Origin of the sequence: Streptomyces sp. NPDC008163 (assembly GCF_042956885.1) — a bacterium.
In the GTDB taxonomy this organism is placed as follows: Bacteria; Actinomycetota; Actinomycetes; order Streptomycetales; family Streptomycetaceae; genus Streptomyces; species Streptomyces drozdowiczii_A.
In genome coordinates this window covers 169968-227638 of record NZ_JBIBHG010000007.1, presented here as the reverse complement: position 1 = coordinate 227638, position 57671 = coordinate 169968, and the positions used below count along the sequence as shown (strand labels likewise).

Annotated in this window: 48 protein-coding genes and 2 tRNA genes (2 of these 50 cut by a window edge); 43 read left to right on the top strand and 7 right to left on the bottom strand. The window is 72.3% G+C overall.

Annotation, left to right across the window (positions count from 1 at the left end):
- The 13 genes from mrdA to obgE form a co-directional block, all read left to right on the top strand.
- Nucleotides 1-811, top strand: partial view of a penicillin-binding protein 2 gene (gene mrdA, locus ACFZAT_RS17980; protein WP_391265192.1) — the final stretch only. The gene continues 1355 nt to the left of window position 1, outside the view; the window shows 811 of its 2166 coding nt (coding positions 1356-2166); its start codon lies off the left edge, out of view; it ends in the stop codon at nt 809-811.
- Nucleotides 811-2001: a rod shape-determining protein RodA gene (gene rodA, locus ACFZAT_RS17975; RefSeq protein ID WP_391265191.1), complete on the top strand. Its 1191-nt coding sequence runs from the start codon at nt 811-813 to the stop codon at nt 1999-2001. The genes mrdA and rodA overlap by 1 nt, the downstream gene beginning before the upstream one ends.
- 32 nt (nt 2002-2033) lie before the next feature.
- On the top strand, nt 2034-3548 hold the full coding sequence (locus ACFZAT_RS17970; protein ID WP_391265190.1) for a CHAD domain-containing protein: 1515 nt from the start codon (nt 2034-2036) through the stop codon (nt 3546-3548).
- 50 nt (nt 3549-3598) lie between these two features.
- Nucleotides 3599-5524 (top strand): TIGR03960 family B12-binding radical SAM protein, encoded by a 1926-nt coding sequence (locus tag ACFZAT_RS17965; RefSeq protein ID WP_391265189.1) that lies wholly within the window; start codon nt 3599-3601, stop codon nt 5522-5524.
- An 89-nt stretch (nt 5525-5613) separates the two neighbouring features.
- Nucleotides 5614-6831, top strand: a complete 1218-nt coding sequence (locus ACFZAT_RS17960) for a hypothetical protein (protein WP_391265188.1) — start codon at nt 5614-5616, stop codon at nt 6829-6831.
- A 121-nt stretch (nt 6832-6952) separates the two neighbouring features.
- Complete coding sequence (locus ACFZAT_RS17955; RefSeq protein ID WP_391265187.1) at nt 6953-7735, top strand: TIGR03936 family radical SAM-associated protein; 783 nt, start codon at nt 6953-6955, stop codon at nt 7733-7735.
- A gap of 230 nt (nt 7736-7965) precedes the next feature.
- Entirely contained in the window at nt 7966-12171 is a 4206-nt protein-coding gene (locus tag ACFZAT_RS17950; protein WP_391265186.1) for an Rne/Rng family ribonuclease, read from the top strand.
- A 99-nt stretch (nt 12172-12270) separates the two neighbouring features.
- On the top strand, nt 12271-13161 hold the full coding sequence (gene galU, locus ACFZAT_RS17945; protein WP_391265185.1) for a UTP--glucose-1-phosphate uridylyltransferase GalU: 891 nt from the start codon (nt 12271-12273) through the stop codon (nt 13159-13161).
- 65 nt (nt 13162-13226) lie between these two features.
- Entirely contained in the window at nt 13227-13979 is a 753-nt protein-coding gene (locus ACFZAT_RS17940) for a sugar phosphate nucleotidyltransferase (RefSeq protein ID WP_391265184.1), read from the top strand.
- Nucleotides 13967-15028, top strand: coding sequence for an iron-containing alcohol dehydrogenase (locus ACFZAT_RS17935; RefSeq protein WP_391265183.1), 1062 nt, complete (start codon nt 13967-13969; stop codon nt 15026-15028). Before ACFZAT_RS17940 ends, ACFZAT_RS17935 begins: the two co-directional genes overlap by 13 nt.
- Before the next feature lie 196 nt (nt 15029-15224).
- Nucleotides 15225-15545 (top strand): 50S ribosomal protein L21, encoded by a 321-nt coding sequence (gene rplU, locus ACFZAT_RS17930; protein WP_014045903.1) that lies wholly within the window; start codon nt 15225-15227, stop codon nt 15543-15545.
- A gap of 14 nt (nt 15546-15559) precedes the next feature.
- A complete protein-coding gene (gene rpmA / locus ACFZAT_RS17925) occupies nt 15560-15817 on the top strand; it encodes a 50S ribosomal protein L27 (RefSeq protein WP_018103204.1) in 258 nt (85 codons plus the stop codon).
- Nucleotides 15818-15955: 138 nt separating this feature from the next.
- On the top strand, nt 15956-17395 hold the full coding sequence (gene obgE, locus ACFZAT_RS17920; RefSeq protein WP_391265182.1) for a GTPase ObgE: 1440 nt from the start codon (nt 15956-15958) through the stop codon (nt 17393-17395).
- 216 nt (nt 17396-17611) lie between these two features.
- Here obgE and ACFZAT_RS17915 read toward each other — a convergent pair whose 3' ends face one another.
- Nucleotides 17612-19834, bottom strand: a complete 2223-nt coding sequence (locus ACFZAT_RS17915; protein WP_391265181.1) for a CDP-glycerol glycerophosphotransferase family protein — start codon at nt 19832-19834, stop codon at nt 17612-17614.
- A 190-nt stretch (nt 19835-20024) separates the two neighbouring features.
- On the opposite strand from ACFZAT_RS17915, the gene galE reads away from it, so the two are divergent.
- The 4 genes from galE to rfbD all read left to right on the top strand — a co-directional run bounded on the left by galE (nt 20025) and on the right by rfbD (nt 24234).
- Entirely contained in the window at nt 20025-20996 is a 972-nt protein-coding gene (gene galE, locus ACFZAT_RS17910) for a UDP-glucose 4-epimerase GalE (protein ID WP_391265180.1), read from the top strand.
- A gap of 219 nt (nt 20997-21215) precedes the next feature.
- Nucleotides 21216-22286, top strand: coding sequence for a glucose-1-phosphate thymidylyltransferase (locus tag ACFZAT_RS17905; RefSeq protein WP_391265179.1), 1071 nt, complete (start codon nt 21216-21218; stop codon nt 22284-22286).
- A complete protein-coding gene (gene rfbB, locus ACFZAT_RS17900) occupies nt 22283-23272 on the top strand; it encodes a dTDP-glucose 4,6-dehydratase (RefSeq protein WP_391265178.1) in 990 nt (329 codons plus the stop codon). The genes ACFZAT_RS17905 and rfbB overlap by 4 nt, the downstream gene beginning before the upstream one ends.
- Nucleotides 23269-24234 carry a dTDP-4-dehydrorhamnose reductase gene (gene rfbD / locus ACFZAT_RS17895; RefSeq protein WP_391265177.1) on the top strand — a complete coding sequence of 322 codons (966 nt, stop codon included), beginning with the start codon at nt 23269-23271 and terminating at the stop codon, nt 24232-24234. Before rfbB ends, rfbD begins: the two co-directional genes overlap by 4 nt.
- Here the strand turns inward: rfbD and rfbC are convergent.
- Nucleotides 24153-24806: a dTDP-4-dehydrorhamnose 3,5-epimerase gene (gene rfbC / locus ACFZAT_RS17890; RefSeq protein ID WP_391265176.1), complete on the bottom strand. Its 654-nt coding sequence runs from the start codon at nt 24804-24806 to the stop codon at nt 24153-24155. The two genes, rfbD and rfbC, sit on opposite strands and share 82 nt — an antisense overlap.
- Before the next feature lie 214 nt (nt 24807-25020).
- On the opposite strand from rfbC, the gene proB reads away from it, so the two are divergent.
- The 5 genes from proB to ACFZAT_RS17865 all read left to right on the top strand — a co-directional run bounded on the left by proB (nt 25021) and on the right by ACFZAT_RS17865 (nt 30073).
- Nucleotides 25021-26127 carry a glutamate 5-kinase gene (gene proB / locus ACFZAT_RS17885; protein WP_391265175.1) on the top strand — a complete coding sequence of 369 codons (1107 nt, stop codon included), beginning with the start codon at nt 25021-25023 and terminating at the stop codon, nt 26125-26127.
- 140 nt (nt 26128-26267) lie between these two features.
- Nucleotides 26268-26768, top strand: coding sequence for a hypothetical protein (locus ACFZAT_RS17880; protein ID WP_391265174.1), 501 nt, complete (start codon nt 26268-26270; stop codon nt 26766-26768).
- Nucleotides 26769-26849: 81 nt separating this feature from the next.
- Nucleotides 26850-28133 carry a glutamate-5-semialdehyde dehydrogenase gene (locus ACFZAT_RS17875; RefSeq protein WP_391265173.1) on the top strand — a complete coding sequence of 428 codons (1284 nt, stop codon included), beginning with the start codon at nt 26850-26852 and terminating at the stop codon, nt 28131-28133.
- A gap of 65 nt (nt 28134-28198) precedes the next feature.
- A complete protein-coding gene (locus ACFZAT_RS17870; protein WP_391265172.1) occupies nt 28199-28792 on the top strand; it encodes a hypothetical protein in 594 nt (197 codons plus the stop codon).
- Between the two features lie 177 nt (nt 28793-28969).
- Entirely contained in the window at nt 28970-30073 is a 1104-nt protein-coding gene (locus tag ACFZAT_RS17865; protein ID WP_391265171.1) for a hypothetical protein, read from the top strand.
- Here the strand turns inward: ACFZAT_RS17865 and ACFZAT_RS17860 are convergent.
- Nucleotides 30024-31121: a M48 family metalloprotease gene (locus ACFZAT_RS17860; RefSeq protein ID WP_391265170.1), complete on the bottom strand. Its 1098-nt coding sequence runs from the start codon at nt 31119-31121 to the stop codon at nt 30024-30026. The two genes, ACFZAT_RS17865 and ACFZAT_RS17860, sit on opposite strands and share 50 nt — an antisense overlap.
- Before the next feature lie 113 nt (nt 31122-31234).
- Here ACFZAT_RS17860 and ACFZAT_RS17855 point away from each other — a divergent pair, with 113 nt between their 5' ends.
- The 7 genes from ACFZAT_RS17855 to ACFZAT_RS17825 all read left to right on the top strand — a co-directional run bounded on the left by ACFZAT_RS17855 (nt 31235) and on the right by ACFZAT_RS17825 (nt 35486).
- Nucleotides 31235-31387, top strand: a complete 153-nt coding sequence (locus ACFZAT_RS17855; protein ID WP_185992685.1) for a hypothetical protein — start codon at nt 31235-31237, stop codon at nt 31385-31387.
- An 83-nt stretch (nt 31388-31470) separates the two neighbouring features.
- A complete protein-coding gene (locus ACFZAT_RS17850) occupies nt 31471-31632 on the top strand; it encodes a hypothetical protein (protein ID WP_018518201.1) in 162 nt (53 codons plus the stop codon).
- 38 nt (nt 31633-31670) lie between these two features.
- Entirely contained in the window at nt 31671-32288 is a 618-nt protein-coding gene (gene nadD, locus ACFZAT_RS17845; protein WP_026171531.1) for a nicotinate-nucleotide adenylyltransferase, read from the top strand.
- A 19-nt stretch (nt 32289-32307) separates the two neighbouring features.
- Complete coding sequence (locus ACFZAT_RS17840; protein WP_391265169.1) at nt 32308-34077, top strand: LytR C-terminal domain-containing protein; 1770 nt, start codon at nt 32308-32310, stop codon at nt 34075-34077.
- A gap of 135 nt (nt 34078-34212) precedes the next feature.
- Nucleotides 34213-34644, top strand: coding sequence for a ribosome silencing factor (gene rsfS / locus ACFZAT_RS17835; protein WP_018103223.1), 432 nt, complete (start codon nt 34213-34215; stop codon nt 34642-34644).
- Nucleotides 34641-35294 carry a histidine phosphatase family protein gene (locus ACFZAT_RS17830; protein WP_391265305.1) on the top strand — a complete coding sequence of 218 codons (654 nt, stop codon included), beginning with the start codon at nt 34641-34643 and terminating at the stop codon, nt 35292-35294. The genes rsfS and ACFZAT_RS17830 overlap by 4 nt, the downstream gene beginning before the upstream one ends.
- A 119-nt stretch (nt 35295-35413) precedes the next feature.
- A tRNA-Ala gene (locus ACFZAT_RS17825) sits at nt 35414-35486 on the top strand.
- A 49-nt stretch (nt 35487-35535) separates the two neighbouring features.
- Here ACFZAT_RS17825 and ACFZAT_RS17820 read toward each other — a convergent pair.
- Complete coding sequence (locus ACFZAT_RS17820) at nt 35536-36327, bottom strand: helix-turn-helix domain-containing protein (protein ID WP_391265304.1); 792 nt, start codon at nt 36325-36327, stop codon at nt 35536-35538.
- A gap of 303 nt (nt 36328-36630) precedes the next feature.
- Between ACFZAT_RS17820 and ACFZAT_RS17815 the strand changes: the two genes are divergently transcribed.
- The 8 genes from ACFZAT_RS17815 (at nt 36631) to ACFZAT_RS17780 (ending at nt 47683) form a co-directional block, all read left to right on the top strand.
- Complete coding sequence (locus ACFZAT_RS17815; protein WP_391265303.1) at nt 36631-38022, top strand: MFS transporter; 1392 nt, start codon at nt 36631-36633, stop codon at nt 38020-38022.
- 133 nt (nt 38023-38155) lie between these two features.
- Complete coding sequence (locus ACFZAT_RS17810; protein ID WP_018103228.1) at nt 38156-38389, top strand: hypothetical protein; 234 nt, start codon at nt 38156-38158, stop codon at nt 38387-38389.
- A 114-nt stretch (nt 38390-38503) separates the two neighbouring features.
- A tRNA-Ala gene (locus ACFZAT_RS17805) sits at nt 38504-38576 on the top strand.
- A gap of 292 nt (nt 38577-38868) precedes the next feature.
- The gene (gene leuS / locus ACFZAT_RS17800) at nt 38869-41736 is read left to right on the top strand and encodes a leucine--tRNA ligase (protein WP_391265168.1); all 2868 of its coding nucleotides are present in this window, start codon (nt 38869-38871) and stop codon (nt 41734-41736) included.
- 137 nt (nt 41737-41873) lie between these two features.
- Nucleotides 41874-42581, top strand: coding sequence for a hypothetical protein (locus tag ACFZAT_RS17795; RefSeq protein ID WP_391265167.1), 708 nt, complete (start codon nt 41874-41876; stop codon nt 42579-42581).
- 133 nt (nt 42582-42714) lie between these two features.
- The gene (locus ACFZAT_RS17790) at nt 42715-43560 is read left to right on the top strand and encodes a DegV family protein (protein WP_391265166.1); all 846 of its coding nucleotides are present in this window, start codon (nt 42715-42717) and stop codon (nt 43558-43560) included.
- 596 nt (nt 43561-44156) lie between these two features.
- The gene (locus ACFZAT_RS17785) at nt 44157-44888 is read left to right on the top strand and encodes a helix-hairpin-helix domain-containing protein (protein WP_391265165.1); all 732 of its coding nucleotides are present in this window, start codon (nt 44157-44159) and stop codon (nt 44886-44888) included.
- A gap of 29 nt (nt 44889-44917) precedes the next feature.
- Entirely contained in the window at nt 44918-47683 is a 2766-nt protein-coding gene (locus ACFZAT_RS17780; RefSeq protein ID WP_391265164.1) for a ComEC/Rec2 family competence protein, read from the top strand.
- Between the two features lie 140 nt (nt 47684-47823).
- Here the strand turns inward: ACFZAT_RS17780 and ACFZAT_RS17775 are convergent, their stop codons facing one another.
- Nucleotides 47824-48279, bottom strand: coding sequence for a pyridoxamine 5'-phosphate oxidase family protein (locus ACFZAT_RS17775; RefSeq protein WP_391265163.1), 456 nt, complete (start codon nt 48277-48279; stop codon nt 47824-47826).
- A 278-nt stretch (nt 48280-48557) separates the two neighbouring features.
- Between ACFZAT_RS17775 and ACFZAT_RS17770 the strand changes: the two genes are divergently transcribed.
- Both ACFZAT_RS17770 and ACFZAT_RS17765 read left to right on the top strand, forming a co-directional pair.
- Complete coding sequence (locus ACFZAT_RS17770) at nt 48558-49364, top strand: arylamine N-acetyltransferase (protein WP_391265162.1); 807 nt, start codon at nt 48558-48560, stop codon at nt 49362-49364.
- A gap of 146 nt (nt 49365-49510) precedes the next feature.
- On the top strand, nt 49511-50395 hold the full coding sequence (locus ACFZAT_RS17765) for a YceI family protein (RefSeq protein WP_391265161.1): 885 nt from the start codon (nt 49511-49513) through the stop codon (nt 50393-50395).
- Nucleotides 50396-50433: 38 nt separating this feature from the next.
- On the opposite strand, the gene ACFZAT_RS17760 is transcribed toward ACFZAT_RS17765, so the two are convergent.
- Entirely contained in the window at nt 50434-50679 is a 246-nt protein-coding gene (locus ACFZAT_RS17760) for a hypothetical protein (RefSeq protein ID WP_391265160.1), read from the bottom strand.
- 83 nt (nt 50680-50762) lie between these two features.
- Here ACFZAT_RS17760 and holA point away from each other — a divergent pair, with 83 nt between their 5' ends.
- The gene (gene holA, locus ACFZAT_RS17755; RefSeq protein ID WP_330452222.1) at nt 50763-51758 is read left to right on the top strand and encodes a DNA polymerase III subunit delta; all 996 of its coding nucleotides are present in this window, start codon (nt 50763-50765) and stop codon (nt 51756-51758) included.
- Between the two features lie 356 nt (nt 51759-52114).
- On the opposite strand, the gene rpsT is transcribed toward holA, so the two are convergent.
- Complete coding sequence (gene rpsT / locus ACFZAT_RS17750) at nt 52115-52381, bottom strand: 30S ribosomal protein S20 (RefSeq protein ID WP_018103239.1); 267 nt, start codon at nt 52379-52381, stop codon at nt 52115-52117.
- Nucleotides 52382-52595: 214 nt separating this feature from the next.
- Between rpsT and lepA the strand changes: the two genes are divergently transcribed.
- The 3 genes from lepA to ACFZAT_RS17735 form a co-directional block, all read left to right on the top strand.
- Nucleotides 52596-54470, top strand: coding sequence for a translation elongation factor 4 (lepA, locus tag ACFZAT_RS17745; RefSeq protein ID WP_391265159.1), 1875 nt, complete (start codon nt 52596-52598; stop codon nt 54468-54470).
- Between the two features lie 215 nt (nt 54471-54685).
- Nucleotides 54686-56575, top strand: a complete 1890-nt coding sequence (locus ACFZAT_RS17740; RefSeq protein ID WP_391265158.1) for an AMP-binding protein — start codon at nt 54686-54688, stop codon at nt 56573-56575.
- Nucleotides 56576-56796: 221 nt separating this feature from the next.
- Nucleotides 56797-57671, top strand: partial view of a SpoIIE family protein phosphatase gene (locus ACFZAT_RS17735; RefSeq protein ID WP_391265302.1) — the 5' portion only. The gene runs 1018 nt beyond the window's last position; the window shows 875 of its 1893 coding nt (coding positions 1-875); it begins with the start codon at nt 56797-56799; its stop codon lies off the right edge, out of view.

Sequence of the window (57671 nt, the reverse complement as noted above, 5' to 3'; positions counted from 1 at the left end):
GGAGACCGGCATCGACCTCCCCAACGAGGTCAGCGGCCGCGTCCCGGACCGCGAGTGGAAGAAGAACTTCGCCGAGGCCAACCACGACGCCTGGTGCAAGCAGGGCAAGAAGGACGGCACGTACGTCGAGAAGATCGCCTACGAGAACTGCCTCGAAGGCGACAAGATGCGCGCCGGTGACTCCGTCAACTACTCCATCGGCCAGGGCGACACCCTCGTCACGCCGATCCAGATGGCCACCATCTACGCGGCCATCTCCAACGGCGGCACGCTCTACGACCCCACCGTCGGCAAGGCGATCGTCAGCGGCGACGGCAAAACCGTCCAGGAGATCGAGCCCAAGTCGCACGGCAAGCTGCCGTTCACCAAGAAGACGCGCAACGAGATAGACGAAGCCCTCGCGGGTGTCGCGACCCGCGGTTCGGCCGCCTGGCGATTCGGCGGCTGGCCGCAGGACAAGATCCCGATGCACGCCAAGACGGGTACCGCCGAGGTCTACGGCAAGCAGACGACCTCCTGGTTCGCCACGTACACCAAGGACTACTCGATCGTCATGACGATCTCCCAGGGCGGTACGGGTTCCGGTGCGTCCGGGCCCGCTGTCCGCCGCATCTACAACGCGCTGTACGGGCTCGACCCCTCCGGCAAGCAGGACCTCAAGAAGGCTCTCCTGCCGACGCCGCAGAAGGGCCTGCCGAAGATCCAGACGGACGGCACCATCGACGCCCCGAAGATCAAGCCGTACGACCCCGACTCGCAGAAGCCGCCCGCCGAGCAGACGCTCGCCGCGGTGCTGGGGAGGCGCGACTGATGGCCGGATTCTCCGTCCCGCGCTACGGCCCCGAGCGCTCCGGCTGGGGCCGGCTCATGGCCCGCGACTCCGTCGTGCGCCGGCTCGACTGGCCGCTCCTCGGCTCGGCGGTCGCGCTCTCCTTCATCGGCTCGCTGCTGGTCTGGTCGGCGACCCGGGGACGCGACTCACTGACCCACGGGGACCCGTACTACTTCCTGTTCCGGCACGCGCTGAACACCGGCATCGGCATGGCGCTGATGATCGGCACGATCTGGCTCGGCCACCGCACCCTGCGCGGCGCCGTGCCGATCCTCTACGGGCTGTCCGTGGTCCTCGTCCTGGCGGTCCTCACCCCGCTGGGCGCCACCGTCAACGGCGCCCACGCCTGGATCCTGCTGCCCGGCGGCTTCTCCATCCAGCCGTCCGAGTTCACCAAGATCACCATCATCCTGGGCATGGCGATGATCCTCGCCGCCCGCGTGGACGCGGGCGACCAGGTCCACCCCGACCACCGGACCGTCGCCAAGGCCCTCGGCCTCGCGGCGCTCCCCATGGTCATCGTCATGGGGATGCCGGACCTCGGCTCCGTGATGGTCATGGTCGTCATCGTGCTCGGGGTGCTGCTGGCCTCCGGCGCCTCCAACCGCTGGGTCTTCGGTCTCCTCGGCGCGGGCGTGGCCGGGGCGGTCGCCATCTGGCAGCTCGGGCTGCTGGACGACTACCAGATCGCCCGCTTCGCCGCCTTCGCCAACCCGGCGCTCGACCCGGCCGGTGTCGGCTACAACACCAACCAGGCCCGCATCGCGATCGGCTCCGGCGGACTGCACGGCACCGGCCTCTTCCAGGGCACCCAGACCACCGGGCAGTTCGTCCCCGAGCAGCAGACCGACTTCGTCTTCACGGTCGCCGGCGAGGAGCTGGGCTTCCTCGGCGCCGGGCTCATCCTCGTGCTGCTCGGCGTCGTCCTGTGGCGCGCCTGCCGCATCGCCCGCGAGACGACCGAGCTGTACGGCACGGTGGTCGCCGCCGGGATCATCGCCTGGTTCGCCTTCCAGTCCTTCGAGAACATCGGCATGACGCTCGGCATCATGCCGGTCGCCGGACTCCCGCTGCCGTTCGTCTCCTACGGCGGCTCCTCGATGTTCGCCGTCTGGGTCGCGATCGGTCTGCTCCAGTCGATCCGGGTGCAACGGCCGATAACGGCCTGAGCGGTTTCGCGGGGGCGCGTTAGGTTCGTTACATGGCGGACTCCAAGCGCGAGATCGAGCGGAAGTACGAAGCCACCGACGCCACCCGGCTGCCCGACCTGGGCCGGGTGGCCGGGGTCGGGTCCGTCGCGCACGAGGGCGTCATGGAGCTCGACGCCGTCTACTACGACACCGAGGACCTGCGCCTCGCCGCCGGAAGCATCACCCTTCGCCGCCGCACCGGGGGCTCCGACGCCGGCTGGCACCTGAAGCTCCCCGTCGCCGAGGGCGTCCGTGACGAGATCCGGGCCCCGCTCTCCGACCGCGTACCGGCCCGCCTCACCGCCCTGATCCGCTCCCGGGTCCTCGACACCCCCGTCGTCCCCGTCGTCCGGCTGGTCTCCGTCCGCGACGTCCACGTACTCCTGGACGACGACGGCTCCCCGCTCGCGGAGCTGAGTGTCGACGAGGTCCTCGCGGAGCGGCTCCACGGCGGCGACCGCACCGCCACCTGGACCGAGATCGAGGCCGAGCTCGCCGACGACGGCGACCCCGCCTTCCTCGACACCGTCGGCCGCGCGCTGGAGGAGGCCGGCATCCGGCCCTCCGCCGCCCCCTCCAAACTGGCCCGCGCGCTGACGGAAACGGGACCGGAAGCCACCCGCCCCCGGGAGGACGAACCGCGCACCGCCGGTGACCACGTCCTGCGCTACGTACGCCGCCAGGCCGAGGCGATCGTGGCGCTCGACCCGGCCGTGCGGCGGGGTCAGCCGGACTCCGTGCACCGGATGCGCGTCGCCACCCGCCGGCTGCGCAGCGCCCTGCGCACGTACCGCCGGGTCCTGGACCGCGAGGCCACCCGCCCCCTGGGCACCGAGCTGAAGTGGCTCGCGGGGGAGCTGGGGGTCGACCGGGACCAGGAGGTGCTGGACGCCCGGCTGCGCGCCCGGCTCGGCGAGCTGCCCCGGCCCCTGGTCATCGGACCGGCCGGGGCGCGGCTGCGGCTCTGGTCGGCGGCGGGGCGCAGCGGTTCGCGCCGGCGCACGGCCGCCGTCCTGGACTCCGCGCGCTATCTGGACCTGCTGCGCGCCCTGGATGCGCTGCTCGCCGCCCCGCCGCTGCTGCCCGGGGCCGCCGGGGAGCCGGGCGACGAGCTGGTCCGCGCGGTGCGCAAGGACCACAAGCGCCTCGCCGGCCGGGTGGCGCGGGCCCTGGAACTGCCGCCGGGGGCGGACCGGGACGCCGCGCTGCACAACGCCCGCAAGGCCGCGAAGAGGGCCCGGTACGCGGCGGAGGCCGCCCGCCCCGCACTCGGCGGGCCCGCGAAGAAGGCGGCCAAGCGCCTCAAGGCCGTACAGAGCCTCCTCGGCGACCACCAGGACGGCGTCGTCGCGCGCGAGACCCTGCGTGCCCTCGCCGTACAGGCACACGCGGCGGGGGAGCCCTCGTTCACCTGGGGACTGGTGTACGGGCGGGAGGAGGCGGCCGCCGCCGCGACCGAGCGCGAGCTGCCCGGGGCGTGGCACCGGGCCCACCGGGCCCGTATCCGGCGGGCGCGGGGACACTGAGCAGCGAGGTACGCTGGATGGTCACCCCTGCCGGCTCTCGAAAGTTCGCGATGTCTGTCGATTCGGTCTTCCCACAGCTCGAAGCTCTGCTCCCGCATGTGCAGAAGCCCATCCAGTACGTCGGCGGTGAGCTGAACTCCACCGTCAAGCCGTGGGACGAGTGCGACGTCCGCTGGGCGCTGATGTACCCGGACGCGTACGAGGTCGGGCTGCCCAACCAGGGCGTCATGATCCTGTACGAGGTACTCAACGAGCGCCAGGGCGTCCTCGCCGAGCGCACCTACAGCGTCTGGCCGGACCTCGAAGCGCTGATGCGCGAGCACGAGGTGCCGCAGTTCACCGTGGACAGCCACCGCCCGGTCAAGGCGTTCGACGTCTTCGGGCTCAGCTTCTCCACCGAGCTGGGCTACACCAACATGCTCACCGCCCTGGACCTGGCCGGCATCCCGCTGGCCGCCAAGGACCGGGACATCGACGACCCGATCGTGCTTGCGGGCGGCCACGCCGCGTTCAACCCGGAGCCGATCGCGGAGTTCATCGACTGCGCGGTCATCGGCGACGGCGAGCAGGCGGTCCTGGAGATCACCGAGATCGTCCGCGCCTGGAAGGCCGAGGGCCGCCCCGGGGGCCGCGAGGAGGTGCTGTTCCGCCTGGCGAGGACCGGTGGCGTGTACGTCCCCGGCTTCTACGACGTGGAGTACCTCCCGGACGGCCGCATCGGCCGCGTCGTACCGAACAAGTCGGGCGTGCCGTGGCGGGTGTCCAAGCACACCGTCATGGACCTGGACGAGTGGCCCTACCCGAAGCAGCCCCTGGTCCCGCTCGCCGAGACCGTCCACGAGCGGATGTCCGTGGAGATCTTCCGCGGCTGCACCCGCGGCTGCCGTTTCTGCCAGGCCGGCATGATCACGCGCCCCGTGCGGGAGCGAAGCATCACCGGCATCGGCGAGATGGTGGAGAAGGGCCTCAAGGCGACCGGCTTCGAGGAGGTCGGCCTGCTCTCCCTCTCCTCCGCCGACCACACGGAGATCGGTGAGATCGCCAAGGGCCTCGCGGACCGCTACACCGAGGACAAGATCGGCCTCTCGCTGCCGTCCACCCGCGTCGACGCGTTCAACGTGGACCTGGCCAACGAGCTGACCCGCAACGGCCGCCGTTCCGGTCTCACCTTCGCCCCCGAGGGCGGCTCCGAGCGCATGCGCAAGGTCATCAACAAGATGGTCTCGGAGGAGGACCTGATCCGCACGGTCGCCACCGCGTACGGCAACGGCTGGCGCCAGGTGAAGCTGTACTTCATGTGCGGTCTGCCCACCGAGACCGACGAGGACGTCCTCCAGATCGGCGACATGGCGGTCAACGTGATCGCCAAGGGCCGCGAGGTCTCCGGCCAGAACGACATCCGCTGCACGGTCTCCATCGGCGGCTTCGTGCCCAAGCCGCACACCCCGTTCCAGTGGGCGCCGCAGCTCAGCGCCGAGGAGACCGACGCCCGGCTCGGCAAGCTCCGGGACAAGATCCGCGGCGACAAGAAGTACGGCCGCTCGATCGGTTTCCGCTACCACGACGGCAAGCCGGGCATCGTCGAGGGCCTGCTCTCGCGCGGTGACCGCCGGGTCGGCTCCGTCATCCGCGCGGTCTACGAGGCCGGCGGCCGGTTCGACGGCTGGCGCGAGTACTTCAGCTACGACCTGTGGATGAAGAGCGCCGAGGCGACCCTGCCGGAGTTCGGCGTGGACGTCGACTGGTACACCACCCGCGAGCGGACCTACGAGGAGGTCCTGCCCTGGGACCACCTGGACTCCGGCCTCGACAAGGACTGGCTCTGGGAGGACTGGCAGGACTCGCTGGACGAGACCGAGGTCGAGGACTGCCGCTGGACCCCGTGCTTCGACTGCGGGGTGTGCCCGCAGATGGACACCAGCATCCAGATCGGCCCGACCGGCAAGAAGCTCCTGCCGCTGACGGTCGTGAAGTGAGCCGCGAAGCGATCGCGGGCGTGTGACAGCTCGGTGACGAAGGCCCGGTCCGGGGAAACTCCCGGCCGGGCCTTCGCGTCATGGGGGACATGGAACAGGGAAAGCACCGGGCGCCCGCGGAGTACGGCGCCCACCAGGCGCCCGCGCACTACGAGGGCGGCGACGGCTGCCTCACCACACTCATCCGGATCCCGGTCCGGATCGTGGTCCTCCTCGTCGTCCTGCCGGTACGGATGGTGTGGGACGCCCTCGTCGTCACCGCGAGGGCCGCCGAACGGGTGCTGTTCCGCCCGCTCGGACGCGCCCTGGCCCGGCTCTTCGACGTCCTGGTCGTGATCCCGGCGGGGTGGCTGTGGGGGCACGTCTGCGTCCCGCTCGGGCACGCCCTGTTCTGGCTGGCCCGCGCCGTGTTCGTCTGGCCGTGGGTCGCGCTCTGGCGTTACGTCGTGGTGCCCGTGGCCCGGTACGGGATCGTGCTGCCGCTCCGATGGGCGTACGCGCATCTGCTCACCCCGCTCGGACACGGGCTGCGGTGGCTGTACCGGGAAGTGCTGGTCCCGGCGGCGCGATGGCTCGGGACCGCCCTGAAGTGGCTGCTCACCATGGTGCTCGTCCTGCCGGTGGTGCTGCTGTGGCGGTACGTCCTGGTGCCCGTCGGGCTCGCCGTTGCCCGGCTCGTCCGGTATCTGATCGTGGTCCCGCTCGCCTGGACGTACCGGAACGTGCTCACCCCGGTGGGCCACGGCATCGCCTGGGTGCTGGATCTGGTGATCCGGGGGACCGAGGCGTCCCTCCGGGGCATCGGCATCGCGCTGCGGTGGCTCGTCGTCGTGCTTCTCGTCACGCCCGTCGTCCGGGTCTACCGGCACGTCCTGACTCCGCTCGGGCGCGAGATCGCCGCCGCGCTCGGGATCGCCTGGCGGGTCGCCGGACACCTCTCCCGGGCGGTCGGCCGGGCGCTCGCCTGGCTCGCCCGGAACCTGATCGCCGCGCCGGTGCGCTGGGCGTACCGCACGGTGTGCGTCCCGGTCGGACACTTCGTGCGCGACGCCTTCCTGGCACCCGCCGGGCGGGCCCTGCGCGCGGTGGGCCGCACGGCCCGCCAGACGCTGCGCACGGCCCGGGAAACGGTCCGCCGGGCCAGGCGCGACGCCTGGCGCGCCCTGGTCGGTGCGCCCGCCGAACCCGAGCCCGGGGAACCAGGAAGCCCCCTTGCGCGTACTCTGGGTAGTGCAACGACCGTGCCCAGCGCGGTGCCAGGACCAGAGTTCTCCCCGCTCCCGGAGAAATCCGCACAGCAGGGGTGAGCCGGACCGGGCCCCCGGGCCACCCGTATTTCGAGGGCGGCGCGCCACCGCGCCCGCCCCGCACCGAGGAGAAGAACCACTGGGCAAGCGACAGCCCGAAGGCCCGCCGCCCGCACCGGCGGTGCAGCGCATCCGACTGCGCTACACCAAGCGCGGCCGCCTCCGGTTCACCAGCCACCGCGACTTCCAGCGTGCCTTCGAGCGGGCGCTGCGCCGCTCCCAGGTGCCCATGGCCTACTCGGCGGGCTTCACCCCCCACCCCAAGGTGTCGTACGCCAACGCCGCCCCCACCGGTACGGGCAGCGAGGCCGAGTTCCTGGAGATCGCGCTCACCGAGCCCCGTGACCCGGGCGTCCTGCGTGAGCTGCTCAACGACTCCATGCCGGACGGTCTGGACATCACGGACGCCGTCGAGGCCCGCACCTCGGGTCTCGCCGACCGGCTGACCGCCTCCGTCTGGGAGATCCGCCTCGACGGGGTGACCCGGGAGGACGCGGAGAAGGCCGTGTCCGCCTTCAACGCGGCGGAGACCGTCGAGGTCGAGCGCCGTACGAAGAACGGCATGCGGGCCTTCGACGCCCGTTCCGCCGTGGTGGACCTGCGGACCCTCGATCTTCCGGCCGATAGGCCCGGTGACAGGGCCTGTGCGATACTGCGGCTGGTTGTTCGGCACGTGACACCTGCCGTACGGCCTGACGACGTCCTGTCCGGTCTCCGCGTTGTGGCCGACCTGGCGCCGCCGGTCCCCGCAGCGGTGACCAGGCTGGCGCAGGGGCTCTTCGACGAGGAGTCCGGCACGGTGACCGACCCGCTCGCGCCCGACCGCGAGGCAGCCCCGGCCGCATCAACCACGGCCACCGGGACCGCCGTCGCGACGGCGCCGGAAGGTGCAGGTTCCGCGTAAGGCGGTCGTCGTAGCGCAGCCCTCGTGCTCGGGAGCCACCTGGGCCGGGCCGCGCGCTGACCCATAAGACTTTCGCCAGGCCGTCCGCACACCGCGTACGGAACCGGCGAGCCAAGATTCAGCTCCCGTGCGGCGCCCGCGCCCCGGACGGCGGTGCCGCGGCCACCCGCGGACCGAGCCGGACCGGAATCAGGTGCGGCGCCCGGGAGCGCGACGGGAGAAACGCCCGCATGCCCCAGCCGAACGAACCCGGCACCGCCGGGAACGCCGAAGACAACAACACCCCCGGGGACAAGCTGCCCCCGCGCCGCAGGCGCCGCGCCGCCTCCCGCCCCGCCGGCCCGCCGTCGGCCGGGGCGCAGGCCGCCACCGACGCGTCGGCCATACCGTCCGTTGACGCCGCAGAGTCCCCGAGCACGGAGCCGGCCGCCGAGGCCGCCCCCGCCCGCCCCCGCCGCCGCGCGGTCCGCAAGGCCACCTCCCCGGCCGGTGCGCCGCAGGCCGCCGAGCAGGCCGGGACCGCGGAGCCCGTGACCCCCGAGCCGGCCGCGGCCGAGCCCGTGGCGGAGCCCGCCGCCGAACCGGCCGCCGAGCCCGTCGCCGAGGCCCCCCGCCGCCGCCGTGCCGTCCGCAAGGCCACCTCGCCGAGCGGCGCGCCCAAGGCCGCCGAGCCGGCCGAGACCGTTGAGGAGGCCCCCGTCGTGGAGAGCCCCGAGCCCGCCGCCGAGAGCGCCGCCCCGGCGCGCCCGCGCCGCCGCGCCGTCCGCAAGGCCACCTCGCCGAGCGGCGCGCCCAAGGCCGCCGAGCCGGCCGAGATCGTCGAGGAGGCCCCCGTGGCGGAGCCCGTCGAGGAGCCGGCCGCCGAGCCCGCCGTCGAGGCCCCCCGCCGCCGCCGCGCCGTCCGCAAGGCCACCTCGCCCGCCGGTGCGCCGAAGGCCGCCGAGATCGTGACGGAGGCCGAGGAGGCCCCCGAGGCCGCCGCGCCGGTCGCCGAGGCCGCTCCCGAGCCCGCCGAGGCCCCTCGCGGCCGTACCCGCCGCAGGGCCTCCGCTCCGGCCGGTGCCCCGCAGACCGCTCCGGTGGCGCCCGCCGCCGAGGCCGGGACCGAAGAGGCCGAGGAGACCGACGAGGTCACCGAAACGGCCCAGGCCGCCGAGCCGGTCGCCGAGCCCGCCGAGGCCCCCCGCGGCCGCCGCCGCGCCACCCGTCGGGCCTCGTCCCCGGCCGGTGCGCCGAAGGCCGCCGCCGAGCAGCCCGCCGAGGCCGCCCAGACCGGTGAGAGCCTGCCCGAGGCTGCCGTGGAGGAGCTGGCCGCCGAGCCCGTCGAGGTCGAGGAGGCCGCCCCGCGCGGCCGTCAGCGCCGCCGGGCCACCGCCGCCGCCGGCCGACCCGAGTTCACCGCCGAGCCGGAGGAGCCCGCGCGCCGCGGCCGTCGGGCCACCCGCCCGGCCGTCGCCGTCTTCCAGGCGCCGGTCTTCGCCGAGCCGATGTTCCAGACCCCGGAGACCGCGGCCGCCGCCGCGGCCGCCGCCTCGCACGAGGAGCCCGAGGACGAGGCCGCCCCGGTCCGGGACGAGACGCCCGCGCCCGCCGAGACCGCGTCGCAGGGCGGTTCGCGCCGCCGTCGCCGCCGTCGCGGTGAGGCCGCCGACGCCGAGACCACCGAGGCCGTGCCGGCCGCCCCGGCGCAGGAGCGGGCCGAGGACGAGCAGGAGCCGGAGGCCGCCGCCGAGGCCGAGCAGGACGGCGAGGACACCGACGAGTACGGCGACCGCCCGTCGCGCCGCCGTCGCCGGGGCGGCCGTCGCCGCCGCCGGGGCGAGGCCGCCGAGGACGAGGGCGCCGAGCAGCAGACGGACGACGAGCACGGCGACCGGGCCGAGGACGAGCCCGAGGCCGCCCAGGAGTCCGGGGACGAGGCCGACGAGGAGGACGACGAGCGCGAGTCCGCCGCCTCCGGCACGAGCAGCAGCCGCCGTCGCCGTCGCCGCCGTCGTCGCAGCGGTGACGCGGTGGGCGATGCCGAGAACGGCTCGGACGACCCGGAGCGCACCGTCGTCAAGGTCCGCGAGCCCCGCAAGAAGGAGGAGCGGGAGCCCGGCACCGGCTTCGACGAGGTCCAGTCCATCAAGGGCTCGACCCGCATGGAGGCCAAGAAGCAGCGCCGCCGCGAGGGCCGCGAGCAGGGCCGCCGCCGGGTGCCGATCATCACCGAGGCGGAGTTCCTGGCGCGCCGCGAGGCCGTCGAGCGCGTCATGGTCGTCCGCCAGAGCGGTGAGCGCACCCAGATCGGCGTCCTCGAGGACAACGTGCTCGTCGAGCACTACGTCAACAAGGAGCAGGCCACCAGCTACGTCGGCAACGTCTACCTGGGCAAGGTCCAGAACGTGCTGCCGTCCATGGAGGCCGCGTTCGTGGACATCGGCAAGGGCCGCAACGCCGTCCTGTACGCCGGTGAGGTCAACTTCGAGGCGCTCGGCATGGCCCACGGGCCCCGCCGTATCGAGACCGCGCTCAAGTCCGGCCAGTCCGTCCTGGTGCAGGTCACCAAGGACCCGATCGGCCACAAGGGCGCCCGCCTGACCAGCCAGGTCTCGCTGCCCGGCCGCTACCTCGTCTACGTGCCCGAGGGCTCGATGACCGGGATCAGCCGCAAGCTGCCCGACACCGAGCGCGCCCGGCTCAAGACCATCCTCAAGAAGATCGTCCCCGAGGACGCGGGCGTCATCGTGCGCACCGCCGCCGAGGGCGCGAGCGAGGACGAGCTGCGCCGTGACGTCGAGCGCCTCCAGCAGCAGTGGGAGGACATCCAGAAGAAGGCGAAGGGCACCGGCAACTCCAACGCCCCGACCCTCCTGTACGGCGAGCCGGACATGACCGTCCGGGTCGTCCGGGACATCTTCAACGAGGACTTCTCCAAGGTCATCGTCAGCGGCGACGACGCGTGGGAGACCATCCACGGCTACGTCTCGCACGTGGCGCCCGACCTGACGGACCGGCTGTCGCGGTGGACCTCCGAGGTCGACATCTTCGCGACGTACCGGATCGACGAGCAGCTGATGAAGGCGCTGGACCGCAAGGTCTACCTGCCGAGCGGCGGCTCGCTGGTGATCGACAAGACCGAGGCCATGGTCGTGGTCGACGTCAACACCGGGAAGTTCACCGGCCAGGGCGGCAACCTGGAGGAGACGGTCACCAAGAACAACCTGGAGGCGGCCGAGGAGATCGTGCGCCAGCTGCGGCTGCGCGACCTCGGCGGCATCGTGGTGGTCGACTTCATCGACATGGTGCTGGAGTCCAACCGGGACCTGGTGCTGCGGCGCCTGCTGGAGTGCCTGGGCCGCGACCGTACGAAGCACCAGGTCGCCGAGGTCACCTCGCTGGGCCTGGTCCAGATGACCCGCAAGCGGGTCGGCCAGGGGCTGCTCGAGTCCTTCTCCGAGACCTGCGTCCACTGCAACGGCCGCGGTGTCATCGTCCACATGGAGCAGCCCGCGTCGGCGGGCGGCGGTGGCGGCGGCAAGCGCTCGAAGAAGCGGCGCGGCGGCGGTCAGGACCACGACCACGACCACGGTCACGAGCACGCCCAGGACCACACCGAGGCCGAGACCGAGGCCGAGGTCGCGGCGGAGGTCGCCGCGCCGGTGGCCCTGCCCGAGCCCGAGTTCGTCCCGGACGAGGAGCTGTACAGCAGCGCCGCCGAGGCCGAGGCCGCCGCCACCCGCGGCCGCGGCCGCCGTCGGGCGACCCGCAAGGCATCGGCCCCGGCCGGCGCCCCGAAGACCTCCGCCGCCCCGGTGGAGGAGATCGTGGCGGAGCCGGTCGCGGAGCCCGTCGCGGCCCCGGAGCCGGTGGCCGAGGAGGCTCCCGCCGAGGCCCCGCAGGGCCGGACGCGCCGTCGGGCGACCCGGAAGGCGACCGCCCCGGCGGGCTCGCCGGCCCAGGCCGAGGCGGTCGTGACCGAGGCGGCCCCGGCCGAGCCCGCGCCGGCCGCCGAGCCGGCCGCGGCCCCGGACCCGGTGGCCGCCGAGGACCCGGTGGTCGAGGCGTCGCACGCCGAGGCCCCGGCCGAGGAGGCCGCCGCGCCGCCGCGTGTCCGGCGCCGCGCCACCCGCAAGGTCAGCGCGCCCGCCGGTTCCCCGGCCGGTGCCGAGGACGCCGCGGTCGTCGTGGTGGAGACCCCCGAGGCCCCCGAGACCCCCGAGGCCACGGAGGCTCCCGAGGCGGCGGAGTCCGAGGCCGAGGCGGCTCCGGCCAAGAAGGCGGCCCGCAAGACCGCCAAGAAGGCCACAGCCAAGAAGGCGGCCGTCAAGAAGACCGCGGCGAAGAAGACGGCCGCGAAGAAGACGACGGCCAAGAAGGCGGCGGCGAAGAAGACGGTGGCGGCGGAGCAGCAGACCGCCCCGGCCGTCACGGCCACGGCCGACGAGGACTGATCCGCCTCGCGTGACACGGTCCGGCCGGTCCCCCTCCCGGGACCGGCCGGGCCGCGTCCCGGCGCCGGGCCCTCCCGCCCCCGACACGAAAGCCCCCACATGCGCAAGATCCAGAAGGCCGTCATACCGGCCGCCGGGCTCGGTACCCGGTTCCTGCCGGCGACGAAGGCGACTCCCAAGGAGATGCTGCCGGTCGTGGACAAGCCGGCGATCCAGTACGTCGTGGAGGAGGCCGCCGCCGCGGGGCTGAGCGACGTCCTGATGATCACCGGACGCAACAAGCGCGCGCTGGAGGACCACTTCGACCGGAACTACGAGCTGGAGTCGGCGCTGACCCGCAAGGGCGACGCCGAGCGGCTGGTCCGGGTCCAGGAGTCGAGCGAGCTCGCGACCATGCACTACGTCCGTCAGGGCGACCCGCGCGGCCTCGGCCACGCCGTCCTGTGCGCGGAGCCCCATGTGGGCGACGAGCCCTTCGCGGTGCTCCTCGGCGACGACCTGATCGACCCGCGCGACCCGCTGCTGACCCGGATGACCGGCATCCAGGAGCGGGAGGGCGGCAGCGTCGTCGCGCTGATGGAGGTGGCGCCCGAACAGAGCCACCTCTACGGCTGCGCGGCCGTGGAGCCCACCGCCGAGGAGGGCATCGTCCGGGTCACCGGCCTGGTCGAGAAGCCCGAGCCGGGCGACGCCCCCAGCAACCTCGCGGTCATCGGCCGCTATGTCCTGGACCCCGCCGTCTTCGACGTGCTGCGCGAGACCGAGCCGGGCCGGGGCGGCGAGATCCAGCTGACCGACGCGCTCCAGCAGCTCGCCGCCGACGAGAAGCTCGGCGGCCCGGTGCACGGCGTGGTCTTCCGGGGCCGACGCTACGACACCGGCGACCGCGGCGACTATCTGCGGGCCATCGTCCGCCTCGCCTGCGAGCGCGAGGACCTGGGCCCCGACTTCCGTACCTGGCTGCGCGACTACGTGGCGTCGGAACTCTGACCCGCCCGCCGGGCACCCGCACCCCTGATCCCAGACACCCGCACCACCGCACCGAGGAGAACCCCATGATCGGCATGATTCTGGCCGCCGGCGCCGGCCGCCGTCTGCGCCCCTACACCGACACGCTGCCCAAGGCCCTCGTGCCCGTCGGCCCCGAGGGCGACGAGGAGAGTCTCACCGTCGTCGACCTGACGCTCGGCAACTTCGCCGAGGTCGGCCTGACCGAGGTCGCGATCATCGTGGGCTACCGCAAGGAGGCCCTGTACGAGCGCAAGGCGGCGCTGGAGGCCAAGTACGGCGTCAGCATCACGCTGATCGACAACGACAAGGCCGAGGAGTGGAACAACGCCTACTCCCTGTGGTGCGGCCGGGACGCCCTCAAGAACGGCGTCATCCTCGCCAACGGCGACACCGTGCACCCGGTCTCCGTCGAGAAGACCCTGCTGGCCGCCCGCGGCGACGGCAAGAAGATCATCCTCGCCCTCGACACCGTGAAGTCCCTCGCCGACGAGGAGATGAAGGTCGTCGTGGAGGACGGCAAGGGCGTGCGGCGGATCACCAAGCTGATGGACCCGGCCGAGGCCACCGGTGAGTACATCGGCGTCACCCTCATCGAGGGCGACGCGGCCGAGGAGCTGGCCGACGCGCTGAAGACCACCTTCGAGCGCGACCCGGACCTCTACTACGAGGACGGCTACCAGGAGCTCGTCAACCGCGGCTTCAAGGTCGACGTGGAGCCGATCGGCGACGTCAAGTGGGTCGAGATCGACAACCACGACGACCTCGCCAAGGGCAGGAAGATCGCGTGCCAGTACTGACCCGGCTGATACCCGCGCCGGTCGTCGTCGACATCCGGGCCGGAGCCCTCGCTGATCTGGCGGGCGTCCTCGCCGACCAGCGGATCTCCGGCTCCGGCAAGCTGGCGGTCGCGATCAGTGGGGGTTCCGGCCGGGCCCTGCGGGACCGGCTCTCGGACAGCCTGCCAGGCGCCTCCTGGTTCGAGGTGGGCGGCGGCACCCTGAACGACGCCGTGAAGCTCGCCGAGGCCATGAAGTCCGGGCGCTACGACGCTGTGGTCGGCCTCGGCGGCGGCAAGATCATCGACTGCGCCAAGTTCGCCGCGGCGCGCGTCGGGCTGCCCCTGGTCGCCGTGGCGACGAACCTGTCCCACGACGGGCTGTGCTCCCCGGTCGCGACGCTGGACAACGACGCGGGCCGGGGCTCGTACGGCGTGCCGAACCCGATCGCCGTGGTCATCGACCTCGACGTCATCCGGGAGGCCCCCGCCCGCTTCGTGCGGTCCGGGATCGGGGACGCGCTGTCCAACATCTCGGCCGTGGCCGACTGGGAGCTGGCCCACCGGGTCAACGGCGAGGACATCGACGGCCTGGCCGCCGCGATGGCCCGGCAGGCCGGCGAGGCCGTGCTGCGCCACCCGGGCGGCCTGGGCGACGACGCGTTCCTCCAGGTGCTGGCCGAGGGCCTGGTGCTCACCGGGATCTCGATGTCGGTGGCCGGTGACAGCCGCCCGGCCTCCGGCGCCTGCCACGAGATCAACCACGCCTTCGACCTGCTCTTCCCGCAGCGGGCCGCCAGCCACGGCGAGCAGTGCGGGCTCGGCGCGGCGTTCGCCATGCATCTGCGCGGCGCCGTCCAGGAGTCCGTACGCATGACCCAGGTGCTGCGGCGCCACGGGCTGCCGGTCACCGCCGAGGACATGGGCTTCGACGTGGACGAGTTCGTCCGGGTGGTGGCGTTCGCGCCGAAGACCCGGCCGGGCCGGTACACGATCCTGGAGCACCTGAACCTGTCCGAGGACGGCATCAGGGACGCGTACGCCGAGTACGTCAGAAGCGCCGCGGTCTGAGGGGCCGGTCCCGGTTTGACCGGCTGTGCCGGGCCCCGTAACCTTGACCGTCGGCGTTTGTTCGCCACACCTCTGAGCACCGACCTCCCGCTCGTACGGGAGAGGCCGCTCGTCCACTCCGGATCGTCATGGGTTCCCGGACCCGTGTGAGCGGCTGGCATCAGAGGTTTCCGCTTCGAGTGAGAGTGAGATCCGCGTGTACGCCATCGTGCGCAGCGGTGGTCGCCAGCACAAGGTTGCTGTCGGCGACATCGTTGAGGTTGACAAGATTTCCACTGCCAAGGTTGGCGACACGGTAGAGCTCTCTACCCTGCTCGTTGTCGACGGCGACGCCGTGACCAGCGACCCGTGGGTGCTCGACGGCATCAAGGTCCAGGCCGAGGTCGTGGACCACCACAAGGGCGCGAAGATCGACATCCTTCGCTACAAGAACAAGACCGGCTACCGCCGTCGCCAGGGTCACCGCCAGCAGTACACGGCGATCAAGGTCACCGGTATTCCCGCGGCTGCGAAGTAAGGGACTGAGAACACATGGCACACAAGAAGGGCGCATCGTCCACCCGGAACGGGCGCGATTCCAATGCTCAGCGGCTCGGCGTGAAGCGCTTCGGCGGCCAGGCCGTCAACGCCGGTGAGATCCTCGTCCGCCAGCGCGGCACCCACTTCCACCCGGGCACGGGCGTCGGCCGTGGCGGCGACGACACGCTGTTCGCCCTCGCCGCCGGTGCGGTCGAGTTCGGCACGCACCGTGGCCGCAAGGTCGTGAACATCGTTCCGATCGCCGGCTGAATTCCCGGCGCTCGTAGAGCGGTATGACGTGGAGGCGGACCTCACTTCCCGAGAAGGGAAGTGGGTCCGCCTTTCGCGTGTTGCCCTTACGGGGGCGAGCGAAGTTTTTCCGCAGGTATGCAACTGGAGGTTCCACCCATGACCACCTTCGTGGACCGCGTCGAACTGCATGTCGCCGCGGGTAACGGAGGCCACGGCTGTGCCTCCGTTCACCGTGAGAAGTTCAAGCCGCTCGGCGGCCCGGACGGCGGCAACGGCGGTCGCGGCGGCGATGTGACCCTGGTCGTCGACCAGTCCGTCACCACGCTCCTCGACTACCACCACCACCCCCACCGCAAGGCCACCAACGGCCAGCCCGGCGGCGGCGACCACCGCACCGGCAAGGAGGGCCAGGACCTGGTCCTGCCCGTCCCGGACGGCACCGTCGTCCTCGACCGCCAGGGCAATGTGCTCGCCGACCTGGTCGGCCAGGGCACCGCCTTCGTCGCGGGCCAGGGCGGTCGCGGCGGCCTCGGTAACGCCGCGCTGGCCTCCGCCCGCCGCAAGGCCCCCGGCTTCGCGCTGCTCGGCGAGCCCGGCGAGGCCCGCGACATCGTCCTGGAGCTCAAGACCGTCGCCGACGTGGCCCTCGTGGGCTACCCGAGCGCCGGCAAGTCCTCGCTGATCTCGGTTCTCTCGGCCGCGAAGCCGAAGATCGCGGACTACCCCTTCACCACCCTCGTCCCGAACCTGGGCGTGGTCACCGCGGGCGAGACGGTCTACACCATCGCCGACGTCCCGGGCCTGATCCCGGGCGCCAGCCAGGGCAAGGGCCTCGGCCTGGAGTTCCTGCGCCACGTCGAGCGCTGCTCGGTGCTCGTCCACGTACTGGACACGGCGACGCTGGAGTCCGACCGCGACCCGGTCTCCGACCTCGACATCATCGAGGAGGAGCTGAAGCTGTACGGCGGTCTTGAGGACCGGCCGCGCATCGTCGTCCTCAACAAGATCGACATCCCGGACGGCCAGGACCTGGCGGACATGATCCGCCCCGACCTGGAGGCGCGCGGCTACCGCGTCTTCGAGGCGTCCGCCGTCGCCAGGACCGGGCTCAAGGAGCTGTCGTTCGCCCTCGCCGGCATCATCGCCGAGGCGCGCGCCGCCAAGCCGGTCGAGGAGGCCACCCGCATCGTCATCCGGCCCAAGGCCGTGGACGACGCCGGGTTCACCGTCACCCTGGAGGAGGACGGCATCTACCGGGTGCGCGGCGAGAAGCCGGAGCGCTGGGTGCGCCAGACCGACTTCAACAACGACGAGGCCGTCGGCTACCTCGCGGACCGGCTCGCCCGGCTCGGCGTCGAGGACCAGCTGCGCAAGGCCGGGGCCCGGGCGGGCGACGGCGTGGCGATCGGCGCCGAGGACAACGCGGTCGTCTTCGACTGGGAGCCGACCGTGACCGCCGGTGCGGAGATGCTCGGCCGCCGTGGCGAGGACCACCGCCTGGAGGAGCCGCGTCCGGCCGCCCAGCGCCGCCGCGACCGCGAGGCGGAACGCGACGAGGTCGCCGAGGAGTACCGGGACTTCGACCCGTTCTCGTAGAGCGCGGCAACGGCCGTGGGGGGGGCCCGGCCGCCGCCCCCGGGCCGGGGGGCGGGCCCCCCCCCGCCGCGGGGCCGGCCCCCCCCCGCCCCCCCCGCGGGCGCGGCCGCTACCCTCTGCCCCACCCGTAGGCGGCGCCGCCCCCCCCCCCCCCCCCCCCCGCCCCCCCCCCCCCGCCGCCCCCCCCCCCCCCCCCCCGGCCGTTTCCCGGGAACCTCAGACCTGGGCCAGCGCCTCGGCGGGGGAGGGGGCCGGGGTGCGCTCGGCGAGCGGGAGCACCGGCAGCGGGGTCTCCTCGCCCAGGAACACCTTGCGTACCACGCGCTCGGCGGCCCGCCCGTCGTCGTAGTCGCAGTACCGCTCCCGGAAGGCCGCGCGCAGCGCCGCCGCCTTCTCGTCGCGCCACTCCTTCGAGCCCAGGATCTCGGTCAGCCGCTCCTGGGTCGTGGCGACGGCGCCCGGGGGATCGGCCATCAGGTCGAAGTAGGTGCCGCGCACCACCCGGTAGGTCTCCCAGTCGTCCGCGTGGATGACGATCGGCCGGTCCAGGTTGGCGTAGTCGAACATCGCCGAGGAATAGTCGGTGATCAGGGCGTCGGCGGCGAGGTAGAGCTGTTCGACGTTGCCATGGGCGGAGACGTCGATGATCCGGCCGCCGGCCTGGAGCTCGGCGAGCCGGCCGGTGGGCTTGTAGAAGTAGTGCCCGCGCACCAGCAGGGTGACGTCCGGGCCCAGGTCCTCGGCCAGCTTCGACAGGTCGAGCCGCGGTGCGAACGACTTCTCGTACTCGCGGTGGGTCGGCATGTACAGGAAGGCGGTCGCGCCGTCCGCGAGGCCGAGCTCCCGCCGGGCCGCCACGACGTCCGCCGCGGTGGCGTTGACCAGCACGTCGTTGCGCGGGTAGCCGGTCTCCAGGCTGGTGTACCGGCAGGGGTAGACCCGCTCCCAGACGGTGGTGGAGAAGCGGTTGGCGGAGAGGCTGAAGTCCCAGCGGTCGCACCGGCGGAGCAGCTTCTCCATGTCCATGGAGGTGGACGCCGGGTACTGCGCCTGGTCGAGCCCCATCGTCTTCAGCGGGGTGCCGTGGTGGGTCTGGAGGTGGATCTGCCCCTCGCGCTTGACGATGGTGTCGCCGAAGTTGACGTTGTTCGTCAGGTACTTGGCGCGGGCCATGACCGCCCAGTACTCGCGTGAGCCGACGATCACCTTCTCGACGCCCTTGGGCACCCGGTCACGGTGCTCGGAGCGCACCGCCCAGACCCGGCGCACCTGCGGTGCGAGCCGGCCCAGCTCCGCCTCGATGGCGGCGGGGTTGCAGGAGTAGCCCCGGCCCCAGTACGCGGAGAACACGGCCAGGTTCTCGTCCACCGGCAGCCGCAGCTGGGACCGGTAGAACATGCCGAGGGCCGCCCGCTTGGCCCGGCCGATCCGGGCCTGGCCGCCCAGCCGTGCGCGATGGCGGACGTTGTTGGCGCGGGTCAGGCCGAAGAACGCGGAGTACGAGTCGACGCCGAGCAGCGCGTACTTGTAACCCCGCCCGCCCGGCGGCCGCTCGAAGCCCTCCGGGAGCCGTGCGCGGTAGTCCTTCGCGGCCCGGTGGAAGAACTCGACGCGCGCGTTGCGCGGCAGCCGGCCCGGCTTCTCCAGCACCGTCAGGAAGTGGTCGACCATCTTCCGGAACAGCGCCGGGCGCCAGGAGTCAAGGTCCGGCCTCGCGTCCAGGAAGGCGAACACCCGGTCGTACTGGTCGAAGACGTCGAAGTGCTTCCGGCTGACCGTGCGCAGGATGTTGCCGCCCTCGCGCCGCTGCCGGTACATCACGCAGGAGCGGTCGAGCACCGCGATGCGCTCCGCCGCGATGAGCGAGCTGTACGTCCACGGCGCGTCCTCGTAGTAGCCGGGCGGGAACTGGAAGCCGTGGCGGGTGACGAAATCGCGCCGGTACGCCTTGTTCCACACGATCTGGAGCAGGTCCAGGAGCTGCGGGCGCTCGGCGAGCGAGAAGACGGCCGGGCCGTCCTCGGTCATCAGGTCGGAGCGCTTGTTGCGCAGCAGCCGCCCGTCCCAGTAGGTCCGGGTGTAGTCGTAGATCAGGATGTCCGGGTCGCCGGTCGCGTCGAGCCGGGCCGCGATGGCCGAGAGCGAGCCCGGTGCCAGGGTGTCGTCGCTGTCCAGGAAGAGGACGTAGTCACCGGTCGCCTGTTCGAGCCCGGCGTTGCGCGCACGGCCCAGGCCGACGTTCTCCGTGAGGTGCAGCACACGCAGCCGGTCGTCACGGGCCGCGTATGTGTCGAGGATCGCACCGGAACCGTCCGGGGAGCAGTCGTCGACGCCGATGACCTCGAAGTCGGCGAAGTCCTGCCCGAGCACGGAGTCCAGACACTCCCCGATGTACCCCTGCACGTTGTACGCAGGCACGATGAGTGTCAGTCGAGGCATCGTCCACCAGTTCCAGAGGGCTGTCCGCAGGGGCTTAACGAGGGGTGCGGTCGGACCGTGCGACAGTGGTCGGCGTCCGGCACCCGGACAGCGTAATTGATCGTCCCGGCCGCACCCGGGGGGTGCCTCGGGCCTTCCGCGTAGGGTGGAACGCCGACGGGGCACAGCAGCTGACAGGAGACGCACGAACATGACCTGGATGGTTACGGGTGGGGCGGGGTTCATCGGCGCGCACGTGGTGCGCGCGATGCTCGCCGGTGGTCAGCGGGTGGTCGTGTTCGACGACCTGTCGACCGGCAGCGCCGACAAGGTGCCCGCAGGCGTTCCCCTGGTGACCGGCACGGTCCTCGACCGCGAGGCCCTGGACGCGGCGATCCGCGAGCACGGGGTGACCGGTGTGGTGCACATCGCGGCCAAGAAGCAGGTCGGCGAGTCCGTCGAGCGGCCCCTCCACTACTACAAGGAGAACGTCACCGGCCTGGAGGTCCTGCTGGAGAGCATGGTCGCCGCGGGCGTCGGCCGGCTGGTGTTCTCCTCCTCCGCCGCTGTTTACGGCATGCCCGACGTCGACCTGGTCACCGAGACGACGCCGTGCGCGCCGATGAGCCCGTACGGCGAGACCAAGCTGATCGGCGAGTGGATGATCCACGCCGCCGCCAAGGCCCACGGGCTGCGCGCCGCCTCGATGCGCTACTTCAACGTGGCGGGCGCCGCGTCGCCGGAGCTGGCCGACGCGGGCGTCTTCAACCTGGTGCCGATGGTCTTCGAGCGGCTGGAGGCCGGCGAGGCCCCGCGCATCTTCGGCGACGACTACGACACGCCCGACGGCACCTGCGTCCGCGACTACATCCACGTCGAGGACATCGCCTCCGCCCACCTCGCCGCCGCCCGTCGGCTGGAGGAGGCCGAGGCCGGTACGGACCTCACGCTGAACATCGGCCGCGGCGAGGGCAGCTCGGTGCGCGAGATGGTCGACCGCATCCTCAAGGTCACGGGCAACGAGGGCGCCCCCGTCGAGGTCTCCCCCCGCCGCCCCGGCGACCCGGCCCGGGTCATCGCCTCCGCCGACCGCATCCGCGAGGAGCTGGGCTGGTCGGCGCGGTACGGCGTGGACGAGATGATCGAGTCCGCCTGGCAGGGCTGGCGCCTGCGCCACCCGTAGGCACGGCCGTACGCGAAGGGCCCGGCACCGCTCCACGAGGGCGGCGCCGGGCCCTTCGCGTACGGCAAGGCGGTCCAGGTTACGGGGGAAAGCCACTTTTCCCCCTGATGTAGCGTTAATAGCCGTTTTGTCGCAGAAGATGCGAGGGAAGCTCAGTAAGGTCCCCTAGGTAGCGGCCCCGGCGGCCGCCGTCACATCTCATCGTGGGGGCAGGAAACTGTGAAGGCTCTCGTACTTTCCGGTGGGGCCGGCACCCGGCTTCGTCCCATCACCCATACCTCGGCGAAACAGCTGGTGCCGGTGGCGAACAAGCCGGTGCTGTTCTACGGCCTGGAGGCCATCGCGGAGGCCGGCATCACCGAGGTCGGCATCATCGTGGGCGACACCGAGGAGGAGATCCGCGCGGCGGTCGGCGACGGTTCGCGCTTCGGCATCGATGTCACCTACATCCCGCAGGCCGAGCCGCTCGGCCTCGCCCACGCGGTCCTGGTCGCCCAGCGCTTCCTGGGGAACGACGACTTCGTGATGTACCTGGGGGACAACTTCATCGTCGGCGGGATCGCGGACCTGGTCGAGGAGTTCCGCGCGGACCGGCCCGACGCGCAGATCCTGCTGACCCGGGTGCCCGACCCGACCTCGTTCGGCGTCGCGGAGCTGGACCGGGACGGCAGGGTGGTGGCCCTGGAGGAGAAGCCGGAGCACCCCAAGAGCGATCTCGCGCTCGTCGGCGTCTACCTCTTCACCCCGGCCGTCCACGAGGCCGTGCGCTCGATCCGCCCGTCCTGGCGCGGCGAGCTGGAGATCACCCACGCCATCCAGTGGCTCATCGACCGGGAACGCGATGTGCGCTCCACCATCATCCGGGGCTACTGGAAGGACACCGGCAACGTCACCGACATGCTGGAGGTCAACCGGACCGTGCTGGAGGGCATCGAGCCGTGCACCGACGGCGCGTACGTCGACGGCGAGAGCGAGATCATCGGCCGGGTGCTGATCGAACCGGGCGCCCGGGTCACCCGCAGCCGGATCGTCGGGCCCGCCGTCATCGGAACCGGGTCGGTGATCAGCGACGCCTACGTCGGGCCCTTCACCTCGGTCGCCCAGAACTGCCGCATCGAGGACAGCGAGATCGAGTACTCCATCGTCCTCGGGGGCGCCTCCATCGACGGGGTGAGGCGCGTGGAGGCATCGCTGATCGGCCACGACGTCGAGGTGACGCCCGCACCCCGCAGCCCCTCCGCCCACCGACTCGTCCTCGGCGACCACAGCAAGGTGCAGATCTCCTCATGACCGGTACGCGCATCCTCGTCACCGGAGGCGCCGGCTTCATCGGCTCCCACTACGTCCGTACGCTGCTCGGCCCGGACGGCCCCGGCGACATCTCCGTCACCGTGCTCGACGCCCTCACCTACGCGGGCAACCCGGCCAACCTGGACGAGGTCCGGGGCCACCCGGGCTTCGCCTTCGTGCACGGCGACATCTGCGACCCGGAGCTGGTGGGGCGGCTGATGGCCGGGCACGACCAGGTGGTGCACTTCGCCGCCGAGTCCCACGTGGACCGCTCCATCGACGGCGGCGCCGCCTTCGTCCGTACGAACGTCGTGGGCACCCACACCCTGGTGCACGCCGCGCACGAGGCGGGCGTCCGCACCTTCGTCCACGTCTCCACCGACGAGGTCTACGGCTCCATCGAGGAAGGCTCCTGGACCGAGGACGAACCCCTCGCGCCCAACTCCCCGTACTCCGCCTCCAAGGCGTCCGGCGACCTCATCGCCCTGGCGTACCACCGCACCCACGGCCTCGACGTCCGCGTCACCCGCTGCTCCAACAACTACGGGCACCACCACTTCCCCGAGAAGGTCATCCCGCTCTTCGTGACCAACCTCCTGGAGGGCCTGCCCGTTCCGCTGTACGGCGACGGCGGCCATGTCCGCGACTGGCTGCACATCGACGACCACGTCCGGGGCATCGAACTCGTCCGCACCAAGGGCCGCCCCGGCGAGGTCTACAACATCGGCGGAGGCACCGAACTCTCCAACAAGGAACTCACCCGGCTGCTCCTGGAGGCGTGCGACGCCGACTGGGACACCGACGTGGTGCACGTCGAGGACCGCAAGGGCCACGACCGGCGCTACTCCGTCGACTGCACCAAGATCCGCGAGGAGCTGGGTTACGCGCCCCGCAAGGACTTCGCGGCCGGACTCGCCGAGACCGTCCGCTGGTACCGCGAGAACCGCTCCTGGTGGGAACCGCTCAAGGAGAGGGCCGCCCTGTGAGGCCGCGCTGGCTGGTCACCGGGGCCGGCGGCATGCTCGGCCGTGACCTGACGACCGCGCTGGCCCGCGAGGGCGCCACCGTCGTCGCGGCGGACCGGGCGGCCCTCGACATCGCCGACCCGGCGCAGGTCCGGGCCGTCCTCGACGCCCAGCGGCCCGCCGTCGTCGTGAACTGCGCCGCCTGGACCGCCGTGGACGACGCGGAGAGCCGGGAGGCCGAGGCGCTGCGCGTCAACGGCACCGGACCCGCCGTCCTCGCCGACGCCTGCCGCGCCCGCGGCAGCGTCCTGCTGCACGTCTCCACCGACTACGTGTTCGCGGGCGACGCGGACCGGCCGTACCCGGAGGACGCCCCGACCGCCCCGCGCAGCGCGTACGGCCGCACCAAGCTCGCCGGGGAACGCGCGGTCCTGGAGACCCTGCCGGACACCGGCCACGTCGTGCGGACGGCCTGGCTCTACGGCGCGGGCGGCGCCAACTTCGTCCGTACGATGATCAAACTGGAAGCCGTCAAGGACACCCTCGACGTGGTGGACGACCAGCACGGACAGCCCACCTGGACCGTGGACCTCGCCTCCCGCCTGGTCCTGCTCGGCCGCGCCGCGCTCGACGGCAGCGCCCCGGCGGGCGTCTACCACGGCACCAGCGGCTCCGCGACGACCTGGTACGGCCTGGCCCGCGAGGTGTTCCGGCTGCTGGGCGCGGATCCGGACCGCGTCCGCCCGGTCAGCAGCGCCGCCTTCGCCAGGCCCGCGCCCCGGCCCGCGTACAGCGTCCTCGCGCACGACCGCTTCCGGGCCGCCGGCATCGACCCGGTCCGCCACTGGCGCGCGGCGCTGCACGCGGCCTTCCCCGCGCTCCTCGCCGCCGAACGCCCCGGTCAGCGCCCGGCCGGGCTGATCGACGGCTCACCGGCCCGTACCCCCGGGACCGCAGGAGCGTCCGCGCGCAGCCGCGCGTAGTACGCCTCGCACTCCGCGTACGAGGGCAGCAGCCCGTGCTCCCCGGCCTCGGCGAGCTTGGGGGCCGAGGCGTCCTTGGGAGAGAGCAGCGGCGTGATGTCCGCGGGCCACTCGATGCCCAGGTCCGGGTCGAGCGGGTCGACGCCGTGCTCCCGCTCCGGCGCGTAACCCTCGGAGCAGAGGTACAGCACGCAGGCGTCGTCGGTCAGCGCCATGAAGCCGTGCCCGAGCCCCTCCGCGAGGTAGACCGCCCGGTGGTCGGTGTCGTCCAGCCGGACCGCCTCCCACCGCTTGTATGTGGGCGAGCCGGTGCGTACGTCGACGATCACGTCCAGGACCGCGCCCCGCACGCACTTCACGTACTTCGCCTGGCCCGGCGGCACGTCGGCGAAGTGGATCCCGCGCAGCGTGCCCCGTCGCGAGCTGGAGAAATTGGCCTGCGCGAGCCCCAGCGTGTGCCCGGCCGCCGCACCCAGATCCGCCGCCCGGAACCACTCGTGGAAGCTGCCGCGGCCGTCCGGAAAGACCGTGGGCTCGTGCACCCAGGCCCCGGGAACGGAGAGCCGGCGCATGCGATCACATCCTGTTCGCGCTCCGCGGGGCCGCCTCCCGGCCCCGGTGTCTCTGCCCAACGAGCCCAGGGCCCGAACGGACACGGAACGGGACATAAGCCGACGAAAAGGTTTCCACGTTGCGGAACGCGAAGGCGCCGGATTCCGCTCTCGCGTAGATTGCGGGGTCCAGCGAGCGAATGCGGGGGACCGGGTGTCAGGGGCAAGGCAGGGCGTGACGGAAGCCCGCAGGATCGTGGTCAAGGTCGGTTCCTCCTCCCTCACCACCGCCGCCGGCGGCCTCGACGCCGACCGCGTCGACGCCCTGGTCGACGTGCTGGCCAAGGTCCGCGACGGCGGCGAGCGCGAGGTCGTCCTCGTCTCCTCCGGCGCCATCGCCGCCGGGCTCGCCCCGCTCGGACTGCACCGCAGGCCCAAGGACCTGGCCCGCCAGCAGGCCGCCGCCAGCGTCGGCCAGGGCCTCTTGGTCGCCCGCTACACCGCCTCCTTCGCCCGCTACGGCATCCGCGTCGGCCAGGTCCTGCTCACCAGCAACGACACCAGCCGCCGCGCCCACTACCGCAACGCCTACCGCACCCTCGACCAGCTCCTGGACATGGGCGCGCTGCCGGTCGTCAACGAGAACGACACCGTCGCCACGGACGAGATCCGGTTCGGCGACAACGACCGGCTCGCCGCCCTCGTCGCCCACCTGGTCCGCGCCGACCTGCTGGTCCTCCTCTCCGACGTGGACGGCCTCTACGACGGTGACCCGAGCATCCCCGGTACCACCCGCATCGCCGAGGTCACCGGCCCCGCCGACCTGGCGGGGGTCAGCATCGGCAGCGCGGGCAAGGCGGGGGTCGGCACCGGCGGCATGGTCACCAAGGTCGAGGCCGCCCGGATCGCCACCGCCGCGGGGGTGCCCGTCGTCCTCACCTCCGCCAGCCACGCCGCGGACGCCCTGGCCGGCCGCGACACCGGCACCTACTTCCACCGCACCGGCCGCCGCTCCGCCGACCGCCTCCTCTGGCTCGCCCACGCCTCGACCCCGCGTGGCTCGCTGACCCTGGACGACGGGGCGGTGCGGGCGGTCGTGGAGCGCCACAGCTCGCTGCTGCCGGCCGGGATCGCGGCGGTCGAGGGCGAGTTCACCGCGGGCGACCCGGTGGAGCTGCGCGATCTGCGGGGACGGCCCGTGGCGCGCGGGCTCGTCAACTTCGACGCCAAGGAGATGCCGCAGCTCCTCGGCCGCTCCACCCGCGACCTCGCCCGGGAACTCGGCCCCGCCTACGAACGCGAGGTCGTACACAGGGACGATCTCGTCCTTCTGCACGGCTGACGCCCCCCGAAACGGCTGAAAGTCCAGCCATCGGACCGGGACCTTCACGAAAACCGCCCCAGACCGGGCCGCGGGCTGGTCCACTTTGTAGCAGGGAAACTGCGGGGTACAGCAAAGCAACACATCACAGGAGGCCGCCGGTGAGACGAGCGCGCCCGGGGGCGCCGCCCCGAGGAACGGGTGGCCGCACCCTGACCAGTGTGGGAGCGGGGGCCGGCTTCGAGGGGAGCGGACCCGCGGACCGGAGGGACGAGCGTCCCGGCCGGCCGGAGCCGAGACCGGCCGGCCAGGAGCGCACCCCTTCCAAGCTGTGGCACGTCACCCTCTGCGTCTCCGGGAACGAATTCCCGCTGAAGGAGGTCAGACGCGGGCTCGAACAGCTCGCGCACGACCACCCGTTCCTGCTGACCAGCCGTTACGCCAACGACCACGCGGAGATCCGCTACTGGGAGGAGGCCCGCGACCTGCACGACGCGGCGGCCGTTGCCCTGCGGCTGTGGGGCGAGCACCGCTCCACGGCCGGACTGCCGCCCTGGGCGATCGTCGGCCTCGAAGTCATCGACCGCGAGACCTACCACCAGCGCGTCGCCGAGGGATACGGGCCGCCTCCGGCCGCCCCGGTCGGCGTCCACCCGTACTGACCGGCCGCCGCCCGTGAAACGGCCGTCTCGCATCACGGGATGCGTGCGGAATGCCCGCAGGGCGCGCACTACTCTGCGGGCATGACCACGCTCTCGCCGTACGACAACATGTCTCCCGTGGCCCAGGCCGCCTACCGGGCCCGCTCCGCCGCCGCCGACATCGCGCCACTTCCGCGCTCGGCCAAGGACGACGCGCTCCTGGCGATCGCCGACGCGCTGGAAGTACGGACGAGCGACATCCTCGCGGCCAACGCCGAGGACGTGGCGCGCGCCCGTGAGGCGGGGACCAGCGAATCAGTCGTGGACCGGCTCACCCTCACCCCGGAGCGCATCCGCGCCATCGCCGCCGACGTACGGCACGTCGCCGCCCTGCCCGACCCGGTCGGCGAGGTCGTCCGCGGCTCGACCCTGCCCAACGGCATCGACCTGCGCCAGGTCCGGGTGCCGCTCGGCGTCGTCGGGATCATCTACGAGGCCCGGCCCAATGTGACCGTGGACGCCGCCGCCCTCTGCCTGAAGTCGGGCAACGCCGTCCTGCTGCGCGGCTCGTCCTCCGCCTTCGCGTCGAACACCGCCCTGGTGCGGGTGCTGCGCGACGCCGTGGGCGGCTCCGGCCTGCCGGCCGACGCGGTGCAGCTGGTCCCGGGCGAGAGCCGTGACTCGGTGCGCGAGCTGATGCGCGCCCGGGGCCTCGTGGACGTGCTCATCCCGCGCGGCGGCGCCTCGCTGATCCGCACGGTGGTCGAGGAGTCCACCGTCCCCGTCATCGAGACCGGCACCGGCAACTGCCATGTGTACGTCGACGCGCAGACCGACCTGGACATGGCCGTGGAGATCCTGGTCAACTCCAAGGCCCAGCGCCCCAGCGTCTGCAACGCCGCCGAGACCCTGCTCGTCCACAAGGACATCGCCGACGCCTTCCTGCCGCGTGCCCTGGACGCCCTGGCCGAGGCGGGCGTGACCGTGCACGGCGACGAACGGGTGTTGGAGTACGCCGAGGGCTCCAAGGCCACGGTGGTGGCGGCGACCCCGGAGGACTGGGAGACCGAATACCTCTCGTACGACATCGCGGCGGCCGTCGTGGAGTCGCTGGACGCGGCCGTGGCGCACATCCGGCTCTGGTCCTCCGGCCACACCGAGGCCATCGTGACCACTTCGCAGGCCGCCGCCCGCCGCTTCACCCAGCTGGTCGACTCCACCACGGTGGCCGTCAACGCCTCGACCCGGTTCACCGACGGAGGCCAGTTCGGTTTCGGCGCCGAGATCGGCATCTCCACGCAGAAGCTGCACGCCAGGGGCCCCATGGGCCTGCCGGAACTGACCTCGACCAAGTACATCGTCACCGGCGACGGTCATGTGAGGTGACCCCCACGACAGGCGAATGCCCCGTCTCCCTGCCCAAAGCGGTGCGCCGGGGCTAGTCTGAAACCGTGGCGGACGACGTGGGGGGCAGGCCGTATCCGAGCGGCTGGGAGCCCGACGACGACCGCGGGGGCGCGGACGAGGACTTCGCCTCCGTGGTGTTCGACGAGGCCTTCGTGCGGGCCGCCGAATTCCACGAACCGACCGCCGTCGAGCGGCTGTTGGCGGCGGCCGAGGCCCGCGCGGAGGCCGATGCCCGGCATCCCGGTGGCCGCGGCGGCCCCTATGACGACGAGCTGTCCGACGAGGGCTACGGTCCGGGCGGCTACCGCGGCCCGGACGGCTACGACCCGCTCGACGCGGACGACTTCCACGAGCACGGGCCCTACGGACGCCACGGCGGCGCGCTCCGCCCGTACCGGGGGGCCGCCCGCTGGCACCGGCCGGTCGCCTGGATGCTGGCCGTCCTGATGGGCGTCGGCATGGTCGCCCTGGCCTTCAGCGCCGTCTACCGCAACAGCTCGGGGGACCGGCAGGACCAGGTCCCGCCGCCGGCCTCGACCGGTGTGGACAGCGCGCCAGGACCCGGCCCCGGCTCGGCCCCTTCGGACGCGGACGACTACTCCCGCCCGAAGGTCTCCGCAGTCCCGCGCACCCCCTGATCTCCGGCGCCCCGGCCTGCCCCGCCCCCGCCCGGGTCCTCCGTCCGGCGGGTCCGGTGGAACTCCCCGGTGGTTGCCGGGCGTCACCGCGTTTACCGTCGTCGTGATCGACCCACCCTGAAGGTATGACCCCTCCTCCGCCCGAAGAGGGGACTTCTCACGGAGTCGGGAGAAGTCATGGCACACCGCGGAGATCCACCCGACGGCCCGGCGGAGAACGGCGCGCACGGTCCGGACGACGAGTACGGCTCACTCGTCTTCGACGAGTCCTTCGTACGGGCCGCCCGGCTGCAGGAGTTCTCCGCCCAGGAGCGCATGGGGGAGCACGCCCGGGCCGTCCGCAGCCTGCCCGGGCGTGCCTACCGCAACGGCTCCCGGATCGCCCTCGCCCTGATGATCCTCATCGCCCTGGCCTTCGGCACCGCCGTCTTCATGGGCCTGAGCCACCCCTACGAAACCCCGGCCGCCGCCCGGAAGCCCGAGCCGCTGCGGATGACCCTCGTCCCCCTCGCCCCGCGCGGCCCCGTCCCCTCGGGCACCCCCGCCGCCCTCTTCGCGAGCAGCCCCGCCGCGCACTACCCGAAGGGCCGGGACGGCATCAGCCCGCCGCCCGCCCGGCACACCGCCGACTTCTCGGAGAGCGAGGTCAGCGCGGCCCTGGCCACCGTCAAGGACTACCTGGCCGCCTCCTCGCTCGACCCCGACGTGCTCAGCGGGAACGCCGTGCGCCCCGTCGAGGCGCTGCTCGACCCGGACCAGATGGAGCAGTTCGACCGCAGCGTGGACGAGCCCTACGACGACGGGCAGCATGCCGCGACCGGCTGGCTCGTCCGCTTCGACCCGTCCCGGGTCACCCCGGACCCGGAGGTCCGGGTCCGGGGCACCCTGCGCTACACCCAGACGGGCTCCGACGCCCTGGAGGTCGTCTCGGACCACACCTTCACCTACGCGCTGCGCCCCGCCGTGGCGGGCCCCCAGCCGAAGGGCGGCGCCTCCCTGTTCACCGTGCGGCGGGAGATGCGCTTCCGGTTCGACCGGGAGGACCTGCGGCTGCACCGGCTGGAGGTGCAGACCAGCTATCTCCAGGCGGGTCCGCAGTCCTGCCCGGCGGACGCCTCGGGCGCCCTGCGGCCGCTGCTCGCCGGGCAGCGGGCGGTCTCGCGCGCACCGGCGGGCACCGACCCGTATGCCACGGGCCGGCCCGTCGCCGCGCTCTGCGGGACGCTGGAGGTCAGCTCCCTTCCGCCGACGGCCCCTGCGAGTCCTCGGGGTTCTCCGTAGCACCGCCCTTGGCGCCGCTGCCCGCGCCGGTGAACTTGTCGCGCAGCTTGCCGCCCAGGTCCCCGGCGCCGCCCGCTATGTCGCCGACGAGCTTCATCAGCGGATCCTTGCTGTTGCGCACCGAATCGGCGTAATGCGAGGCGGACTCCTTGAACGAGTCCGTCACCGAGGTGTCCTTGTCCTCGTCCCGGCGCGGGTAGTGGCCGTCCATGATCCGCTGGTAGTCGCGGGTCTCCGACCACTTCTTGAGCTCGGCGGCGCGGACCGTGGTGAACGGGTGCGAGCGGGGCAGCACGTTGAGGATCTTGAGCACCGAGTCGCGCAGGTCACCGGACTTCTCGTACTCGTCGGCCTGGGCGAGGAACGCGTCCACGTTCATCTCGTGGAGGTGGTTGCCGCCGGCGATCTTCATCAGGCCGCGCATCGACGCCTGTATGTCCTGGCCGGCCAGGAGCCCGGCCCGGTCCGCCGACAGCTCCGACTTGCGGAACCACTCGCGCAGCGCCGTCACGATCGCCATGATCGCGACGTTGCCCAGCGGGATCCAGGCGACCTTGAGCGCCAGGTTGGTGAGGAAGAGGAGGATCGTGCGGTACACCGCGTGACCCGACAGGGCGTGTCCGACCTCGTGGCCGACGACCGCCCTCATCTCCTCCTCGTCCAGGAGTTCCACCAAGCCCGTGGTCAGCACGATGATGGGCTCGTCCAGCCCGATGCACATGGCGTTGGGCTTGGGATCCTGGGTGACGTACATCGGCGGGACCTTCTCCAGGTCCAGGATGTAACAGGCGTCCCGGAGCATGTCGTTGAGGTGGGCGAACTGGGCGTCGCTCACCCGGACGGAGTCCGACAGGAAGAGGAGCCGCAGGCTGCGCTCCGGCAGCAGCCCGCTCAGTGCCTTGAAGACGGTGTCGAAGCCGCTCAGCTTGCGCAGCGCGACCAGCGCGGAGCGGTCGGCGGGGTGCTCGTAGGCCCGGGAGGAGATCCCCGGGAAACGCTTGCGCTGCCTGCTCGGTACGCGGTCCTGGCTCTCGTGGCTGCTGGTCATGACATGGGCCCCCTGTGTTCGTACGAGACGTCGCTCGCCCCCTGACGCCGCCCAGCCTAGGTGCTGGGGCTACGGTGTGCGGGGGGCTGTGGATAACTGAGGAGACGCCCGACATGCCGCACACCGTTGCTCTGTTCGCCGCCGCATCCGGGGACCAGGGGCCGGGCAACACGATCCGCATCGTGCTGGTCGCCTCCCTGCTGGGAGCCGCCCTGCTGGCCTGGTTCCTGCTCCGCGGATACCGCAACGACGACAACAACGACTGAGTCGGCGTGAGCGTGCCCGGGGCACCCGCATACGATGTCCGCGACGTCTTCCCCCGACTCCCGATCGATAGGTCCTGCCGAAGATGAGCCTCACGAGCACCGCACACCAGCTGGTCACCGTCGCCGCCGAGGGCGAGCACGGCGGCAATCACGAAAGCCTCAGCCCCTACCTCACCGGTGGCGGTGCCTTTGTCGTGCTTCTCCTCCTTCTGTGGATCACCACGCGCTTCAACCGCGACCGCTGAGACAGAGGCGTACAGCTGTGCCAGTAGGCTCTGCACGCATGGGAGAGCAGGAAGTGCCTACCGGCCGCGGAAAACGCCGACTCGGCGTGATGGGCGGGACGTTTGACCCGATTCATCATGGACACCTGGTGGCGGCCAGTGAAGTGGCCGCCCAGTTCCACCTCGACGAGGTGATCTTCGTACCGACCGGGCAGCCGTGGCAGAAGAGCCACAAGCAGGTCTCCCCGGCCGAGGACCGTTATCTGATGACGGTCATCGCGACGGCGTCCAACCCGCAGTTCTCGGTCAGCCGGAGCGACATCGACCGCAAGGGCCCCACGTACACGATCGACACCCTGCGGGACCTGCGTGAGGCCCACGGCGAAGCGGACCTCTTCTTCATCACCGGTGCCGACGCGCTCGCCCAGATCCTCACCTGGCGCGACGCCGACGAGCTGTTCTCGCTCTCCCACTTCATCGGCGTGACCCGGCCGGGCCATGTGCTCACGGACGACGGGCTGCCGAAGGGGGGCGTCTCCCTGGTGGAGGTCCCCGCGCTCGCGATCTCCTCGACGGACTGCCGCGCGAGGGTCGCCCAGGGCGAACCGGTCTGGTACCTCGTGCCCGACGGCGTGGTCCGCTACATCGACAAGCGCCAGCTGTACCGCGGCGAGTGAGCCACGGAAAGGGGCACCGGTGAACGACCGACAGAACCCGTACGACCCGTACTACCAGCAGCCGCAGATCATCGGCTACGACGAGTACGGGCAGCCGGTGTACCAGCAGCCGGGGCAGCAGCAGCACGACCCGTACGCGCAGCAGCAGCCGCAGCAGCCCGACCCGTACGGCGGCCAGGCGCCCCAGGACGGCGGACAGGGGTACGGCTACGACCCGTACGCCCAGCAGTCGCCCCCCGCGCCGCAGCAGCCGTACGACCCCTACGCCGCCCAGCCCCAGCAGACCCCGCAGCAGGACTACGGCTACGACCGGTACGGGTACGACACCGGGCAGCAGCAGCCGGTCCACGACACCGGCCGGCAGCAGCCGGTCCACGACACCGGGCAGCACGCCGCGGTCGACACGACCCAGCAGTGGAACATTCCGCAGCAGACCCCGGCCCCGGCTCCGGCACCCGCGCCCGCCCCGCCCCGCGAGCCCGCGTCGCGTCCGGGGCCGGAGGCGGCCGTGCCCGGGCAGCGCCGTGGCGACGACGACTACCGCACCGAGCAGTTCGCCTTCATCGAGGAGCCCGACGAGGACTCCGAGGACGTCATCGACTGGCTCAAGTTCACCGAGAGCCGCAGCGAACGCCGCGAGGAGGCGCGCCGCCGGGGCCGCAACCGGATCGTCGCGCTGCTCGTCGTCGGCGTCCTGGCCGTGCTCGGCGGCGTCGGGTACCTGTGGTCGGCGGACAAGATCCCCGGCCTGTCCGACGGGGAGAAGGAGAACACCGCGACGACCGGTCCGCAGCGACGGGACGTCATCGTGGTCCACCTCCACAACACCAAGACCGGCGGCACGTCCACCGCGCTGCTCGTCGACAACGTCACCACCAAGCAGGGCACCACGGTCCTGCTCCCCAACTCCCTCGCCGTCTCCGACGAGGACGGCACCACCACCACGCTCGGCAAGTCGGTCGAGGACGACGGCACGTCCGGGACCCGGGACTCCCTGGACACCCTGCTCGGCACCGACATCACCGGGACCTGGCGGCTCGACACCCCGTACCTGGAGAACCTGGTCGACCTCGTCGGCAACATCGAGGTCGACACCGACACCGCGGTGCCGGGCGCCAAGAAGGGCTCCGGCGACCTGGTGAAGAAGGGCGAGGCGCAGACCCTCAGCGGTCAGATGGCCGTCGCGTACGCCACGTACCGGGGGCCCGGCGAGGCCGAGGCCAAGCAGCTGATGCGGTTCGGGCAGGTGATGCGCGGGGTGCTGCGCAAGATGTCCGACGATCCGCGGGCGGCCACGGTCACCGTTCAGACGCTGGCCCAGATCCTCGACCCGTCGCTGCCCGAGAAGGACCTCGGCGCCTCGCTGGCGAAGCTGGCCGAGCACGCCAAGATCGGCGATTACAAGACGGCGCTGCTGCCCGTGCAGGACGACGGCACCCTCACCGACGCGGCCACCGAGAGCGTGGTCAAGGACATCCTCGGCGGCACGGTCAAGGCGCCGTCGGCGGACGGGGTGATCCGGGTCGGTATCAAGAACGCCACCGGTGACACCGGCTCCACCGAGTCCGCCCGGGGCAAGCTGGTCAACGGCGGTTTCGCCTTCGTCAACAGCGGGAAGGCCGACGCGGCGGCCTCCTCGCAGGTGGTGTACGCCGAGGCGGCCGACAAGGAGAAGGCGACCCAGGTCGCCAAGACCCTCGGACTGCCGACGAGCACGGTCAAGCGGGGCAAGCCGGCCGGGAACGCGGACGTGTCCGTCCTCCTCGGCCAGGACTACAAGCCCGAGTAGCCGCGGAGCGGTCGCGGGAGGTCCGGAGCCGAGCGGTCCGGGCCTCCACGCGCGGCCCGCGGAATATGGCTGCGTGGCCGGGCGGTTCCCCGTGAGACCCTAGAGGTCTATCCGACCGACGACGAAAGCCTGCTTGTGACCGCCACTGACCGCTCCATCGAGCTCATCAACGCCGCCGCCCAGGCGGCCGCCGACCGGCTCGCGCACGACATCATCGCCTACGACGTCAGCGACGTGCTGTCGATCACCGACGCCTTCCTGCTGGCCTCGGCCCCCAACGACCGCCAGGTCAAGTCGATCGTCGACGAGATCGAGGAGCGGCTGCAGAAGGAACTCGGCGCGAAGCCGGTCCGCCGCGAGGGCGACCGCGACGCCCGTTGGATCCTCCTCGACTACGTCGACATCGTCATCCACGTCCAGCACAGCGAGGAGCGCGTCTTCTACGCGCTGGAGCGCCTGTGGAAGGACTGCCCCGAGCTCGACCTGCCCGAGGACGCGGTGAAGACCCGCGGCAAGGCCGCCGAGCACGCGCAGCTCAACGGCGGTACGGAAGGTGAGCAGAGCTGAACGGCAGCAGGAGCGGCAGGGGCCGCAGGATCGTCCTCTGGCGCCACGGCCAGACGGCCTGGAATCTGGAACGCCGCTTCCAGGGCTCCACGGACATCGAGCTGACCGAGACCGGCGTCGCGCAGGCCCACCGGGCCGCCCGGCTGCTCGCCTCGCTGAAGCCGGACGCGATCGTCGCATCCGACCTGCGGCGCGCCGCGGCCACGGCCGCCGAGCTCTCCGCGATCACCGGGCTCGACGTGGTGCACGACGCGGGTCTGCGTGAGACCTACGCGGGCGCCTGGCAGGGCCTCACCCACGAGGAGATCGTGGAGCGGTACGGCGAGCAGTACGCCGCGTGGAAGCGCGGCGAGCCCGTACGGCGCGGCGGCGGCGAGCTGGAGACCGAGGTCGCCGACCGGGCGGCCCCCGTGGTCCTCGGCCATGCCGAGAAGCTGCCCGACGGCGGCACCCTGGTCGTCGTCAGCCACGGCGGCACCATCCGGACCACCATCGGACGTCTGCTGGGCCTGGAGGCGCACCACTGGGAAGGGCTCGGCGGGCTGACCAACTGCTGCTGGTCGGTGCTCGGCGAGGGCGCCCGCGGCTGGCGGCTGCTGGAGCACAACGCCGGCACCCTGCCCGAACCGGTGCTCGGCGACGACACCTGACCGGGCCGTCGCCGGCCGCCCCTCGGGGCGGCAGGGGCCGGATTTCACTTTCCGGCTGGTCACAGGCTAAAGTTCTTCTTGTTCGCAGCGCGGAAGCGCAGAGAAACACAGCGGACAGCGGGGCTATAGCTCAGTTGGTAGAGCGCTTGCATGGCATGCAAGAGGTCAGGAGTTCAATTCTCCTTAGCTCCACAATCGGAAATCCCGTCCTCACCAGGGGGCGGGATTTCCGCGTATGCGGTCACTGGCCCCGAGCGCCCCGGCGATGTGCCCGCAGCGCGGCGAGCAGTTGCCTGCTCTCCTCGTCGGCCGGGGTGTACGTGACGATCCGGCACTCGGGCAGCCCGTTGATGGTCAGGGACACCGAGGTCATCCGTATCTCACCGGCCACCGCCCAGTGCCGGAAGGTCTTCACGCGCCGACCCGGCGGGACGACGTCCCCGCTGCGCCACAGCTTCGCGAAGTAGGGGCTGGCCTCCGACAGCTCCGCGATGAACGACTCCCACGCGGGCTCGCCCACATGGCGTCCGTAGCCGCTGCGCAGGGTCGCCGCCATCAGGGGCAGCTCCTGGTCGCGGTGCACGACCGGACAGTCCTCCTCGGCCGCCGTGAACAGCGACCACAGCGCGTTGCGGACCTTGGTGCCCCGCATGACGGGGATGCCGAAGAGGTCCCGGTAGCCCGGATTGGTCGCCAGCACGTCGTAGCGCGCGTTGTAGACGACGGCGGGGAGCGGGTCGAGCGCGTCGATGACGCCCTGGACCTCCTCGCCGACCTCGAAGGTGTCGGACTCCCTCCCCGGCAGGAAGGCGACGCCCGCCAGCTCGTACAGGTGCTCGCGCTCCGGGGGGTCCAGCCGCAGCGTCCTCGCCACCGCGTCCAGGACCTGCGGGGAGGCGTTGATCGGGCGGCCCTGCTCCAGCCAGGTGTACCAGGTCACGCCGACGCCGGAGAGCTGAGCGACCTCCTCGCGCCGCAGCCCGGGGGTGCGCCGCCGTAAGCCCGGGGCCATGCCCACGTCGGCCGGGGTCACCCGGGCCCGGCGGCCGCGCAGGAAGGCGGCGAGCTCCGGCCGCCTGCCCGGCGCCGCTCCGCTCCGCCCCGCGTGCTGTCGTGCCGTCGCCGCCTGCTGTGTCGTCACCGTCACACCCCCATCGTCGGTGCTGCGCCCGGCTGTTGCCAGGTGCTGCCAGTACCAGCATCAGCGGGCTCTCGTTACCCGTATGCGTACGGCACCAGCCTGGAACCCATGACCGCGATATCCGAAACGACGGCCTCACGCTCCGTCACCAGTAAAACCCCCACCACTGACAAGACCCCCGCCCGGCTGCTCGCCGTGGTGCTCACGGCCCAATTCATGGCGCTGCTCGACATCTTCATCGTGAACGTCGCCGCCCCGACGATCCGTACCGAACTCCACGCTTCAGGTGCCCAGTTGCAACTGGTGGTGGCCGGATACACCATTTCGTACGCCGTCCTCCTCGTCGCCGGCGCCCGGCTCGGCGGCGTCTTCGGCCACGGCCGCGCACATCTGGCGGGGCTCGCCGTCTTCACGGCGGCCTCGCTCGCCTGCGGACTGGCCGCGGACTCGGGGCAGCTGATCGCCTTCCGGGTGATCCAGGGGGCGGGCGCGGCGGTGATGATCCCGCAGGTCCTCAGCCTGATCCAGCAGCACTTCACCGGGGCGGCGCGGGTGCGCGCGATCGGCGCCTACAGCGCGGTGCTGGCCACGGGGGCCGCCGCGGGGCAGGTCGTGGGCGGGGTGCTGGTGAGCGTCGACCTGTTCGGAGCGGGCTGGCGGCCGGTCTTCCTGGTCAACGTGCCGATCGGGCTCGTCCTGCTGGTGCTCGGCGCGCGTGTGCTGCCGGGCGAGCCGCGCACCGGGGAGGCCCGGCGGCAGGCGCGGGCGCGCGGCTTCGACCCGGTGGGTCTGGTCCTCCTCGCGGGCGCCGTCACGCTGCTGACGGTGCCGTTGGTGCTCGGTCAGGAACTGGGCTGGCCGGACTGGACGTGGGCCTGCCTGCTCGCCTGTGCGGTGGTCCTCGCCGGCTTCGTGACGTACGAGACCCGGCTCGCCGCGCGCGGCGGTGCGCCCCTGATCGCGCCCCGTGTGCTCCGGTTGCCCGGAATCGCCATGGCGGCGGTGCGCATCATGCTGGTGATGGCGGCAAACGCGGGCTTCCTCTTCACGCTGACCCTGCACCTTCAGGGCGGCCTCGGATACTCGGCGCTGCGGGCCGGGCTGATGTGCGCGCCGACCGCGGTGGCCTTCGGCGCGGCCGGGCTGACCTGGCGGCGGTGGCCGGCCCGCCTCCAGCGGTACCTGGTGCCCGGTGGGTTCGCGGTGCTGGCCGCCGGTGTGACGGTGACCGGTCTCGTACTGCGGGACGGGGGCGGCGGGAGCGTCGCGCTGTACGTGGGTTTCGTGCTCATCGGCGCGGGTATGGCTCTCGCGTTCAGCCCCAACCTCGCCGGTGCCCTGGCGGACGTACGGCCCCAGGACGCCGCCGACGCCAGCGGTGTGCTGGTGACCGTGACCCAGCTCGGGCAGGTCATCGGCGTGGCCGTCATCGGCACCCTCTACCTCAACCGCCTCGGTACGCCGGGGCCGCAGGGGTCGGGGCACGCGCTGTGGGTCTGCGAGCTGGCCCTGGTCGCGGTGGCGTGCGCGGGGGGCGCCGCAGGCCTCGTACGACGGCGGCGGCGTGCAGTAACGGCGGTCGGCTGACCCTCTTGCGGGGTCATGGCAGAATCGGACCGCCGGAGGGGGCGACGGACCGAACGGGAGGGTGTGCGCGATGCCTGGGAGCCGCCACGAGGTCCCGCAGTCGCCTTTCGTCCGCCGGGGCCGGAGCTGACCCATGGGTGCACACAGGCGGAAGTGCGACTGGTGCGGCAGCGGTACGCCCATCGTCAGGGACATGGACCCGGTCAACGCGGACTATCAGTACTGGTGCGAGGAGTGCGCACGGGCGCTGATCATAAAAGGCGACCCCATCGAGACCTACCGGGAGCTCGAGGGGGAGCCGATCTACGGCCGGCTCCTTGAGGAGCACTGCACCCTCAAGCGCTTCTACTCCTTCGCCACGGCCTGACCGTTTCCCCTCCTCCGCCGGGGGAAAACCGGGCGGAGCGGAATCGATTTGGTGGACGGCCCGGGTGACCGGTACTGTTCTCGATGTCGCCAGGGAGACCGGGCGGCGCAACGAGGGGCTATAGCTCAGTTGGTAGAGCGCTTGCATGGCATGCAAGAGGTCAGGAGTTCAATTCTCCTTAGCTCCACAGTGAAGAAGGAACGGCGGGTCATCCCAAGCGGATGGCCCGCCGTTCTGCGTGCGGAGGCCGGTCAGCGGGCTATTGCCCCGAGGGGGACCGGCTCGGTGCGGTACCCTGACGCCATGCGTGCCGTAGCCCTTCTGCTTAGCGAGCCGCGCTGATCAGTCCCGACCGGTGAGAACGCCTGGTCGGCATCAGCGCGGCGTCCCCTCCTGTGCGAGGGGATTTTTCGTTTCCCAGGACATGTGTCCGTAGACGTGGATGCCGGCAGATGACGATCGATGGAGCTTTGAGGATCATGAGCGAGACGAATACCGCAGCGGACGCCGCTGCGCCGCACCGCTACACGGCAGTGATGGCCGCCGACATCGAGGCACGCTGGCAGGACTTCTGGGACGCCGAGGGCACGTACGAGGCGCCCAACCCGACCGGTGACCTGGCGGGCGACCCGGAGCTGGCCGCTCGGCCCAAGAAGTTCATCATGGACATGTTCCCGTACCCCTCCGGTGCGGGACTGCACGTCGGTCACCCGCTGGGTTACATCGCCACCGACGTCTTCGCCCGCCACCAGCGGATGACCGGGCACAACGTCCTGCACACCCTGGGCTTCGACGCGTTCGGCCTGCCCGCCGAGCAGTACGCCGTGCAGACCGGCACGCACCCGCGGGTCTCCACCGAGGCCAACATCGAGAACATGACGGCGCAGCTGCGCCGGCTGGGTCTGGGCCACGACAAGCGCCGCTCGTTCGCCACGATCGAGTCCGAGTACTACAAGTGGACCCAGTGGATCTTCCTGCAGATCTTCAACTCCTGGTACGACACCGAGGCGGACCGCGCCCGGCCCATCGCCGAGCTGGTCGCCCAGTTCGAGAGCGGCGAGCGTGCCACCCCCGACGGCCGTGACTGGTCCGCGCTGAGCGCCGCCGAGCGCGCCGACGTCCTGGGCGAGTACCGGCTGGCCTACGCCTCCGACGCGCCGGTCAACTGGTCGCCCGGCCTGGGCACCGTCCTGGCCAACGAGGAGGTCACCGCCGACGGCCGCTCCGAGCGCGGCAACTTCCCCGTCTTCAAGGCGAAGCTGCGCCAGTGGAACATGCGCATCACCGCCTACGCCGACCGGCTGCTGAACGACCTGGACGGGCTGGACTGGCCCGAGGCGATCAAGCTGCAGCAGCGCAACTGGATCGGCCGCTCCGAGGGCGCGCGGGTCGACTTCCCGGTCGACGGCGCGGGCAGCGTCACCGTCTTCACCACCCGCCAGGACACCCTGTTCGGCGCCACCTACATGGTGCTGGCGCCGGAGCACGAGCTGGTCGAACGGATCATCCCCGCCGCCTGGCCCGAGGGCACCCACCCGGTCTGGACGGGCGGCCACGCCTCGCCGGCCGAGGCGGTCACCGCGTACCGCAAGCAGGCCGCCTCGAAGTCGGACGTGGAGCGACAGGCCGAGGCCAAGGACAAGACCGGCGTCTTCACCGGTGCGTACGCCACCAACCCGGTAAGCGGCGAGCAGATCCCCGTCTTCATCGCCGACTACGTCCTGATGGGCTACGGCACCGGCGCGATCATGGCCGTACCGGCGCACGACGCGCGCGACTTCGCGTTCGCGCGCGCCTTCGAGCTGCCGATGCGCTGCGTAGTCGAGCCGTCGGACGACCGCGGCACCGACGCGTCGACGTGGGAGGACGCCTTCGCCTCGTACGACGCGAAGCTGGTCAACTCCGCCAACGACGAGATCTCGCTGAACGGTCTGGGCGTCGCCGACGCCAAGGCCCGCATCACCGAGTGGCTGAGGGAGCACGGCGTCGGCGAGGGCACCGTCAACTTCCGGCTGCGGGACTGGCTGTTCAGCCGCCAGCGCTACTGGGGCGAGCCCTTCCCGATCGTGTACGACGAGGAGGGCATCGCCCACCCGCTGCCCGAGTCGATGCTGCCCCTGGAACTGCCCGAGGTGGACGACTACTCGCCGCGCACCTTCGACCCGGACGACGCCGACACCCAGCCCGAGACCCCGCTGTCGCGCAACGCCGAGTGGGTCAACGTCACGCTGGACCTGGGCGACGGACCGAAGAAGTACCGCCGCGAGACCAACACCATGCCCAACTGGGCCGGTTCCTGCTGGTACGAGCTGCGCTACCTGGACCCGAACAACTCCGAGAAGCTGGTCGACCCGGCCGTCGAGGAGTACTGGATGGGTCCGCGCGAGGGGCAGCCGACCGGCGGCGTCGACCTGTACGTGGGCGGTGCCGAGCACGCCGTGCTGCACCTGCTGTACGCGCGCTTCTGGTCCAAGGTGCTGCACGACCTGGGCCACGTCTCCTCCGCCGAGCCGTTCCACAAGCTGTACAACCAGGGCATGATCCAGGCGTTCGTCTACCGGGACAGCCGCGGCATCGCCGTCCCGGCGGCGGAGGTCGAGGAGCGCGACGGGGCGTTCTACCACCAGGGCGAGAAGGTCTCCCGTGTCCTGGGCAAGATGGGCAAGTCCCTGAAGAACGCCGTGACGCCCGACGACGTCTGCGCCGAATTCGGCGCGGACACGCTGCGCCTGTACGAGATGGCCATGGGCCCCCTGGACGTGTCGCGGCCCTGGGACACGCGGGCGGTCGTCGGTCAGTACCGGCTGCTGCAGCGACTGTGGCGCAACATCGTCGACGAGGAGACCGGTGAGGTCACCGTGGTCGACTCCGAGCCCGGCGAGGACACGCTGCGCGCGCTCCACAAGGCCATCGACGGGGTCGGCGGCGACATGGCCGGCATGCGCTTCAACACGGCGATCGCCAAGGTCACCGAGCTGAACAACCACCTGACCAAGGCGGGCGGCCCGCTGCCCCGCCCGGTCGCCGAGGCCCTGGTACTGCTGGTGGCGCCGCTGGCCCCGCACATCGCCGAGGAGCTGTGGCACCGGCTGGGCCACACGGAGTCGGTCGTGCACCAGGACTTCCCGGTGGCCGACCCCGCGTACGTCGTGGACGAGACCGTGACCTGCGTCGTACAGGTGAAGGGCAAGGTCAAGGCGCGCCTGGAGATCTCCCCGTCGATCACGGACGAGGAGCTGGAGGCCCTGGCCCTGGCCGACCCGGCCGTCGTCGCCGCGCTGGGCGGCGCGGGCATCCGCAAGGTGATCGTCCGCGCGCCGAAGCTGGTGAACATCGTTCCCGCGTAGTCGCGGAGACGGGTGGGGGCTTTCCCCTACGGGCAGGTTGGGGGTTCCGGCGGAACCTCCGGCCTGCCCGTTCCGTTTACGGTGGAGAGGACCGGTGTACGTGTACCGGAGGCCGTCACACCATCCGAGGGGCGCTCATGGAAGCCGTGATCCTGATTCTGGCGCTGCTCGTCGTCGCCTTCATGGCGCTGGGCGTCTACGCGACGGTCAAGGTGGTCGGGGCGGCCAGGCGCGGCGTGGACCGCACGATCACACAGGCGCGCCGCACCGTCGAGGACACCACCCTGCGGGCCAAGAGCTACGGCCAGCCGGGCGTCGGCGGTGAGCTGGCACAGCTGCGCCTCTCGCTGCGCACGTCGATGCGCGCCACCCAGGACGCCCTGCGAGCGGGCGTGGCCGAGGACGCGTCGCTGTCGGAGTCCCTGGGGCTGTTCGACCGGCTCAGCGCGCACGGACTGGAGCTGGACGCGGAGCTGAAGGCGCTGGAGCGCGAGCCCGACAGGGCGACGGTGTCCGCGCGGCTGCCGGACCTGAAGAAGCGCACCGCGGGGATCACCCGCTCCGCCGACTCGCTGCGCTGGGCCGCCCGGGACCGGGCCCGCAAGTTCGCCGACGACGAACTGTCGGCGCTGAACGCGCAGATCGATGTGGAGGCCGGGGCGCTGCGCCACTGGACGACTGCCCCGGGGGAGCCCACGGCGGCCCAGGGCCCCGGCCACGGGCCGGCGGCGCCGGGGGACTGGGGCGGGGAGCCCGACGCGCCCGAGGCCATCACCGCCCGGGATCCCCGGCAGAGCACCGCCTATCCGTGGCAGAAGACGGCCCGGCCGGAATCCACCAACTGAGCGGCGCCCCCGGGGAGCACGCCGCGACCACCCGTGACCGAGGGTGGCAGGATGCGATGCGAAGCGACCGTGACTGATCACTCGCGCGGGGTCGGACTGCCTAGTCGGCGCGCCTGCGGGTAACCTCCGGGGCATGTCCCGCCATGTCGCGATCGTCACCGATTCAACGGCCTACCTGCCGCCCGACACGATGCGGCGGCACGGCATCACGGCGGTTCCGCTGACCGTGGTGCTGGGCGATCAGGCCCTGGAGGAGGGCACCGAGATCTCGGCCCGTTCGCTGGCCCTGGCCCTCCAGAAACGCCGTTCCGTGACGACGTCCCGGCCCAGCCCCGAGGTCTTCGCCGCCACCTACCGTTCCGTCGCGGAGGCCGGTGCCGACGGCATCGTCTCGCTGCATCTGTCGTCGGAGTTCTCCGGTACGTACGACGCGGCGGTGCTCGCTGCGAAGGAAGCCCCGGTGCCGGTGCGCGTGGTCGACACGGGCATGGTCGCGATGGCCCTCGGCTTCTGCGCCCTGTCCGCCGCCGAGACGGCCGAGGCGGGCGGCGGCCTGGACGAGGCGGTGGCGGCGGCCGAGAAGCGCGCGTCGGGCACCTCCGCGTATTTCTACGTCGACACCCTGGACTACCTGCGCCGGGGCGGCCGGATCGGCGCCGCGCAGGCCCTCCTCGGCTCGGCTCTCGCGGTCAAGCCCCTGCTCCAGCTCGACGGCGGCCGGATCGAGCTCCTGGAGAAGGTACGGACGGCCTCGAAGGCCATCGCCCGGCTGGAGGAGATCGTCGCCGAGCGCGCGGGCAGCGGGCCCGTGGACATCGCGGTGCACCACCTCGCGGCGGCCGAGCGCGCGGAGCGGCTGGCCGAGCGGCTGCGGGAACGCGTGCCCGGCCTCGCCGACCTGCACGTCAGCGAGGTCGGCGCGGTGATCGGCGCGCACACCGGGCCGGGACTGCTGGGCGCTGTGGTCTCGCCGCGCTGAGGTGCCGGGTGGCCGGGGCGTGGGGTCCGGCTCCTGGCGTCCGGTGGCCGGGGGCGGGGGCTGGCGTTCGGGGTCCGGCGTTCGGCGTTCGCGGTCCGGCGTTCGCGGTCCGGCGTTCGGCGTTCGCGGTCCGGCTCTAGTGTCACTCTCCGGAGTGGTCGAGTTATGCACAATGGTCCCGTTGTCCACGGAAATCGCCTGTGCTCAGCGGGATTCGGCGGGACTGCCTAGCGTCCTGGTCCATGGCTTCCCGATCACATCGTGCAACCAGCGGACCCGGCGGACCGGGTGCGGGCCCCGGCCGCGCTCCGGATTCCGACGGGCGTCTGCGACGAGCGGCGCGCCCAGGACCGGGCCGCCGACGCCGGACCACGGCCCGCGCGGAGGCGGCCGCGGCGGCGCGCGGCAGGGCCGACGCGCTGATGGCGGGCGGGTCGCAGGGCCGCGTCGCGCGGTGGGGGATCGGTGCGGCGGTGCCCGTTGCCGGGCCGGCTCAGGACACGGTGGGGCCGTTGCCTTCCGCTCCTGCTTCCGTTTCCGCTCCGGTTTCTGCGGCGCCCCGTGTCTCGGGCGGTGATGCGGAGGCGTCTGCGGGTGTGGCGGGCGCGGCGCCCGTGGGGCGGTGGTCGGCGGCCGTGTTCGCGGTGCGGGAGCGGTTGCCGATGTGGGTGCAGCTCCGATGCGGCCTGGAGCCGAAGACGCTTGCCGCGCTCGCCGTGGTCCTGGCCGCCGCCGCCGTTTTCGCCGGGATGCACTTCTGGTCCGCCCGGCCCGAGGGGGTCCGGGCGCCGGACATGGTCGGTGAGGCGGTGCACGCGCCTGCGCCGGAGGACGGGGCGGACGCGGAGCCGGACGGAGGCGGTCGGCCCGAGCCGTCCCCCGGTCCCGCTGCGGGTCCGGGCGGGCAGATCGTGGTGGACGTCAGCGGGAAGGTGCGGGACCCGGGGCTGCGCCGGCTGCCCGCCGGATCGCGGGTGGACGACGCGCTGACGGCGGCGGGCGGGGCGCGGCCCGGGACGGACCTGGCGGGGCTCAATCGGGCCCGGGTGCTCATGGACGGCGAGCAGATCGTGGTGGGCGCGCCGCCGACCCCGGTTCCGGCCCCCGGCGTGAGCGGTCCCGCGGCTGACGGGGGCGGGCCGGTGAGCCTGAACACCGCGACGCCGGAGCAGTTGGAGGGGCTTCCGGGCGTGGGGCCCGTCCTCGCCCAGCACATCGTGGACTACCGCACGCAGCACGGCGGATTCCGGTCCGTGGACGAACTCCGCGAGGTCAACGGGATCGGCGACCGCCGGTTCGCTGATCTGCGGCCCCGGGTGCGGCCGTGAGCGCGGGGGGCGCTATTGGGGCGCCGGGGGTGCGTGCGGAGCCGGGCCGCGGCTCGGCGGCGGAGGACCATGAGGCGGCGGACATTCACGCGGCCTCGGGCAAGCGGCTGGGACTGTCCGACCCCCGGCAGGAGGGCCCGGCCGACCTCCGGTTGCTCGCCCCGGCAGCGGCGGTCTGGGCCGGTGCGGGGCTCGCGCTGGGTGTTCCGGGGCGCTGGGCTGCGATGGGGGTGGTGCTCTGCCTGGGGACGGCGATGGTGCTCCTCGCGGTGGGCCTCCGGCGATCCCGTGCGGAGGGCGGGGGCGACGCGGTGGAGGGCGGGGCGCGGGGCGAAGGCGGCGCGGTGGGGGTGCGAGGTGGGGGAGGTGAGGCCGGTGGCGGTGAGGCAGGGGCCGTGGGCGGTGGGGTTGGTGGCGCCGGGGTGCGAGGTGCCGGCGGTGGGGTTACCGGCGCCGGAGTGAGGGCCGGGGGTGGTGAGGTTGGTGGCGCTACGGCGCGGGGTGTAGCGGTTGCCGTGCCGGGTGTCGGGCGGACGCGGTTGCGGGCGACGGCCGTCGCGGCGGTGTTGCTCTGCGCGGCGGCCGGGGCGGCGTCCGCCGCGTTGCACGGTGCCGACGTGCGCCGGGGCCCCGTGCCCGGACTGGCCCGGCAGTACGCGCGCGTCCAGGCGGAGATCACCCTCACCTCCGACGCCCGGCGCACGTTCCCCCGGGTGAGCGGCGACCACAGCACGCCCGCATCGCTGCTCCTGGACGCGGAGATCACCCGGCTGACGCGGGCCGACGGCACGGCCGTACGGCTGCGGACGCCGGTCCTGGTGATCGTTCCGCCGGGCGGCGCGGCGGCCGCCTGGCAGCGGCTGCTGCCCTCCACCAGCCTGCGGATCGCTGGGCGGCTGGCGCCTCCGCTGCACACGGGAGAACGGGTCGCCGCCGTACTGAGGCCCGACGGCAAGGCCCCGCCCAGGGTGACCGGGCCGCCCAGCCTCCTCCAGCGCACGGCGGGCCGGCTGCGCGCCGGGCTGCGCGAGGCCACCGACAAAATGGGCCCGGACGCACGGGCATTGCTGCCCGGCCTGGTCGTCGGCGACACATCACGGGTCACCCCCGAACTGCACGACGCGTTCAGGGCGACCGACCTCACGCATTTGATGGCGGTATCAGGATCGAACCTGGGCATCCTGCTCGTTCTGCTCATCGGGCCGCCCGGCCGGGCGCTGCGGGCCGAGCGCGGGGGACTGGCGCCCAGGCTCGGGATCTCCCTGCGGATGACCGCACTGCTCGGTGGTGGGCTCACGCTCGCCTTCGTCCTGGTCTGCCGGCCCGAACCGAGTGTGCTGAGGGCCGCCGCGTGCGGGCTGATCACGCTCCTCGCCATCGGCACCGGGCGGCGCCGGACGCTGATCCCCGCGCTGTGCGCCGCCGTGCTGCTGCTGGTGCTCTACGACCCGTGGCTGGCGCGCAGTTACGGCTTCGTGCTGTCGGTGCTGGCCACCGGAGCCCTGCTGACCCTCGCCCCGCGCTGGAGTGAGGCGTTGCGCCGGCGCCGGGTGCCGCCACGGCTCGCGGAGGCGCTGGCCGCCGCGGCCGCCGCGCAGGCGGTGTGCTCGCCCGTGGTGGTGCTGCTCGCCTCCCGGGTGAGCCTGGTGGCGGTCCCGTGCAATCTGCTGGCGGAGTTCGCCGTGGCGCCGGCCACGGTCCTCGGGTTCGCCGCGCTGACCCTGGCGCCGGTGGCGATGCCGGCGGCCGGGCTGCTCGCCGGGGTCGCGGGGTGGCCCGCCGGGTGGATCGCCTCGGTGGCCAGGACCGGGGCCGCTCTCCCCGGGGCGGAGACCGACTGGCCCGACGGCCTGTCAGGGGCCGCGCTGCTGGCCGCCGTGATCCTGGTCCTGGTACCGGCCGCGCGCTGGGCCGGGCGGCGCCCGTGGGTCTGCTCGGCCACCGTGCTGTTGCTGGTCCTCGCGGTGCTCCGGCCCGCGCCGTTGACCCGGGTGCTGACCGGGTGGCCGCCGCCCGGCTGGGCGCTCGCCGTGTGCGACGTCGGACAGGGGGACGCCCTGGTGCTCGCGGCGGGGCGGGGCTCGGGCGTGGTCGTGGACGCCGGCCCCGATCCCCGCCCCGTCGACCGGTGCCTGCGCGAACTGGGCGTCAATCGCGTCCCGTTGCTCCTTCTCACTCACTTCCACGCCGACCATGTGCGGGGCCTCCCCGGCGTGCTGCGCGGCCGGGCGGTGGGCGCGATCCAGACGACGAGCCTGGACGAGCCGCCGGAGCAGGCCGCGTTCGTCCGGAGAACGGCGGCGGGGGCCGGTGTGCCCGTGCTGCGGGCCGCCTCTGGTGAACGGCGGCGGATCGGCGAGCTGGACTGGCAGGTGCTGTGGCCTCCGGGGGCGGCGGACGCGGCCGGTCCCGCCCCGTACGACGTTCCGCAGGACCCGAACGACGCGAGTGTCACCCTCCTCGTGCGGACCGGCGGGCTCACCCTGCTGCTGCCGGGCGATCTGGAACCGCCCGCCCAGCAGGCGCTGCTGCTCAGCCATCCGGACCTTCCCCGGGTGGACGTGCTCAAGGTCGCCCACCACGGCTCCGCGCACCAGGACGACGCCCTGCTGAGGTCCGTCCGGCCCAGGTTCGCGCTGGTGAGCGTGGGCCGGGACAACCCGTACGGGCACCCGGCGCCCCGGACCGTCCACACGCTCGCGGAGCAGGGGGCGGTGGTGCTGCGCACGGACAGGGACGGGGCGATCGCGGTGACCGGTGCGGAAAACGGGCTGCGGGCGGTGGGGCGGTCATGACGAGGTACGCGGCGAGGCGGCGGACGGCGCTCTCCGCCCCGGACCGGACGGGAGGCTCGGAAGCCACCGGGGCGCCCGGAGCCCCGGGAACCACCGGACCGGGAGCCACCGGAGCCTCGGAAGCCACCGGGGCGCCCGTCTCATACCAGCCAGTGCCCGTCGGTCATCAGGTCGCGGCCGGGCTGCTCGTTGGACTCCCGCCAGGCCCGGACCGCGTACGGGGTGAAGCGGAGGTACACCCAGGCGGGGCGCCCCCGCAGGTCCCAGGAGAACTTCGCGGCGAACGCGTCGCCCGACGCCGTCGGAAGGTCCGTGCCCTCGACCACCTCGCCCCTCGCCTCGATCATGACCACGTCGCGGGTGTGGCCCAGGGCGATGTGGGCGCGGCCGTCCGGTGTCAGGTTGACCGCCGTCGGGTTGGCGCGCCGGGTCGCCATCAGCAAGGTCTCCCCGTCCCACACGAACCACAGCGGCACCAGGGTCGGCGCCCCGTCGGCGGAGGCCGTGGACACCCAGGCGTCGGTGTCCTTCTCCAGGCGTTCGAGTACGTCCTGCTTGCGCTGTTCGCGGCTGCGCGCCGGTTCCGGAAGAGGCATGCCGCGCACGCTAACCGGCGCCCCGACCACGTAACACCGTCGTCGGACCTAGGACCTGTCGTCACATTGCGGTCTGCCGGGCGACGCCATGCACGCACTCTCGCCGCACCGGCCCCAGACCCCAGTACATCCAGTACAGGCGTCTGGGGCCGGCACGCCGAGAGCACGCGCCTGACGCCGCCCGGCCCGCCCTCCGGGCGGACGACGGCAATGTCACGACAGGGCCTAGGACCAGTGGCGCATGGCGCGCGGCCGGGGCGGCGGCGGAGACTGGCCCCATGGACCCGCAGTTGCCGCAGACCATCGACGCCTACCTGGACCGTATCGGTGCCGCCAGGCCCGCGCGCCCCGACATCTCGGCGCTGCGCGAGCTGCAACTGCGCCATCTCGTCGCCGTGCCCTTCGAGAACCTCTCCATCCACCTCGGCGAGGACATCGTGCTGGAGGACGGACCGCTCCTGGACAAGATCGTGGCCCGCCGGCGCGGCGGCTTCTGCTACGAACTCAACGGCGCGTTCGCCGTACTGCTGCGGGCACTCGGCTTCCGCGTCACCCTCCTCCAGGCCCGGGTCCACGGCGACGGGGGGCGGCTCGGCATCCCGTACGACCATCTGGCGCTGCGCGTCGAGACGGAGGACGGGACCGGGCCCTGGCTCGCCGACGTCGGCTTCGGTGACCATGCCAGGCGCCCGCTCGCGCTCGACGACCGCGCCGACCAGGAGGACCCCGGCGGCGTCTTCCGGATCGCTCCGGCCCCGGGCGGCGAGAAGTCCGGGGATCTCGACGTCCTCTGCGACGGCACGCCCCGCCTCCGGCTGGAGCGGCGGCCCAGGGAGCTGGCCGACTTCCGGGCCGGCGCCTGGTATCACCGCACCTCGCCCGACTCCCACTTCACCCGTGCCCCGGTCTGCTCGCGCAGTACGGACGACGGCCGGATCACGCTCAGCGGCCGCAAGCTCCTCACGACGGTGGGCGGCGAGCGGCACGAGACGCCACTGGGCAGCGACGACGAGGTGCTGGCGGCCTATCGGGACCACTTCGGCCTGCGCCTGGACCGGCTGCCCGGAAAATCGGACCTTCGGTAACACCTGCGCCCAAGCCGTCGCGACCCGCTCTGTTTGCCTCGAACGCCTCAATGGTGGTCGAATGCATGCTCGTCGGCGGGCCGCTGCTCCGACAACGACGTCTGCCCTCCGGCCCGAGGTGAGCGAGTGCCCGGGAGCGTGTGGAGATGTTCGGCCGTTGGTTCGGAAACAAGGGTGCGACGGGTGCCGCTCGGGGCAACCTCCTCGCCGGACTGGTGGTGCCGGACTCGGCGGGCGTGCTCAGCTGCCGGGTGCTCGACCCGGTCAACGAGCCCGTCGCGCTGGCGGAGTTCGTACTGACGGACCGGGCGGGACGCAAGGTGGTCGGGGGCGAGACCGACCCTTACGGCAGTGTCATGGCCACGGTTCCGGCGGGGGAGTACCGGCTGGCCGTCACGGCGGAGGGTTTCACGCCCTTCCACGGTTCGGCCACGGTCACCGAGGGCGGCCATGCGAGCCTCGGCGATGTGACCCTTCAGATCGCCGCCCCGCCGCAGTTGCCCGAGCCGGGCGACTGGGAGATCGAACCGATGCACTCGCAGATCGGTTTCACCGCCCGGCACATCGGGATGGCCCGCATCCACGGCCGGTTCAACACCTTCGCGGGGGCGGTGCGGATCGCCGACCGCATGGAGGACTCGGCGATGCACGTGGTCATCGACGCCGCGTCGATCGACACGAACGTGCAGATGCGCGACGACCATCTGCGCTCCAGCGACTTCCTGGACGTCGGGCGCTATCCGACGCTGGAGTTCTACAGCGACCGCTTCGTGCACCGGGGCGGGACCCGCTGGGGTGTGAGCGGTGCGCTCACGCTGCACGGGGTGAGCCGTACGGTGGCCCTCGACACCCAGTACCTCGGGCTCGGCAACGGCATGGAGGGCGAGTCCCGGGCGGCCTGCCGTGCCACCACGCAGTTGCACCGCGAGGACTTCACGCTCACCTGGCAGACGATGCTGGCCCGTGGCATCGCGGTCGTCGGCCCGAGCATTTCCATCGAGATGGACGTCCAGATCGTCCCGAAGGGCTGAGTCCCCGCCCCCCGGGGCCGGTCCCGATGGCGCCGGTTCTACGGCGCCTCCAGCCACCCCTCGTACTCCGCCGCGAACGCGTCGAGCGCCGCCGGGTCGAGACGGTGGTCCGGGTCCTCCACGACGACCAGCCACTGGGCGTCCTCGGCGTCGTCCTCGCCGGCCAGCGCGTCCCGCACGAGCTGCGGTTCGTCGGCGACGCCGAAGCGGTCGGCGAGCTCCTCCGCCGCCTCCTCGGCGGCATCGCGGTCGGGCAGCACCAGCACGTGTCTCTCATCGCTCACGTGCTCATTCTCCGGTACGGGGGAGGGGGCGGCGGACCCGGCCGCGACCGGGCTGTCAGTGGCCCGTGGGATGCTGGACGGCGATGGCCACCAGAAGGAATTCCACCGACGATCCGCTCGCCCCGCTCACGCTCGCCGTGGGGCAGGAGGACCTCCTCCTCGACCGCGCCGTGCAGCAGGTGGTGGCGGCCGCGCGCGCCGCCGACGCCGACACCGACGTCCGGGACCTCACCCCCGACCAGCTCCAGCCGGGCACGCTGGCCGAGCTGACCAGCCCCTCGCTGTTCGCCGAGCGCAAGGTCGTGGTGGTGCGCAACGCGCAGGATCTGAGCGCCGACACCGTCAAGGACGTCAAGAAGTATCTGGACGACCCGGTCGAGGAGATCACCCTCGTCCTGCTGCACGCGGGCGGCGCCAAGGGCAAGGGGCTGCTCGACGCGGCCCGTAAGGCGGGGGCCCGCGAGGTGGCGTGCCCGAAGACGACGAAGCCGGCCGAGCGGCTGTCCTTCGTGCGGGGGGAGTTCCGGGCGCTGGGGCGGTCCGCGACGCCCGAGGCGTGCCAGGCGCTGGTCGACTCCATCGGGAGCGACCTGCGGGAGTTGGCGAGCGCGGTGTCGCAGCTCGTCGCGGACATCGAGGGCACGATCGACGAGGCGGTCGTCGGGCGCTATTACACGGGGCGGGCCGAGGCGTCCAGCTTCACGGTCGCCGACCGGGCGGTCGAGGGGCGGGCGGCGGAGGCCCTGGAGGCGTTGCGCTGGTCGCTGTCCACGGGGGTGGCGCCCGTCCTGATCACGAGCGCGCTGGCGCAGGGTGTCCGGGCGATCGGCAAGCTGTCCTCGGCACGCGGGGGGCGGCCGGCGGATCTCGCGCGTGAGCTGGGCATGCCGCCGTGGAAGATCGACCGGGTGCGGCAGCAGATGCGGGGGTGGACGCCGGACGGCGTCGCCGTGGCACTGCGGGCCGTCGCGGAGGCGGACGCGGGGGTGAAGGGGGGCGGGGACGACCCCGAGTACGCGTTGGAGAAGGCGGTGGTGGCCGTGGCGGGGGCCGCGCGGGGCGGGCGTAGCCCGCGGTAGGGGGCGCGCGCGCTCGTCCTCAAGCGCCGGACGGGTTCGAACGTGCCGTTCCGTCGTCTTCAAGCGCCGGACGGGTTCGAACGTGCCGTTCCGTTGTCTTCAAGCGCCGGACGGGTTCGAACGTGCCGTTCCGTCGTCCCCACACCGGACGGGCTGGGTGGTGCCGGGCGGGCGTGGACCCGCGAAATGCCGACGCCGAAGGCCCCGTCGCCCTGGGGAAAGGGCGGCGGGGCCTCGGGTTCAGATGGGTGCGTCGCACCCGCGTGGCGAACGCAGGTTCGGTGTGCGGCGCGGGGGCCGGGGCGGAGCGGGGTAGAGGGCCCGCTTGATCCGTTCCGGCGGTGGGATCAGATCGCTCAGCCCTGGAGGGTGGCAGCCTTGGAGGCCAGCGCCGACTTCTTGTTGGCGGCGGCGTTCTTGTGGATGACACCCTTCGAGACGGCCTTGTCCAGCTGGCGGGACGCGGCGCGCACGGCGACGGTGGCCTTCTCGACGTCGCCGGCGGCGACGGCCTCGCGGGCCTTGCGGATCGCGGTCTTGAGCGACGACTTGACGGCCTTGTTGCGCAGGCGCGCCTTCTCGTTCGTCTTGTTCCGCTTGATCTGGGACTTGATGTTCGCCACGAAAGAGCCTTTTCAGGTTCGTTGGATCTTCGATGTGTGTCCGTGCGGCCCAAGAGCCACATGGCACAGCTGTCCACGGTAGCAGGAGCGGTCCGACCGGCCCAAACCGGTCGCCGCCCCGCAGGCGTGGGACGATGGAGGCTACGTACAGATCCGCCCCGACCCGAACCGACCCGAGACACGGCGTCCGGCGTCTCAAGAATCAGGACCCTGCGTGCCCGCGACTCCTCTCCACGTGCCCGAGCCGAGCCGTACCGACCCGGCGCTGATCCGCAATTTCTGCATCATCGCGCACATCGACCACGGCAAGTCGACCCTTGCCGACCGGATGCTCCAGCTCACCGGGGTGGTCGACCAGCGGCAGATGCGCGCTCAGTACCTCGACCGGATGGACATCGAGCGCGAGCGCGGCATCACCATCAAGTCCCAGGCGGTCCGGCTGCCCTGGGCGCCGACCACCGGTGAGGGCCAGGGCAGCACCCATGTCCTCAACATGATCGACACGCCGGGCCACGTCGACTTCACCTACGAGGTCTCCCGGTCGCTGGCCGCCTGCGAAGGCACGATCCTGCTGGTCGACGCCGCGCAGGGCATCGAGGCCCAGACCCTGGCCAACCTCTACCTGGCGATGGAGAACGACCTCACCATCGTCCCGGTGCTCAACAAGATCGACCTGCCGGCCGCCCAGCCCGAGAAGTTCTCCGAGGAGCTGGCCAGCCTCATCGGCTGCCAGCCGGAGGACGTGCTCAAGGTCTCGGCCAAGACCGGCATGGGCGTGGACGCGCTGCTCGACCGCGTCGTCCGGGACATCCCGGCGCCCGTCGGGAACGCCGACGCGCCCGCCCGCGCGATGATCTTCGACTCGGTCTACGACTCGTACCGGGGCGTCGTCACGTACGTCCGTGTCGTCGACGGCTCGCTCAACAAGCGCGAGCGGATCCGGATGATGTCGACCGGCGCCACCCACGAGCTGCTGGAGATCGGTGTCTCCTCGCCGGAGATGACGCCCTCCGACGGCATCGGCGTCGGCGAGGTCGGCTACATCATCACCGGCGTGAAGGACGTCCGGCAGTCCAAGGTCGGTGACACGATCACCTCGCTGAACAACGGCGCGACCGAGGCGCTGGGCGGCTACAAGGACCCCAAGCCGATGGTGTTCTCCGGGCTCTACCCGCTGGACGGCTCGGACTACCCGGACCTGCGCGAGGCCCTGGACAAGCTCCAGCTCAACGACGCCGCCCTGGTGTACGAGCCGGAGACGTCCGCGGCGCTCGGCTTCGGCTTCCGCGTCGGCTTCCTCGGCCTGCTCCACCTGGACGTGGTCCGCGAGCGGCTGGAGCGCGAGTTCGGCCTCGACCTCATCGCCACCGCGCCCAACGTGGTCTACCGGGTCGAGATGGAGGACGGCACCGAGCACACCGTCACCAACCCGAGTGAATTCCCCGAGGGCAAGATCGACAAGGTGCACGAGCCGGTCGTCCGGGCCACGGTCCTGGCGCCCAGCGAGTTCATCGGCGCGATCATGGAGCTGTGCCAGCAGCGCCGCGGCACCCTCCTCGGCATGGACTACCTCTCCGAGGACCGGGTCGAGATCCGCTACACCCTTCCGCTCGCGGAGATCGTCTTCGACTTCTTCGACCAGCTGAAGTCCAAGACCCGCGGTTACGCCTCCCTCGACTACGAGCCCACCGGCGAGCAGTCGGCCCAGCTCGTCAAGGTCGACATCCTGCTGCACGGCGACAAGGTCGACGCGTTCTCCGCGGTCACGCACAAGGACAAGGCGTACGCGTACGGTGTGCGCCTCGTCGCCAAGCTGCAGAAGCTCATCCCCCGGCAGAACTTCGAGGTGCCCATCCAGGCGGCCATCGGCTCCCGGGTCATCGCCCGCGAGACCGTCCGCGCCATCCGCAAGGACGTCCTCGCCAAGTGCTACGGCGGCGACATCTCCCGTAAGCGCAAGCTGCTGGAGAAGCAGAAGGAAGGCAAGAAGCGGATGAAGATGGTCGGCAACGTGGAGGTGCCGCAGGACGCGTTCATCTCCGTGCTGTCGACCGACGAGTCCGCCGGGGAAGGCAAGACCAAGAAGTAGTCCCGGCAGGACAGGCGGCCCCCGTATCGCAGGCAGCACGCTGCGACGCGGGGGCCCGTTCGTTATCAAGCGGGGTCCGATTGCCTCTTACGCGGGGCGCGCGGGCGCTCTACCCTGATCACGACTTCTTAGTTACTCGCCAGTTAAGCAAGCGGGATCGCAGCACGTAGACGCAGACAGCAGCAAGCACCATCGCCGCAGGCCCGGAGGATGTCGTGAGCGACACACAGACCATGATCGATAACCGTCCGCCCTCCGTGGCGACCCTCTTCATCGACCGGGTGGCGGCCACCCCGGACGGGGAGGCCTACCGCTACCCGGTGCCCGCGGCGGGCGGCGACGGCCCCGACGAGTGGAAGTCGCTCAGCTGGGCGCAGGCCGCCGAACGGGTGTACTCCGTGGCCGCCGGGCTCATCGCGCTCGGCGTGAACCCGGAGGAGCGCGTCGCCCTCGCCTCCTCCACCCGGGTCGAGTGGATCCTCGTCGACCTCGGCGTCATGTGCGCGGGCGCCGCGACCACCACGGTCTACCCCTCGACCAACGCCGAGGAGTCGGCGTTCATCCTCGCCGACTCCGAGAGCCGGGTCCTGATCGCCGAGGACGCCGTCCAGCTGGCCAAGGCCCGCGAGCGCCGCGCCGAGCTCCCGAACCTCGCCCACGTCGTGGTCATCGACCCGGAGGGCGCCGGTCCGGCCGAGGGCGATCCGGAGGGCTGGGTGCTCACCCTGGCCGAGCTGGAGGCCCTGGGCACCGAGCACCTGGCGAAGAACCCGGAGGCGGTCCGCGAGCGCGTCGACGCCATCACCGCCGAGCAGCTGGCGACCCTCATCTACACGTCGGGCACCACCGGCCGCCCCAAGGGCGTACGGCTGCCGCACGACAACTGGTCGTACATGGCCAAGGCGACCGTCTCCACGGGCCTGATCACCAAGGACGACGTCCAGTACCTCTGGCTGCCGCTCGCCCACGTCTTCGGCAAGGTCCTCACCTCCGGACAGATCGAGGTCGGCCACGTCACCGCCGTCGACGGCCGCGTCGACAAGATCATCGAGAACCTGCCGGTCGTCCAGCCGACCTACATGGCCGCCGTGCCACGCATCTTCGAGAAGGTCTACAACGGGGTCGCGGCCAAGGCGCGCGCGGGCGGCGGGGCCAAGTACAAGATCTTCCAGTGGGCGGCCGGCGTCGCCCGCGAGTACGCCCGGGTCTCCCAGGACAACTTCCGGCGCACCGGCAAGGCGTCCGTGCCCTTCGCGCTCGGCAGCAAGCACAAGGTCGCCGACGCACTGGTCTTCGCCAAGATCCGCGAGGCGTTCGGCGGCCGGCTCCGCGCCTGCGTCTCCGGCTCCGCCGCGCTCGCCCCCGACATCGGGCTCTTCTTCTCCGGCGCCGGCATCCACATCCTGGAGGGTTACGGCCTCACCGAGTCGAGCGCCGCCTCCTTCGTCAATCCGGGCGAGAGCTACCGCACCGGCACGGTCGGCAAGCCGCTGCCCGGCACCGAGGTGCGCATCGCCGACGACGGCGAAATCCTGCTGCGCGGCCCCGGCATCATGCAGGGCTACCAGGGCCTGCCGGACAAGACCGCCGAGGTGCTGGAGGCCGATGGTTGGTTCCACACCGGCGACATCGGCGAGCTCTCCGTGGACGGCTACCTCCGGATCACCGACCGCAAGAAGGATCTGATCAAGACGTCCGGCGGCAAGTACATCGCGCCCGCCGAGGTCGAGGGCCAGTTCAAGGCGGTCTGCCCGTTCGTCTCCAACATCCTGGTGCACGGCGCGGACCGTAACTTCTGCACCGCGCTGATCGCCCTGGACGAGCCCACCATCCTCGGCTGGGCCGCCGAGAACGGCATGGAGGGCAAGTCGTACGCGGACGTCGTGGCCTCCCCGAAGACCGTCGAGCTGATCGACGGCTATGTGAAGCGGCTCAACGAGGGCCTTCAGCGCTGGCAGACCATCAAGAAGTTCCGGCTGCTCCCGCGCGACCTCGACATCGAGCACGGCGAGGTCACGCCCAGCCTCAAGCTGAAGCGGCCGGTCGTGGAGCGCACGTACAAGGACCTGATCGAGGAGATGTACGCGGGCTCCCGCGAGGCCTGACCGGCGCCCGCGCCACCTCCGTACGCCTCCCGAAAGCCCCCCGCGCGCTCCGGCGCGGGGGGCCGGCGCGTTCTCGCCGCACCCTCTTCACCACCCACTTCGGTAACTCGGCGCGTATGTGAAGGGCCGATCTGTCACTCTGTCCGTGTCGTCAGCGGCGCACCACGGAGAAACAGGCAGAGCGAGAACAGGTCAGGAGCCGCCCTGTGGGGTCCATTCCCTTGCAGCGGGACATCGTGCAGCGTCCCGGAACCACCGCCGCCACAGGCACACAGCCGGTCGCCCGGACCAGCCTGCCCGGCAACCTCCTCGCGCCCGCCGCGGCCCGGAGGTTCGTCACCGCCGCGCTGGAGGAGTGGACCGGCCTCGGGCTGCCCGCCGCGGTCGGGTTCAGCGAGCGGCTGTCCGATGACGCCGCGATGATCGTCAGCGAGCTGGTGACCAACGCCGTCGTCCACGCGGGCACCGCGGTCGACCTCCTCTTCCGGCTGGAGGAGGCCACCGAGGACGAGCAGTCCGCACTGGTCCTGGAGGTTTCCGACCACCACCCCGGCCGCACCGTGCGCGGCGACCACGCGCACAGCGCCGAGGGCGTGGGCGAGCCCGCCGACTACGGGCGCGGCCTGGACATCGTCGCCGCCCTCGCCGAGCGCTGGGGCATCACCTACCGCACCGGTACGAAGACCGTCTGGGCCCGGCTCCCCGTCGACGACTGGAATCCGTTCCCCGAGGGGCGCGGCGAGACCGGGCTCGACCGCGGGCTGCGCGCCGCCGAACTCCTCGCCCCCTCTGCCCGGCGCACCGGCCGCGACGACGGGGACTGGGCCGGGCGCGGTGCGCTCTCCTTCCTCGCCGAGGCGTCCGACCTGCTGGCCGGGCAGCTGGACGAGGACATCGTGGCGGCCCTCGCCGGACAGTTACTCGTCCCCCGCCTCGCCGACTGGTGCGCGATCTGGCTGGAGCCCGAGAGCGGCGGCCCCGCGGCCGTCCCCCGCCTCGCCAAGGTCTGGCACGTGGACGAGGAGCACATCGGGACGCTGCGCGCCCTCCTGGAGGGCCACCCGCTCCGGCTCCCCGAGCGCGTCGGCACCGGCGC

Excerpts from the sequence above, each read along its gene's own strand:
- ACFZAT_RS17795 (WP_391265167.1), top strand. The coding sequence starts at position 41,874 with ATGGAAGCCGTGATCCTGATTCTGGCGCTGCTCGTCGTCGCCTTCATG.
- ACFZAT_RS17950 (WP_391265186.1), top strand. The coding sequence starts at position 7,966 with ATGCCCCAGCCGAACGAACCCGGCACCGCCGGGAACGCCGAAGACAAC.
- ACFZAT_RS17810 (WP_018103228.1), top strand. The coding sequence starts at position 38,156 with ATGGGTGCACACAGGCGGAAGTGCGACTGGTGCGGCAGCGGTACGCCC.
- ACFZAT_RS17965 (WP_391265189.1), top strand. The coding sequence starts at position 3,599 with ATGTCTGTCGATTCGGTCTTCCCACAGCTCGAAGCTCTGCTCCCGCAT.
- ACFZAT_RS17970 (WP_391265190.1), top strand. The coding sequence starts at position 2,034 with ATGGCGGACTCCAAGCGCGAGATCGAGCGGAAGTACGAAGCCACCGAC.
- ACFZAT_RS17860 (WP_391265170.1), bottom strand. The coding sequence starts at position 31,121 with ATGACCAGCAGCCACGAGAGCCAGGACCGCGTACCGAGCAGGCAGCGC.
- obgE (WP_391265182.1), top strand. The coding sequence starts at position 15,956 with ATGACCACCTTCGTGGACCGCGTCGAACTGCATGTCGCCGCGGGTAAC.
- ACFZAT_RS17765 (WP_391265161.1), top strand. The coding sequence starts at position 49,511 with ATGTTCGGCCGTTGGTTCGGAAACAAGGGTGCGACGGGTGCCGCTCGG.
- ACFZAT_RS17865 (WP_391265171.1), top strand. The coding sequence starts at position 28,970 with ATGGCACACCGCGGAGATCCACCCGACGGCCCGGCGGAGAACGGCGCG.
- rfbC (WP_391265176.1), bottom strand. The coding sequence starts at position 24,806 with ATGCGCCGGCTCTCCGTTCCCGGGGCCTGGGTGCACGAGCCCACGGTC.
- ACFZAT_RS17875 (WP_391265173.1), top strand. The coding sequence starts at position 26,850 with ATGACCACGCTCTCGCCGTACGACAACATGTCTCCCGTGGCCCAGGCC.
- leuS (WP_391265168.1), top strand. The coding sequence starts at position 38,869 with ATGAGCGAGACGAATACCGCAGCGGACGCCGCTGCGCCGCACCGCTAC.
- ACFZAT_RS17855 (WP_185992685.1), top strand. The coding sequence starts at position 31,235 with ATGCCGCACACCGTTGCTCTGTTCGCCGCCGCATCCGGGGACCAGGGG.
- galE (WP_391265180.1), top strand. The coding sequence starts at position 20,025 with ATGACCTGGATGGTTACGGGTGGGGCGGGGTTCATCGGCGCGCACGTG.
- rodA (WP_391265191.1), top strand. The coding sequence starts at position 811 with ATGGCCGGATTCTCCGTCCCGCGCTACGGCCCCGAGCGCTCCGGCTGG.
- ACFZAT_RS17775 (WP_391265163.1), bottom strand. The coding sequence starts at position 48,279 with ATGCCTCTTCCGGAACCGGCGCGCAGCCGCGAACAGCGCAAGCAGGAC.
- ACFZAT_RS17960 (WP_391265188.1), top strand. The coding sequence starts at position 5,614 with ATGGAACAGGGAAAGCACCGGGCGCCCGCGGAGTACGGCGCCCACCAG.
- rpmA (WP_018103204.1), top strand. The coding sequence starts at position 15,560 with ATGGCACACAAGAAGGGCGCATCGTCCACCCGGAACGGGCGCGATTCC.
- nadD (WP_026171531.1), top strand. The coding sequence starts at position 31,671 with ATGGGAGAGCAGGAAGTGCCTACCGGCCGCGGAAAACGCCGACTCGGC.
- ACFZAT_RS17915 (WP_391265181.1), bottom strand. The coding sequence starts at position 19,834 with ATGCCTCGACTGACACTCATCGTGCCTGCGTACAACGTGCAGGGGTAC.
- ACFZAT_RS17850 (WP_018518201.1), top strand. The coding sequence starts at position 31,471 with ATGAGCCTCACGAGCACCGCACACCAGCTGGTCACCGTCGCCGCCGAG.
- holA (WP_330452222.1), top strand. The coding sequence starts at position 50,763 with ATGGCCACCAGAAGGAATTCCACCGACGATCCGCTCGCCCCGCTCACG.
- galU (WP_391265185.1), top strand. The coding sequence starts at position 12,271 with ATGCGCAAGATCCAGAAGGCCGTCATACCGGCCGCCGGGCTCGGTACC.
- ACFZAT_RS17940 (WP_391265184.1), top strand. The coding sequence starts at position 13,227 with ATGATCGGCATGATTCTGGCCGCCGGCGCCGGCCGCCGTCTGCGCCCC.
- ACFZAT_RS17770 (WP_391265162.1), top strand. The coding sequence starts at position 48,558 with ATGGACCCGCAGTTGCCGCAGACCATCGACGCCTACCTGGACCGTATC.
- rfbB (WP_391265178.1), top strand. The coding sequence starts at position 22,283 with ATGACCGGTACGCGCATCCTCGTCACCGGAGGCGCCGGCTTCATCGGC.
- ACFZAT_RS17790 (WP_391265166.1), top strand. The coding sequence starts at position 42,715 with ATGTCCCGCCATGTCGCGATCGTCACCGATTCAACGGCCTACCTGCCG.